This is a genomic window from Serratia plymuthica NBRC 102599, from assembly GCF_001590925.1.
Lineage (GTDB): Bacteria > Pseudomonadota > Gammaproteobacteria > Enterobacterales > Enterobacteriaceae > Serratia > Serratia plymuthica.
Genome location: NZ_BCTU01000015.1, coordinates 1 through 55,685, shown reverse-complemented (window position 1 = coordinate 55,685; position 55,685 = coordinate 1). Strand labels below are relative to the sequence as shown.

Annotated in this window: 59 protein-coding genes, 1 pseudogene and 1 other annotated feature (1 of these 61 running past the window's edge); of the genes and pseudogenes, 26 read left to right on the top strand and 34 right to left on the bottom strand. The window is 55.9% G+C overall.

Features of this window, described 5'->3' with window-relative positions:
• The 3 genes from SPL01S_RS11555 to gnd form a co-directional block, all read left to right on the top strand.
• Positions 1-131 carry the 3' end of a glycosyltransferase family 4 protein gene (locus tag SPL01S_RS11555; RefSeq protein WP_063199868.1) on the top strand. 1,012 nt of this gene lie to the left of the window's left edge, so the window shows 131 of its 1,143 coding nt (coding positions 1,013-1,143); the start codon falls outside the window, past its left edge; the stop codon is at positions 129-131.
• Between the two features lie 29 nt (positions 132-160).
• Positions 161-1,348 carry a polysaccharide pyruvyl transferase family protein gene (locus SPL01S_RS11550; protein WP_063199865.1) on the top strand — a complete coding sequence of 396 codons (1,188 nt, stop codon included), beginning with the start codon at positions 161-163 and terminating at the stop codon, positions 1,346-1,348.
• A 138-nt stretch (positions 1,349-1,486) separates the two neighbouring features.
• A complete protein-coding gene (gene gnd, locus SPL01S_RS11545) occupies positions 1,487-2,893 on the top strand; it encodes an NADP-dependent phosphogluconate dehydrogenase (RefSeq protein WP_062870323.1) in 1,407 nt (468 codons plus the stop codon).
• 114 nt (positions 2,894-3,007) lie between these two features.
• Here the strand turns inward: gnd and hisIE are convergent, their stop codons facing one another.
• The 9 genes from hisIE to hisL form a co-directional block, all read right to left on the bottom strand.
• A complete protein-coding gene (hisIE, locus tag SPL01S_RS11540; RefSeq protein WP_004942439.1) occupies positions 3,008-3,622 on the bottom strand; it encodes a bifunctional phosphoribosyl-AMP cyclohydrolase/phosphoribosyl-ATP diphosphatase HisIE in 615 nt (204 codons plus the stop codon).
• Positions 3,616-4,392 carry an imidazole glycerol phosphate synthase subunit HisF gene (gene hisF, locus SPL01S_RS11535; RefSeq protein WP_062791475.1) on the bottom strand — a complete coding sequence of 259 codons (777 nt, stop codon included), beginning with the start codon at positions 4,390-4,392 and terminating at the stop codon, positions 3,616-3,618. Before hisF ends, hisIE begins: the two co-directional genes overlap by 7 nt.
• Positions 4,374-5,111, bottom strand: coding sequence for a 1-(5-phosphoribosyl)-5-[(5-phosphoribosylamino)methylideneamino]imidazole-4-carboxamide isomerase (gene hisA, locus SPL01S_RS11530; RefSeq protein ID WP_004942443.1), 738 nt, complete (start codon positions 5,109-5,111; stop codon positions 4,374-4,376). The genes hisF and hisA overlap by 19 nt, the downstream gene beginning before the upstream one ends.
• A gap of 5 nt (positions 5,112-5,116) precedes the next feature.
• Positions 5,117-5,707: an imidazole glycerol phosphate synthase subunit HisH gene (gene hisH / locus SPL01S_RS11525; protein WP_004942445.1), complete on the bottom strand. Its 591-nt coding sequence runs from the start codon at positions 5,705-5,707 to the stop codon at positions 5,117-5,119.
• Entirely contained in the window at positions 5,707-6,774 is a 1,068-nt protein-coding gene (hisB, locus tag SPL01S_RS11520) for a bifunctional histidinol-phosphatase/imidazoleglycerol-phosphate dehydratase HisB (RefSeq protein ID WP_020438770.1), read from the bottom strand. The genes hisH and hisB overlap by 1 nt, the downstream gene beginning before the upstream one ends.
• A complete protein-coding gene (gene hisC, locus SPL01S_RS11515) occupies positions 6,771-7,859 on the bottom strand; it encodes a histidinol-phosphate transaminase (RefSeq protein ID WP_063199861.1) in 1,089 nt (362 codons plus the stop codon). Before hisC ends, hisB begins: the two co-directional genes overlap by 4 nt.
• Positions 7,856-9,163 (bottom strand): histidinol dehydrogenase, encoded by a 1,308-nt coding sequence (gene hisD, locus SPL01S_RS11510; protein ID WP_063199858.1) that lies wholly within the window; start codon positions 9,161-9,163, stop codon positions 7,856-7,858. Before hisD ends, hisC begins: the two co-directional genes overlap by 4 nt.
• A gap of 4 nt (positions 9,164-9,167) precedes the next feature.
• Entirely contained in the window at positions 9,168-10,067 is a 900-nt protein-coding gene (hisG, locus tag SPL01S_RS11505) for an ATP phosphoribosyltransferase (RefSeq protein WP_004942454.1), read from the bottom strand.
• 71 nt (positions 10,068-10,138) lie between these two features.
• Positions 10,139-10,265 (bottom strand) — a sequence feature (His leader region).
• Positions 10,241-10,288, bottom strand: coding sequence for a his operon leader peptide (gene hisL / locus SPL01S_RS25245; protein ID WP_110605893.1), 48 nt, complete (start codon positions 10,286-10,288; stop codon positions 10,241-10,243). It overlaps the preceding feature by 25 nt.
• A gap of 229 nt (positions 10,289-10,517) precedes the next feature.
• On the opposite strand from hisL, the gene SPL01S_RS11500 reads away from it, so the two are divergent.
• On the top strand, positions 10,518-11,342 hold the full coding sequence (locus tag SPL01S_RS11500; RefSeq protein ID WP_062870331.1) for an SDR family oxidoreductase: 825 nt from the start codon (positions 10,518-10,520) through the stop codon (positions 11,340-11,342).
• Here SPL01S_RS11500 and SPL01S_RS11495 read toward each other — a convergent pair.
• Positions 11,335-12,276, bottom strand: coding sequence for a LysR family transcriptional regulator (locus SPL01S_RS11495; protein WP_063199854.1), 942 nt, complete (start codon positions 12,274-12,276; stop codon positions 11,335-11,337). The genes SPL01S_RS11500 and SPL01S_RS11495 overlap by 8 nt on opposite strands.
• A 248-nt stretch (positions 12,277-12,524) precedes the next feature.
• Between SPL01S_RS11495 and speB the strand changes: the two genes are divergently transcribed.
• Positions 12,525-13,457, top strand: coding sequence for an agmatinase (gene speB / locus SPL01S_RS11490; protein WP_063199851.1), 933 nt, complete (start codon positions 12,525-12,527; stop codon positions 13,455-13,457).
• A gap of 71 nt (positions 13,458-13,528) precedes the next feature.
• Positions 13,529-14,911, top strand: a complete 1,383-nt coding sequence (locus tag SPL01S_RS11485; protein WP_063199847.1) for a sodium:solute symporter family protein — start codon at positions 13,529-13,531, stop codon at positions 14,909-14,911.
• 22 nt (positions 14,912-14,933) lie between these two features.
• On the opposite strand, the gene SPL01S_RS11480 is transcribed toward SPL01S_RS11485, so the two are convergent.
• Together SPL01S_RS11480 and SPL01S_RS11475 are read right to left on the bottom strand one after the other, a co-directional pair.
• Complete coding sequence (locus SPL01S_RS11480; protein ID WP_063199843.1) at positions 14,934-15,914, bottom strand: magnesium and cobalt transport protein CorA; 981 nt, start codon at positions 15,912-15,914, stop codon at positions 14,934-14,936.
• A gap of 11 nt (positions 15,915-15,925) precedes the next feature.
• Positions 15,926-16,345, bottom strand: coding sequence for a GNAT family N-acetyltransferase (locus SPL01S_RS11475; RefSeq protein WP_013812227.1), 420 nt, complete (start codon positions 16,343-16,345; stop codon positions 15,926-15,928).
• Between the two features lie 131 nt (positions 16,346-16,476).
• On the opposite strand from SPL01S_RS11475, the gene SPL01S_RS11470 reads away from it, so the two are divergent.
• Positions 16,477-17,586, top strand: coding sequence for a PQQ-dependent sugar dehydrogenase (locus tag SPL01S_RS11470; protein WP_063199840.1), 1,110 nt, complete (start codon positions 16,477-16,479; stop codon positions 17,584-17,586).
• A 23-nt stretch (positions 17,587-17,609) separates the two neighbouring features.
• On the opposite strand, the gene SPL01S_RS11465 is transcribed toward SPL01S_RS11470, so the two are convergent.
• The gene (locus SPL01S_RS11465) at positions 17,610-18,230 is read right to left on the bottom strand and encodes a glutathione S-transferase family protein (protein WP_013812229.1); all 621 of its coding nucleotides are present in this window, start codon (positions 18,228-18,230) and stop codon (positions 17,610-17,612) included.
• A 101-nt stretch (positions 18,231-18,331) separates the two neighbouring features.
• Complete coding sequence (locus SPL01S_RS11460; RefSeq protein WP_004942490.1) at positions 18,332-18,988, bottom strand: HAD family hydrolase; 657 nt, start codon at positions 18,986-18,988, stop codon at positions 18,332-18,334.
• A gap of 295 nt (positions 18,989-19,283) precedes the next feature.
• On the opposite strand from SPL01S_RS11460, the gene SPL01S_RS11455 reads away from it, so the two are divergent.
• Complete coding sequence (locus SPL01S_RS11455) at positions 19,284-20,306, top strand: isopenicillin N synthase family dioxygenase (protein ID WP_004942491.1); 1,023 nt, start codon at positions 19,284-19,286, stop codon at positions 20,304-20,306.
• A gap of 57 nt (positions 20,307-20,363) precedes the next feature.
• Here SPL01S_RS11455 and SPL01S_RS11450 read toward each other — a convergent pair whose 3' ends face one another.
• On the bottom strand, positions 20,364-21,509 hold the full coding sequence (locus tag SPL01S_RS11450) for a trans-sulfuration enzyme family protein (RefSeq protein WP_063199837.1): 1,146 nt from the start codon (positions 21,507-21,509) through the stop codon (positions 20,364-20,366).
• 13 nt (positions 21,510-21,522) lie between these two features.
• A complete protein-coding gene (locus SPL01S_RS11445) occupies positions 21,523-22,890 on the bottom strand; it encodes a pyridoxal-phosphate dependent enzyme (protein ID WP_063199834.1) in 1,368 nt (455 codons plus the stop codon).
• Positions 22,891-23,356: 466 nt separating this feature from the next.
• On the opposite strand from SPL01S_RS11445, the gene SPL01S_RS11440 reads away from it, so the two are divergent.
• On the top strand, positions 23,357-24,562 hold the full coding sequence (locus tag SPL01S_RS11440; RefSeq protein ID WP_020438774.1) for a serine hydrolase: 1,206 nt from the start codon (positions 23,357-23,359) through the stop codon (positions 24,560-24,562).
• 52 nt (positions 24,563-24,614) lie between these two features.
• On the opposite strand, the gene SPL01S_RS11435 is transcribed toward SPL01S_RS11440, so the two are convergent.
• The 4 genes from SPL01S_RS11435 to deoC all read right to left on the bottom strand — a co-directional run bounded on the left by SPL01S_RS11435 (position 24,615) and on the right by deoC (position 29,932).
• Positions 24,615-25,982: an L-serine ammonia-lyase gene (locus tag SPL01S_RS11435; protein WP_063199831.1), complete on the bottom strand. Its 1,368-nt coding sequence runs from the start codon at positions 25,980-25,982 to the stop codon at positions 24,615-24,617.
• A gap of 93 nt (positions 25,983-26,075) precedes the next feature.
• Positions 26,076-27,371, bottom strand: coding sequence for an HAAAP family serine/threonine permease (locus tag SPL01S_RS11430; RefSeq protein ID WP_062870346.1), 1,296 nt, complete (start codon positions 27,369-27,371; stop codon positions 26,076-26,078).
• Between the two features lie 969 nt (positions 27,372-28,340).
• Positions 28,341-29,105: a DNA-binding transcriptional repressor DeoR gene (deoR, locus tag SPL01S_RS11425; protein ID WP_063199828.1), complete on the bottom strand. Its 765-nt coding sequence runs from the start codon at positions 29,103-29,105 to the stop codon at positions 28,341-28,343.
• Positions 29,106-29,251: 146 nt separating this feature from the next.
• Positions 29,252-29,932, bottom strand: a complete 681-nt coding sequence (deoC, locus tag SPL01S_RS11420) for a deoxyribose-phosphate aldolase (RefSeq protein WP_012006065.1) — start codon at positions 29,930-29,932, stop codon at positions 29,252-29,254.
• A 227-nt stretch (positions 29,933-30,159) separates the two neighbouring features.
• Between deoC and SPL01S_RS11415 the strand changes: the two genes are divergently transcribed.
• Positions 30,160-30,993, top strand: coding sequence for an aldose epimerase family protein (locus SPL01S_RS11415; RefSeq protein ID WP_062870347.1), 834 nt, complete (start codon positions 30,160-30,162; stop codon positions 30,991-30,993).
• A gap of 32 nt (positions 30,994-31,025) precedes the next feature.
• On the opposite strand, the gene ybjG is transcribed toward SPL01S_RS11415, so the two are convergent.
• Together ybjG and SPL01S_RS11405 are read right to left on the bottom strand one after the other, a co-directional pair.
• Positions 31,026-31,631 (bottom strand): undecaprenyl-diphosphate phosphatase, encoded by a 606-nt coding sequence (gene ybjG / locus SPL01S_RS11410; RefSeq protein ID WP_004942504.1) that lies wholly within the window; start codon positions 31,629-31,631, stop codon positions 31,026-31,028.
• Positions 31,632-31,636: 5 nt separating this feature from the next.
• On the bottom strand, positions 31,637-32,371 hold the full coding sequence (locus SPL01S_RS11405; RefSeq protein ID WP_020438775.1) for a phosphatase PAP2 family protein: 735 nt from the start codon (positions 32,369-32,371) through the stop codon (positions 31,637-31,639).
• A gap of 152 nt (positions 32,372-32,523) precedes the next feature.
• On the opposite strand from SPL01S_RS11405, the gene SPL01S_RS11400 reads away from it, so the two are divergent.
• From SPL01S_RS11400 to SPL01S_RS11390, 3 genes are all read left to right on the top strand, one after another.
• The gene (locus tag SPL01S_RS11400; RefSeq protein WP_063199825.1) at positions 32,524-33,372 is read left to right on the top strand and encodes a 5'-methylthioadenosine/S-adenosylhomocysteine nucleosidase; all 849 of its coding nucleotides are present in this window, start codon (positions 32,524-32,526) and stop codon (positions 33,370-33,372) included.
• A gap of 140 nt (positions 33,373-33,512) precedes the next feature.
• Entirely contained in the window at positions 33,513-34,025 is a 513-nt protein-coding gene (eco, locus tag SPL01S_RS11395; RefSeq protein ID WP_063199821.1) for a serine protease inhibitor ecotin, read from the top strand.
• A 199-nt stretch (positions 34,026-34,224) separates the two neighbouring features.
• Complete coding sequence (locus SPL01S_RS11390; RefSeq protein ID WP_063199817.1) at positions 34,225-35,193, top strand: threonine ammonia-lyase; 969 nt, start codon at positions 34,225-34,227, stop codon at positions 35,191-35,193.
• A 166-nt stretch (positions 35,194-35,359) separates the two neighbouring features.
• On the opposite strand, the gene SPL01S_RS11385 is transcribed toward SPL01S_RS11390, so the two are convergent.
• Positions 35,360-35,824: a GNAT family N-acetyltransferase gene (locus SPL01S_RS11385; RefSeq protein WP_063199813.1), complete on the bottom strand. Its 465-nt coding sequence runs from the start codon at positions 35,822-35,824 to the stop codon at positions 35,360-35,362.
• 163 nt (positions 35,825-35,987) lie between these two features.
• Here SPL01S_RS11385 and SPL01S_RS11380 point away from each other — a divergent pair, with 163 nt between their 5' ends.
• On the top strand, positions 35,988-36,623 hold the full coding sequence (locus SPL01S_RS11380) for an Ssp6 family T6SS pore-forming effector (RefSeq protein ID WP_063199810.1): 636 nt from the start codon (positions 35,988-35,990) through the stop codon (positions 36,621-36,623).
• Between the two features lie 827 nt (positions 36,624-37,450).
• Here the strand turns inward: SPL01S_RS11380 and SPL01S_RS11375 are convergent.
• The gene (locus SPL01S_RS11375) at positions 37,451-39,139 is read right to left on the bottom strand and encodes an aspartate:alanine antiporter (RefSeq protein WP_062871318.1); all 1,689 of its coding nucleotides are present in this window, start codon (positions 39,137-39,139) and stop codon (positions 37,451-37,453) included.
• Positions 39,140-39,454: 315 nt separating this feature from the next.
• On the opposite strand from SPL01S_RS11375, the gene SPL01S_RS11370 reads away from it, so the two are divergent.
• Positions 39,455-39,844 carry an inner membrane protein YbjM gene (locus SPL01S_RS11370; RefSeq protein WP_013812247.1) on the top strand — a complete coding sequence of 130 codons (390 nt, stop codon included), beginning with the start codon at positions 39,455-39,457 and terminating at the stop codon, positions 39,842-39,844.
• A gap of 43 nt (positions 39,845-39,887) precedes the next feature.
• On the opposite strand, the gene SPL01S_RS11365 is transcribed toward SPL01S_RS11370, so the two are convergent.
• Entirely contained in the window at positions 39,888-40,151 is a 264-nt protein-coding gene (locus SPL01S_RS11365; RefSeq protein ID WP_004942515.1) for a GrxA family glutaredoxin, read from the bottom strand.
• Positions 40,152-40,390: 239 nt separating this feature from the next.
• Here SPL01S_RS11365 and SPL01S_RS11360 point away from each other — a divergent pair, with 239 nt between their 5' ends.
• The 9 genes from SPL01S_RS11360 to rlmC all read left to right on the top strand — a co-directional run bounded on the left by SPL01S_RS11360 (position 40,391) and on the right by rlmC (position 48,712).
• On the top strand, positions 40,391-40,705 hold the full coding sequence (locus SPL01S_RS11360; RefSeq protein WP_062870353.1) for a YbjC family protein: 315 nt from the start codon (positions 40,391-40,393) through the stop codon (positions 40,703-40,705).
• 56 nt (positions 40,706-40,761) lie between these two features.
• On the top strand, positions 40,762-41,664 hold the full coding sequence (gene rimK / locus SPL01S_RS11355; protein WP_004942517.1) for a 30S ribosomal protein S6--L-glutamate ligase: 903 nt from the start codon (positions 40,762-40,764) through the stop codon (positions 41,662-41,664).
• A 163-nt stretch (positions 41,665-41,827) separates the two neighbouring features.
• Positions 41,828-42,307, top strand: coding sequence for a type III secretion system chaperone family protein (locus SPL01S_RS11350; protein ID WP_004942518.1), 480 nt, complete (start codon positions 41,828-41,830; stop codon positions 42,305-42,307).
• 408 nt (positions 42,308-42,715) lie between these two features.
• The gene (potF, locus tag SPL01S_RS11345; protein ID WP_062792956.1) at positions 42,716-43,825 is read left to right on the top strand and encodes a spermidine/putrescine ABC transporter substrate-binding protein PotF; all 1,110 of its coding nucleotides are present in this window, start codon (positions 42,716-42,718) and stop codon (positions 43,823-43,825) included.
• A 140-nt stretch (positions 43,826-43,965) separates the two neighbouring features.
• Positions 43,966-45,099 carry a putrescine ABC transporter ATP-binding subunit PotG gene (gene potG, locus SPL01S_RS11340; protein WP_013812251.1) on the top strand — a complete coding sequence of 378 codons (1,134 nt, stop codon included), beginning with the start codon at positions 43,966-43,968 and terminating at the stop codon, positions 45,097-45,099.
• Positions 45,100-45,123: 24 nt separating this feature from the next.
• Positions 45,124-46,089, top strand: a complete 966-nt coding sequence (potH, locus tag SPL01S_RS11335) for a putrescine ABC transporter permease PotH (RefSeq protein WP_062870355.1) — start codon at positions 45,124-45,126, stop codon at positions 46,087-46,089.
• A complete protein-coding gene (gene potI, locus SPL01S_RS11330) occupies positions 46,086-46,931 on the top strand; it encodes a putrescine ABC transporter permease PotI (RefSeq protein ID WP_006320894.1) in 846 nt (281 codons plus the stop codon). The genes potH and potI overlap by 4 nt, the downstream gene beginning before the upstream one ends.
• A 102-nt stretch (positions 46,932-47,033) precedes the next feature.
• Positions 47,034-47,513, top strand: a complete 480-nt coding sequence (locus SPL01S_RS11325) for a YbjO family protein (protein WP_004942523.1) — start codon at positions 47,034-47,036, stop codon at positions 47,511-47,513.
• Positions 47,514-47,584: 71 nt separating this feature from the next.
• Positions 47,585-48,712, top strand: coding sequence for a 23S rRNA (uracil(747)-C(5))-methyltransferase RlmC (rlmC, locus tag SPL01S_RS11320; protein WP_063199806.1), 1,128 nt, complete (start codon positions 47,585-47,587; stop codon positions 48,710-48,712).
• On the opposite strand, the pseudogene SPL01S_RS25475 reads toward rlmC, so the two are convergent.
• The 9 genes and pseudogenes from SPL01S_RS25475 to SPL01S_RS11280 form a co-directional block, all read right to left on the bottom strand.
• Positions 48,709-48,991, bottom strand: a pseudogene (locus SPL01S_RS25475) (type II toxin-antitoxin system RelE family toxin). The gene rlmC and the pseudogene SPL01S_RS25475 sit on opposite strands and share 4 nt — an antisense overlap.
• On the bottom strand, positions 48,981-49,232 hold the full coding sequence (locus SPL01S_RS11315) for a type II toxin-antitoxin system Phd/YefM family antitoxin (RefSeq protein WP_063200072.1): 252 nt from the start codon (positions 49,230-49,232) through the stop codon (positions 48,981-48,983). The pseudogene SPL01S_RS25475 and the gene SPL01S_RS11315 overlap by 11 nt, the downstream one beginning before the upstream one ends.
• 93 nt (positions 49,233-49,325) lie before the next feature.
• Positions 49,326-50,060, bottom strand: coding sequence for an arginine ABC transporter substrate-binding protein (gene artJ, locus SPL01S_RS11310; protein WP_004942526.1), 735 nt, complete (start codon positions 50,058-50,060; stop codon positions 49,326-49,328).
• Between the two features lie 206 nt (positions 50,061-50,266).
• Entirely contained in the window at positions 50,267-50,935 is a 669-nt protein-coding gene (gene artM / locus SPL01S_RS11305; protein ID WP_004942528.1) for an arginine ABC transporter permease ArtM, read from the bottom strand.
• On the bottom strand, positions 50,935-51,651 hold the full coding sequence (gene artQ, locus SPL01S_RS11300) for an arginine ABC transporter permease ArtQ (RefSeq protein WP_063199802.1): 717 nt from the start codon (positions 51,649-51,651) through the stop codon (positions 50,935-50,937). Before artQ ends, artM begins: the two co-directional genes overlap by 1 nt.
• A 9-nt stretch (positions 51,652-51,660) precedes the next feature.
• Positions 51,661-52,392 carry an arginine ABC transporter substrate-binding protein gene (gene artJ, locus SPL01S_RS11295; RefSeq protein ID WP_004942530.1) on the bottom strand — a complete coding sequence of 244 codons (732 nt, stop codon included), beginning with the start codon at positions 52,390-52,392 and terminating at the stop codon, positions 51,661-51,663.
• Positions 52,393-52,425: 33 nt separating this feature from the next.
• Positions 52,426-53,154 (bottom strand): arginine ABC transporter ATP-binding protein ArtP, encoded by a 729-nt coding sequence (artP, locus tag SPL01S_RS11290; RefSeq protein ID WP_004942535.1) that lies wholly within the window; start codon positions 53,152-53,154, stop codon positions 52,426-52,428.
• A gap of 255 nt (positions 53,155-53,409) precedes the next feature.
• Positions 53,410-53,958, bottom strand: a complete 549-nt coding sequence (locus SPL01S_RS11285; protein ID WP_063199799.1) for a lipoprotein — start codon at positions 53,956-53,958, stop codon at positions 53,410-53,412.
• Between the two features lie 126 nt (positions 53,959-54,084).
• A complete protein-coding gene (locus SPL01S_RS11280) occupies positions 54,085-54,558 on the bottom strand; it encodes an Lrp/AsnC family transcriptional regulator (RefSeq protein ID WP_062870357.1) in 474 nt (157 codons plus the stop codon).
• Between the two features lie 167 nt (positions 54,559-54,725).
• On the opposite strand from SPL01S_RS11280, the gene SPL01S_RS11275 reads away from it, so the two are divergent.
• Both SPL01S_RS11275 and SPL01S_RS11270 read left to right on the top strand, forming a co-directional pair.
• On the top strand, positions 54,726-55,148 hold the full coding sequence (locus SPL01S_RS11275) for a DUF2000 domain-containing protein (protein WP_063199795.1): 423 nt from the start codon (positions 54,726-54,728) through the stop codon (positions 55,146-55,148).
• 111 nt (positions 55,149-55,259) lie between these two features.
• Entirely contained in the window at positions 55,260-55,583 is a 324-nt protein-coding gene (locus SPL01S_RS11270) for a heavy metal-binding domain-containing protein (RefSeq protein ID WP_004942542.1), read from the top strand.
• The last annotated feature ends 102 nt before the right edge of the window (positions 55,584-55,685 follow it).

Below are 55,685 nucleotides of genomic sequence, written 5' to 3'. Positions count from 1 at the left end.
CCAGCCCCAGTAAAAGAGTCGAGATGGGGATGCGCGGCAGAAAGCGCATTGAAAACAAGTTCGCCTCGTCTTTAGTCATTGACGACACTCTAAAACTCTATCAGAGAGCTATTTCTGCCGGAAGTTACTAATTTTAAAACTGAAATACAGGAGTCTCATTTTGGCTTTTTTCGCAAAGCTATGGACGAAAAGGCACAATAAGGACATTCCCGTTCAGCCCATTGAAACGAAAGTCTTTTATCTGATCTCTGCTGCCGGCATGCCAAATTTTGGCGATGATATGCTGACGCGTTATTGGGTGGATTATCTCCAAGAAAAGTTTCCTGGTTGTACTATTTATCTTGATGCGGTTGATTCCGTAGTCGCTTCGGAATTATTCCCAACTGCCAGATGCGTGGATTATGTCTGGCGTCTGGCACAGGCTCTGGGTGATGAAGGGTCGGTGGAGGAGAAGTTTGCCGATCCGTATGCGCTACCTTCACGTGAACGCCTTATGGAAAAAACATTTGAGGGTACACACAGCATCCATCTTTTGGGCGGCGGGTACATTAATGAACTCTGGGGGGCGAATGCGCGCCTTATGGAGCTTGCAGCCTACTTCGCAAAAAAACACGATTTGGCATGTTACGCCACCGGCTTGGGATTGCAGCCACTCTCTGCGGACAATGCAGAGAAATTTTCGCCGTTTATTCGTCAATTCGATCACTTTGACGTGCGTGACCGAGCCAGTTTCGAGGTGCTGGAACCGTTCGCTATTCCTGCGTTGAGTTTCACCGGCGATGATTACTTTGCCTTCCCCGATCATCCGATAGGGTGCCTGATCGAACGTGAACAACCTACGTTGCACCTATGCATTCATACTGAGCTTTCTGAAGATGGTGTTTTGACAGAAAATTTGCTGGCGGTACTTCAGCAGGCGGTTTCCTTATTCAGTAAGCAGCATCCGGATACCGCGATCAAATTTTATGAATTCAGACCAGGTTCCGATGGCGTGTTCTTCCAACAGATAAGGCAGCGTTTTCCGCAGGCTGAGTTCATTTGTTTCGAAGATATTTGGCGCGATGGTCTGCAGTTTTCCACTAATGATTTCTGTATTAGTTCGCGTTTTCACTTCCAGGTCATTGCCGCCAGTTTGGGCATTGCAGGTATTGCCCTGTCTTGGTCTGATTACTATGACAACAAATTTGCCAGTCTGCAGCAAATGTCGGACTGGCCGATAGCCACACCTGAAATTTCTGCGGAGACTATAGCCCAGTTATTGTCTGAACCACGCGTTGATCGACATGAAGGGCGTGCTGAAATTCACGAGGCGAAACGGCAGCTACTGGCCAGGCTGTATGATTTTTGAGTGGTTATAGACTGTTGCAAAGCCTATCGCACCAATCACTACCCACGTGGAGCCATCCTGAGTTAACATGTTTGCCACATCAAAAACCTGTTGGCCATGGGCCGTTAACAGGTGTCATCCTCAGACAGGAGTTCCTAAATGTCCAAGCAACAAATCGGCGTTGTCGGCATGGCGGTGATGGGCCGCAATCTGGCACTGAACATCGAAAGCCGTGGTTATACCGTTTCCATCTTTAACCGCTCAGGCGACAAGACTGACGAAGTTATTGCTGAGAATCCGGGCAAAAACCTGGCGCCGTTCTACACCGTCGAAGAGTTTGTCGAATCGCTGGAAAAACCACGCCGCATTTTGCTGATGGTGAAGGCGGGTGAAGCGACAGACAAAACCATTGCTTCCCTGACTCCGCACCTGGATAAAGGTGACATTCTGATCGACGGTGGCAACACCTACTATCAGGACACCATCCGTCGTAACCGCGAACTGTCTGATCAAGGCTTCAACTTCATCGGTACCGGCGTTTCCGGTGGCGAAGAGGGCGCGTTGAAAGGGCCTTCAATCATGCCTGGCGGCCAGAAAGAAGCTTATGAGCTGGTGGCGCCAATCCTGAAGAAGATCGCTGCGGTTGCCGAAGGCGAGCCTTGCGTGACCTACATCGGCGCTGACGGTGCCGGCCACTACGTGAAGATGGTGCACAACGGCATCGAATACGGCGACATGCAGCTGATCGCAGAAGCCTATTCCCTGTTGAAACAGGCGCTGAACCTGAACAACGAAGAGCTGGCTGAGACCTTCGCCGAGTGGAACAAAGGCGAACTGAACAGCTACCTGATCGACATCACCAAAGACATCTTCACCAAGAAAGACGAAGAAGGTAAATACCTGGTTGATGTGATCCTGGATGAAGCGGCCAACAAAGGCACCGGCAAATGGACCAGCCAGAGCTCTCTGGATCTGGGCGAACCGCTGTCTCTGATCACCGAATCCGTTTTCGCGCGTTACCTGTCCTCACTGAAAGACCAACGCGTTGCCGCGTCTAAAGTGCTGACCGGTCCTAAAGCTGCGCCAGTCAGCGGCGACAAAGCTGAATTCATCGAGAAAGTGCGCCGTGCGTTGTACCTGGGCAAAATCGTTTCTTATGCACAGGGCTTCTCTCAGTTGAAAGCGGCTTCTCAGGAAAATAACTGGGATCTGCACTACGGCGATATCGCCAAGATCTTCCGCGCCGGTTGCATCATCCGCGCTCAGTTCCTGCAGAAAATCACCGACGCTTACGCAGACAATGCCGACATCGCCAACCTGCTGCTGGCGCCATACTTCAAGCAGATCGCTGACGAATATCAGCAAGCGCTGCGTGATGTGGTGTCCTACGCGGTGCAGAACGGCATCCCAACGCCGACCTTCTCTGCCGCCATCGCATACTACGACAGCTACCGTTCAGCCGTTCTGCCTGCCAACCTGATCCAGGCGCAGCGCGACTACTTCGGTGCCCACACTTACAAACGTATCGACAAAGAAGGCGTATTCCATACCGAATGGATGGAATAATCCCGACGTTTGAAGCATAAAAAAAGCCGCCGGCATTAAACCCGGCGGCTTTTTTATTTCCCGCTGCACGCGCATAAATCAGGGGCAAATATCTTTACCCCCTGTGAGTCAGGATTATTTCTGGTGCCGCTCGCGCAGCCGGCCAATCACCTTGCTCAAATCCAGATCCTGATCCTGCAGCAGCACAAGCAGGTGATAAATCAGATCTGAAGCCTCGTTGGTCAACTCTTCACGATCGTTCACCGTTGCGGCCAGCGCGGTCTCCACACCTTCTTCGCCAACTTTCTGCGCAATGCGCTTGGTGCCGCTGGCGTACAGGCTGGCGGTGTAAGAGCTGTCCGGGCTGGCGGTCTTGCGTTCCGCCAACAGTTGCTCCAACTGATACAGAAAACCCCAATCGCTGGCGGCCGGGTGGAAGCAGCTGCTGTTGCCCAGGTGGCAGGTTGGGCCAATCGGGTTGGCCAAAATCAACAGCGTATCGTTGTCGCAATCTGGGGTGATGCTGACCACGTTCAGGAAATGGCCGGAGCTTTCGCCCTTGGTCCACAGTCGCTGTTTGGTGCGAGAGAAAAAGGTGACCTTGCCGCTCTGTTCGGTGGTGGCCAGCGCTTCCTGGTTCATATAACCGAGCATCAGCACTTCGCCGGACACGGCGTGCTGAACGATAACCGGCAACAGGCTCCCGGTTTTTTCCCAGTCCAGCTGGTTTCTTTGTTGTTCTGTTAACACACGCGAATCTCCACGCCAAGGTCTGCCAGGAACTTTTTCAGTTCGCCGATATTAATGATTTGCTTGTGGAACACCGAAGCGGCCAGTGCGCCGTCGACGTCCGCATCACGGAACGCTTCCAGGAAGTGTTCCATGGTGCCCGCACCGCCGGAGGCAATCAGCGGCACTTTGCACACGTCTCGCACCCGCCGAAGCTGTTCCAGATCGTAACCGTTGCGCACGCCGTCCTGATTCATCATATTCAGTACAATCTCGCCGGCGCCACGTTTTTGCACTTCCTTAACCCAGTCCAGGGTTTCCCACTCTGTGACGCGGGTGCGGCTTTCGTCGCCGGTGTATTGATTAACGTGATACTTGCCGGTGTCGGCTTCGAACCAGGTATCAATCCCCACCACGATGCACTGCACGCCAAAGCGATCCGCCAGGCGGCTAATCAACGTCGGGTCGGCCAGCGCCGGTGAGTTAATGGAAATCTTGTCGGCGCCGAAAGAGAGGATCTGGCTGGCATCTTCCAGGCTTTTAATCCCGCCGGCGACGCAGAAGGGAATATCGATCACCTCCGCCACGCGCGACACCCAGCTCTTGTCTACCACCCGGCCATCGCTGGAGGCGGTAATATCGTAGAACACCAACTCGTCCGCGCCTTCTTGCGCATAGCGTTGCGCCAACGGCACGATATCGCCGATGATCTCATGGTTGCGGAACTGCACGCCTTTCACTACCTGCCCGTCTTTCACATCCAGACAGGGAATTATCCGTTTTGCCAGCATGCGATAGCCTCCTCAACGCTAAATTTACCTTCCAGCAGGGCGCGGCCTACGATGACGCCCTCAACGCCGCTGCCGCGTAACTGGGCGATATCATCCAGGTTGCCGATACCGCCCGATGCCTGGAAGGCAATCTGCGGATAGCGACGGCTGATTTCCTGATACAGCGCCACGTTAGAGCCGGCCAACGTGCCGTCACGCGAAATGTCGGTGCACAGCACGTGCTTCAGGCCGTAGGGCAGGAACTGCTCGACCACCTGTTCCAGCGTGGCGTCGGAGTTCTCCTGCCAGCCGCTGATCGCCACGTGCTTGGTCCCTTCGGCGTCGATGCGTACATCCAGCGCCAGCACCAGGGCTTCCGCGCCGTAGCGTTCGAACCAACCCTGCACCAGTTGCGGCTGTTTGACCGCCGTGGAACCGATGACGACCCGGGTCGCGCCCGCCTCGAGCAGGGCAGAGACATCCTGCTCGGTGCGAATACCGCCGCCGACCTGTACCGGTACGTCAACCCCTGCCAGCAGTTTGCGCAGCAGTGGGATCTGGCGCGCCGCCGGATCCTTGGCGCCAGTCAAGTCGACCAGATGCAAGACTTGCGCGCCCTGTTGTTGATAGTCCTGCAGACGTGAGCGCGGATCGTTGCCGTAGTCGCGCTGCTGACCATAATCGCCCTGATGCAAACGCACCACGTTACCGTCGATCAAATCCAAAGCCGGAATAATCATGCTGCCTACATCTCCAGAAAGTTTTTCAACAGCTGCGCGCCGGCCGCTCCAGATCGCTCTGGATGAAACTGCACGCCGAAGAAATTGTCTTTTTGCACGGCGGCGGTGAAGGGCTCGCCGTAGTTCGCCTGGGCGATGGTGCTTGAGCATATCGGCATCGCATAGCTGTGAACGAAGTAAAAGTAGGCACCGTCTTCGATACCGCGGAACAGATGGTGACCCGCCTGTGCGGAAACCTGATTCCAGCCCATGTGCGGCAACGGCAGACCGAAGTCGGTCATCTGCATCACCGGCGTGTCGATAATGCCCAGCGTGTTGATGCCGCCGCTTTCTTCGCTGCTTTTCGCCAGCAACTGCATGCCGAGGCAAATACCCAGCACCGGCTGGGTGCAGGCTTTGATCAGATCAATCAGCTCACGCTCTTTCAATTGGTCCATCGCCGCCTGCGCGGTGCCGACGCCCGGCAGGAACAGCTTGTCGGCGCGCAGCACGATCTCCGGATCACGGCTCACCTCCGGCTGGTAACCCAACCGCTGCACCGCATAGGTGACAGACGAAAGGTTGGCGCAGCCGGTGTCCAGAATCACCACGTTCATCACAGCACTCCTTTCGAACTCGGGAGGGTGTTGCCCTCAACGCGGATCGCCTGGCGCAGCGTGCGGCCAAACACTTTGAACAGGCTTTCGACCCGGTGGTGGTCGTTTTTGCCTTTGGTTTTCAGGTGCAGTGTGCAGCCCATGGTGTATGACAGCGAACGGAAGAAGTGTTCGACCATTTCGGTGCTGAGATCGCCGACGCGCTGGTAATTGAACTCGGCCTTATATTCCAGATGCGGGCGGCCGGAGATATCCAGCGCGCAGCGCGCCAGGCACTCGTCCATGGGCAGCACGAAGCCGAAACGGGCGATGCCGCGCTTGTCGCCCAGCGCTTTGTTCAAGGCTTCGCCGAGCGCCAGGCCGGTGTCTTCTACCGTGTGGTGATCGTCGATATACAGGTCGCCTTTCACGTCGATGTCCATGCGGAAGCCGCCGTGGGTGGCGATCTGATCCAGCATGTGGTCGAAGAAGCCGACGCCGGTCTTGATCTTGCTGCCGCCTTCGCGATCCAGCCAAACGTTGACGTCGATCTGCGTTTCTTTGGTGACGCGATTAACCCGCGCGTGGCGGTCACGTTGGGTCAATTGGCGAGTGATCTCTTTCCAGCCCAGCGTGTCGCGCTGATAGCGCAGCCCCTGAATACCCATGTTTTCCGCCAACTGAACGTCGGTCGGGCGATCGCCGATCACATAGCTGTGGGCGGTATCCATCACGCCCGGCTCCAGATAGCCTTTCACCAGCGCGGTCTTCGGCTTGCGGCAGTCGCAGTTGTCCGCCGGCAGATGCGGACAGATCAGGATATCTTCAAAGTGAACGCCTTGTGAGCTGAGGATCTGCATCATCAGGCCATGTGGCGCATCGAAGGTTTCCTGCGGGAAACTGGCGGTGCCGAGGCCATCCTGATTGGTGATCATCACCAGATGATAACCGGCCTGCTGCAAACTCAGCAGCGAAGGGATCACGTCCGGCTCCAGCGCCAGCTTGTCCAGGCGATCGACCTGGAAGTCTTCCGGCGGTTCAGCAATCAGCGTGCCGTCACGGTCAATAAAGAGGAATTTCTGGCTCACATTGGCTCCTGGCGAGTCTTGGTTGCTCCGGGCAGGGCTGACAGCGCATCAACGACACGCCGACATTCGTCGCGGGTGCCTATGGTGATGCGCAGGCAACCGGACAACCCAGGCTGTTTATTTTGGTCTCTTAAGATAATGCCCTGATCCCATAAGGTTTTAAACACATTACTTGATGCAGTGAATCGTGCCAGCAGGTAATTGCTGTCGCTGGTGAAAACCTGTTCAACGCAGGCGCAGTTTTCCAGTTCGCGTTGCAACCAACTGCGGTTGGCCGAGATCTCGGTAACGCGCTGACGCATGGTGCGGATCCCTTCGGTGCTGAGCGCCTGAGCGGCGATGTCGGCCACCGGCGTCGACAGTGGGTAGGGTGCAATCACCTTAAGCAGCAGGGTAATGAGATCTTCATTAGCCAACGTAAAACCGCAGCGCAGGCCGGCCAGCGCGAAGGCCTTCGACAGAGTGCGCAGGATCGCCAGGTGCGGGTAGTCTTTTAACCAACCGGCGCAGCTTGCCTGTGGGCAGAATTCGATATAGGCCTCGTCAATTGCGACGATCGCCTTGCCTTTGGCCATCTCCAGCAGCGTGCGCAGGTCGTCGGGATCGATCAGATTGCCGGTCGGGTTGTTCGGGCTGCAGACATAAATCAGTTTCACGTTGTCCAGGCTGTCGGCGATAGTCGGCAAATCCAACTGCCAGTCCTGTTTGGCCGCTACGGTGCGGCGCTCCACGCCGAAGGTTTCGGCGCTGACGGCGTACATGCCGTAGGTCGGCGGACAGAACAAAATAGCGTCTTTGCCCGGCTCGCAGAACGCGCGAATCAGCAGTTCGATGCCTTCATCCGCCCCACGGCTGACCAGCACCTGCTCTTTGTTAACCCCGGCGTAATCGGCGTAGCGCTCGATCACCAGCGCAGGCTGGCACTCCGGGTAACGGTTAAAGGTTTGGGCGGTCAGTTGGAATTCCGGCGCGGTCGGGTATTCGTTGGCATTCAGCCACACGTCGCCGTTGCCGCCCAGGCGGCGTGCCGATTGATAAGGGGTCAGCTCGCGAACGTTGGCGCGTGCCAGATTTTCTATGCTCATGCTTGCTCCTTCAGGGCGGCAACGCGCAGGGTGACGGCGTTTTTGTGGGCAATCAATTGCTCGGCGGTGGCCAGCGTTTCAATGGTGGCCGCCAGATTCATAAAGCCCTGCGGCGTCAGTTCCTGCACCGTCATGCGTTTCTGGAAATCCGCCAGGCCCAGGCTGGAACAGGTGGCGGTATAGCCATAGGTCGGCAATACGTGGTTGGTGCCGGAAGCGTAGTCACCGGCGGATTCCGGCGACCAGTCGCCAAGGAACACCGAACCGGCGCTGGTGATGCTGTCGACCAGCTCGCGGGCGTTACGGGTCTGAATGATCAGGTGTTCCGGGCCATATTGGTTGCTGATGGCAATGCACTCGGCCAAATCTTTGGCGACGATCAGTCGGCTGCTGGCCAGCGCTTGACGGGCGGTTTCGGCGCGCGGCAACTGAGCTAACTGTTGCTCCACCGCAACGGCCACCGCTTGCGCCATGGCCGCGTCTGGGGTCAGCAGGATCACCTGGGAGTCTGGGCCGTGTTCCGCCTGCGACAGCAGGTCAGAGGCGACAAACGCCGGGGTGGCGCCGCTGTCGGCGATCACCAGCACTTCGGAAGGGCCGGCCGGCATATCGATAGCCGCACCGTCCAGCCGTTGGCTGATCTGGCGTTTGGCTTCGGTGACAAAGGCATTGCCCGGTCCGAAGATTTTCGCCACGCGGGGCACGGAATCGGTGCCGAACGCCATGGCGGCAATCGCCTGCGCGCCACCCACCTGAAAGACTTCCCGCACACCGCACAACTGCGCGGCATAGAGAATTTCGTCGGCAATCGGCGGCGGCGAACAGAGCACCACGCGGCGGCAGCCGGCGATGCGCGCCGGGGTTGCCAGCATCAGCACGGTAGAAAACAGCGGTGCGGAACCGCCAGGAATATACAGGCCGACGGAGTCGATCGGGCGGGTTACCTGCTGGCAGCGTACGCCAGGTTGGGTTTCCACATCGACCGGCGGCAGTTGTTGCGCATTGTGGAAGGTTTCCACATTGGCCACCGCCACCGCCATCGCCTGCTTGACCTCGTCACTCAGGCGAGGGCCGGCTGCGGCGATTTGTTCTGCGGTGACGCGCAGCGCGCCAACGTCGGTTTTATCAAATTTGGCGCTGTAGTCACGCAGTGCCTGGTCACCCTTGGCCTTCACGTTGTCGAGGATTTCGCGCACCGTGCGGGTGATGCTGTCTTCGGCTGCGATCGCTGGGCGCATCAGCAGTTCTGCCCGTTGTTGCTCGCTGCAGTCCGCCCAATTGACGAGGGTATTGAAGGTCGACATGGCGTTACTCCATCATCTTCTCAATTGGCAGCACCAGAATGGAGCTGGCACCGAGCGCTTTCAGTTTCTCCATGGTTTCCCAGAACAGGGTTTCACTGCTGACCATGTGCATCGCCACGCGGTTTTGCGCGCCGGCCAGCGGCAGAATGGTAGGGCGCTCGGCACCCGGCAGCAGCGCGACGATTTCGTCCAGGCGCTCGCTCGGCGCGTGCAGCATAATGTATTTGGATTCACGTGCCTGGATCACGCCCTGAATACGGGTCATCAGGCGATCGATCAGCTGTTGTTTCGCCTCCGGCATTTCGCCGTCGCGCTGGATCAGGCAGGCTTTGGAGCGGTAAATCACTTCGACTTCACGCAGGCCGTTGGCTTCCAGCGTTGCGCCGGTAGAGACCAGATCACAGATAGCGTCGGCCAGACCGGCGCGCGGTGCCACTTCGACGGAACCGTTCAGCAGGCAAGATTTGAAACGCACGCCCTGTTTGTCGAGGTATTGCTTCAGCAGGTGCGGGTAAGAGGTGGCGATGCGGGAGTCTTGCAGGCTTTGCGGGCCGTTGTATTCACTGTCGAGCGGTGCGGCCAGCGACAGGCGACAGCCGCCGAAGTCCAGGCGGCGCAGGGTGAAGTAACGGGGGTCTTCGCCCTGGGCGCGGCGGGTGAGCAGCTCTTCTTCCAGTACGTTCTCACCGATGATGCCCAGATCAACCACGCCATCCATGACCAGCCCTGGGATATCGTCATCACGCACGCGCAGGATATCAATCGGCATATTCTCGGCGAAGGCAATCAGGCGTTGTTGTTGCAGGTTGATTTTGATCCCGCAACGCGCCAGCAGTTCCTGGGATTCATCACTCAGGCGGCCTGATTTCTGCATTGCTATCCGTAAACGTGTTTTGTCCAGCATGGTAACCTCTGTTTTAATCTGTAATTTTATGAATTTATTGTAAAAATTATTTTTCTGTCTGTCCGGAGCCAAAAAAAAAACCCTCGGAAGAAATCTTCCGAGGGCTCTCTCTTGCATTCTGCGCGCCACTGGAAGATTAAAAAACCGTCTCCCAGCACACATCGCCTGAAAGACTAGTCAGGATGATGGTGATGATGGTGGTTGAACTGAATGCGTGTCATGGTGTTTTCTCTGTAAAATGTCGGTACAAACCGAATTGCTAATTAACCTAAACTATCCGCTGTCTGTCGCGCAACCCTTTTTTACAGTCATAAATTTAATTTATTGAAACAGGGTGGGTTATTAGCTAGACACGGTTTTACCTAAGCTTAAGCAGGGTGGATTGTATCACCTCACGGAGTGGCGTAGCCTTAATGGGCAGAGCGCTGCGATCTTCAAGAGAGGAAGATAATGAAAAAGGTAGCCATTATTGGTCTGGGCTGGCTGGGGATGCCGCTGGCCCTGTCGCTGATGAGCCGTGGGTTTGACGTGGTCGGCAGTAAAACTACGCCGGATGGCGTCGAGGCCGCGCGCATGAGCGGGATTGAATGTTATCGGCTGGAAATGACGCCTGATCTGATTTGCGATCCGGACGATCTGGAGCCGTTGCTGAGTGTCGATGCGCTGGTGGTGACGCTGCCCGCTCGCCGTACCGTAGAAGGCAGCGAAAACTACTTCAATGCGGTTTGCATGCTGGTGGACAGCGCGATGGCCTTTGGCGTGTCGCGCATCATTTTTACCAGTTCAACCTCGGTGTATGGCGAAACGGCCGGCACGGTGCGCGAAGATTCGCCGCTGAGGCCGGTGACGCCCTCCGGGCGTGTGTTGGCGGAGCTTGAGCGCTGGCTGCATGAACTGCCCAACACCTCGGTGGATATTTTGCGTCTGGCGGGGCTGGTTGGCGCGGATCGTCATCCAGGCCGTTTCCTGGCCGGCAAAGTAGACGTCAAGGGCGGCTCGCAAGGGGTTAATTTGGTACATCAGGATGATGTGATTGCGGCCATTCAACTGCTGCTGAAGCTGCCGAAAGGCGGCCACGTTTATAATCTGTGTGCGCCGGCCCATCCGACCAAGCGCGAATTCTACCCGGCGCTGGCGGAGCAGTTGCATCTGGCCCCGCCACAGTTTGCCGCCGAGAGCGAGCAGGGCGGTCGGCTGGTGGACGGCAGCCGCATCTGCAACGAACTGGGGTTTGAGTACCAGTACCCGGATCCGGCACGTATGCCGGTCAACTAATTCGCCTCTCAAGCCCCGCTGTCGCGGGGTTTGTTTTTTGCGCTTCCCGCGCCAATTGATTTAAATCCTCCAGTAACGCGGTCAACGCCTCCTTCGGCTGGCCGGGCCGTGTCACCAGGTTTAACGCCGCCTGATATGAGAGCGCTTGCCCACCCAATTGTTTCAATACCCCTTGTTCCACCCAGCGCGCAGCGTAATGGGTCGGCAGGTAGCCGAGATATTCCCCGCTAAGCACCAAATGGGCAACGCTTTCCATATGGTGGGCAACTGCGCCGAGGTTTAAAGGTGCGATAGGGCACAACCGTTGCGCCAGCAGATAGCCACGTTTAACCCAGCGTGCATTTTCGATCTGTTCGCGATTCGGTTGCTCGACGGTAAACAGCGGATGATCGCTGCTGCAATAAATCGCCTGCGTTTCCTGGAGCCACGGCTGATACTGCAATTCATTCAACTGCTGGCCAAAGTACCCGATCCCCAGATCGAGCTGTTGATTCAGCAGCCCCTGTTCGAGTTCGGCGGGGGCGCAAATCCGGCACTGCAACTGAACATCCTGATGCCGGTGCTGAAAATGTTTGATGGCGCGACTGAACGGATTGCCCGGCAGCGACACCAGGTTATCCACCAGGCCGATCTGCAGATCGCCGGTCAGCAACCCATTTAGCGACTGGCTGACCCGGGTAAAGTCGCGTGCCGCGTTGAACAGACTGCGGCAGGCGATCAGTATGCGTTCCCCTTTCGGGGTCAGCATAAAACCGGAGCGGCCACGTTGGCACAGACGAAAACCCAGCCGGGTCTCCAACGTGGCGAGGTGGGTGCTGATGGTCGACTGATTCATCAACAGCGTCTCCTGGGCGGCGCTGACGCCCTGGGCTTCGGCTACGGCGACAAAAACCCGCAGCAGTCTGAGATCGATATCGCTTAGGTTGGTGAGCACCTTTCCCTCCGCAAGAATAGCCGGCCGTTAACCCTCTGATAACATCATCGCAATGGGCATCCAAGGTTGGAAGCCTGCGTTCATATGTCATGGATTTGAAATAAAAATCAATAGTTCAATGTGTTACTGGCATCGGCGTTTTCGATGCTTACATTCCAAAGATGGAATGGTAGCCCTTTCTGGCGGCGGGTAGCCTGTGTTTGTTATCTGAATGTTGGCATTTTCGACGTCTGAGAAAAGGAAAAAACATGTTGAATCAACCCCAGAGCGGTAATGAGATGCCGCGTTTTGCCGGCATCCCCACCATGATGCGCCTGCCCGTAGCCGATGATGCCCAGGGGCTGGCTGCGGCCTTTGTCGGCATTCCTCTCGATATAGGCACCTCGAATCGCAGTGGAACGCGCTACGGGCCACGGCAAATTCGCCAGGAGTCGGTGATGCTCCGTCCCTACAACATGGGCACCGGCGCCGCGCCTTTTGAACGGCTGCAAGTCGCCGATTTAGGTGATATCGCCATTAATCCTTACAGCCTGGAGGACAGCGTTCGTCGCATTGAGCTGGCCTATAACGGCATTTTGTCCCACGGTTGCGTTCCGCTGACGCTGGGGGGCGATCACACGCTGACGCTGCCGATCCTGCGCGCCGTGGCCCGTCGTTATGGTCCGGTTGGGTTAATCCACGTTGATGCCCACTCCGATACCAACGAGGAGATGTTTGGCGAAAAACTGGCTCATGGCACCACTTTCCGCCGCGCTTATGAAGAGGGGCTGCTGGCGCCGCAGCGGGTGGTGCAAATTGGTCTGCGCGGCAGCGGTTATGCTGCGGACGATTTTGATTGGTCGCGGCGACAGGGGTTCCGTGTGGTGCCTGCGGAAGCCTGCTGGTATCGCTCGCTGGCACCCTTGATGGCGGAGGTGCGCGAGCAAATGGGCGATGCCCCGGTCTATCTCAGCTTCGACATAGATGGACTGGATCCGGCGTTTGCGCCGGGCACAGGTACGCCGGAGGTCGGTGGGCTGTCGGTTTGGCAGGGGCTGGAGATCGTCAGAGGGTGCAGCGGGGTGAATCTGGTTGGCGCCGATGTGGTGGAGGTGTCGCCTCCCTACGATCGTTCCGGTAACACCGCGCTGCTGGCGGCAAACCTGCTGTTTGAAATGCTGTGCGTTCTGCCTGACAGATAAGACGCTGCGAACCTGGACCGGCGGAGCCGTTGCGCCTGAGTTCAAATAACAACAAGCCTACGGAGTTGCCGATGAATCTCGATCTGCTGGTAGTGGTGTTTTATTTTTTGGTGATAGGGGCGGTGGGTTGGCTTGGCGTTCGCCGCGCCACCACCAAGGACGATTATCTGGTTGCCGGTCGCAATCTGGGGCCGGGGCTGTATCTTGGTACGTTGTCCGCCGTGGTGCTCGGCGGCGCGTCAACCATCGGCAGCGTTAAGATGGGTTACACCTACGGTATCTCGGGTGTGTGGCTGTGCGGCGCGCTGGGGGCGGGCATTGTGGTATTGAGCACGGTGTTGGCCAAGCCGTTGCTCCAGCTAAAGTTGTATACCGTCAGCCAGGTGTTGGCGCGCCGCTATCACCCGGCCGCCAGGGTCACCAGCGGCGCCATCATGTTGGCGTATGACCTGATGGTGGCGGTGACCTCGATTATCGCCATCGGCAGCGTGATGCAGGTGATGTTTGATCTGCCTTTTGCCACGTCAATTCTGCTGGGGGGCGGTTTGGTGGTGCTCTATTCTACGCTGGGCGGCATGTGGTCACTGACGCTCACCGATATCATCCAGTTTATCATCATGACCGTCGGCATGATGCTGGTGCTGATGCCGATGAGTATCGTCAAGGCCGGCGGCTGGGAAGCCTTCGGCAACCTGTTGCCGGCCGGTTATTATCAGCTGTCGTCCATCGGCCTGGACACCATACTGGTGTTTTTCCTGATCTACTTCTTTGGCATCCTGATTGGTCAGGATATCTGGCAGCGGGTATTTACCGCCCGCAGCGCCAATGTCGCGCGCTATGCCGGCCTGGGGGCCGGGGTCTACTGTGTGCTGTATGGCGTCACAGGTGCGCTGATCGGCATGGCGGGCAAGATTGTCCTGCCGCAGTTGGCCAACACCGACGGCGCCTTTGCCGCCATCGCTCAGGCGGTATTACCGGCAGGCGTTAGCGGGCTGGTGGCCGCCGCCGCCCTGGCTGCGCTGATGTCAACCGCCAGCGCATGCCTGCTGGCTTCTTCCACCATCGCGCTGGAAGATGTGTTGCCGGCGATCCGCAAGCAGCCTTCGGGCGGGCTGGCGGCCGGACGATTGACCACCCTGATCATGGGCGTGATTATGCTGGGGCTGGCGTTTCTGGTGCGGGATGTCATGGCGGCACTGACGCTGGCCTATAATCTGCTGGTGGGCGGCATGCTGATCCCGCTGGTCGGGGCGATTTTCTGGCAGCGAGCCACCAGCACCGGCGCTATCGCGAGCATGTTGGCCGGTAGCCTGTGCGTGTTGGGGCTGATGTATTATCACGGCATCGAGGCCAACAGCCCGATTTACGGCGGGCTGCTGGCGGGCGGTGTAGCCTTTGTGCTTGGTAGCCTGTTGACCCGGCAAAACCCGCAACCGCAGGTACAGTCTGAGTAATTTGGAAAAACGGGGTTGCCGTTTACAACCAGCCGGATTTCTTCAGTTTCTGATACAAGAAGAAACAGCCGGCGACGGTCACCCCGAGGGTGGCGTGGTAGGCCCAGGGGAATTTCAGCTCGGGCATGTCGGCAAAGTTCATGCCGTACAGGCTGAAAACCACGGTAGGGATCGCCAGGATCGCCCCCCAGCCCGCCAGCCGTTTCACCACTTCGTTCTGTTTAACGGTGACCAGCGCCAGGTTCACGTGCATCGCATTGGTCAGCATTTCGCGCATGTCGTCGACATTGCTGACCACCTGACGTGCATGATCCTGAACGTCCCGCACGTAGGCACGCAGTTCCTTCGGGATCACCTCTTCATGCAGGCGGATGAGTTGATTACAGATTTCGTCCATCGGCCACGCGGCATTGCGCAGCGCCAGCAGGTGCCGTCGCAGGGTATAGACGTTCTCAATGGCGGCTTGATCAAACTCCGATTTGAACATGTTGGCTTCGATGCCTTCGATGCTCGCCTCGAATTTGGCCACTACGGTGCGGTAGTTATCCACCACAAAGTCCAGCACCGAATACAGTGCAAAGCCGGGCCCGTGGCACAGCTGCTTCTGGTTTTCCTCCGCTTTGGCTCTGATCGGCGCATAGCTGGGTGACGCGCCGTGGCGCACCGTGACCAAAAAGTTTTTACCCACGAAGAAGTGGGTTTCACCGTACTCGACTTCGTTCTCGCCCCACTGCGCGGTTTTGACCACGATAAACAGCGAATCGCCATAGGCTTCGAGCTTGGGCCGTTGGTGGGCGCACAGCGCATCCTCAATCGCCAGATCGTGCAGACCAAACTCTTCCTGCACCTTGCGCATAAAGGCGTCCTCCGGCTGCCAAAGCCCGAGCCAGACGAAGGTATCCGGCTGTTTGACCACGTCGCTGATGTCATCAATGGTCACTTCACCCAGCCGTTTACCGGCTTTGTACGCCACGCTGTTCACAACCATGGTTGCGGTTTCCATCAGGCCACCTGTTATTCAATAAGGGTTTTGGTGAGCAAATAACATTCATGCTCCACCGGGTAATTCTGTAGCGTCATCTGGAGTTGGTAGCCAAGTTTCTCGTAGAACGGCCGCGCCTGGAAACTGAAGGTATCTAAACGAACGTAACGACAGCCACGGGCGATAGCTTCCTGTTCGGCGGCCAGCAGTACTTTACGGCCCAGCCCGGTGCCACGCTGCGAATCCGCCACCCATAGCCAGTCGACGCTGAGCCAGTTGCCCCAGGTCTCTGCGGTCAGCCCGGCGACAACCTGACCGGAAGCATCCCGGGTATAGACGCCAAGCGGTTTGCGCTGGCTGGCATCAATGTACGGGCTGTTATGGGCCCTCAGGCCTTGTCGGATGGCGTCAAGGGTGTCTTCATTGAGTGTATCGGTTACGGTGATATCCATATTTCCTCCTGAGTAATCCGTTAACTTAAGCTCAGTTTGGCTAAAATTCAACATATTGAAATTTAAAACAAACGTCGGAATCGACCTGCTGGGCTACACTGAATGGGTCGGTTTTTGTCCAGGAGGATGCCATGCCCCGATTGACCATGATGGCCGGTTTGCTGTTATTCAGTGGCCTGCTGCAGGCCGCCCCGGCGGTAACGCAGTTGCAAGACAAGCTGGAACACCCGTGGTCGCTGGCGTTTTTGCCCGGTGAACAAGGGATGTTAATTACCGAACGACCGGGGCGTTTGCGGTTATGGCAGCAGGGCAAAGGGCTATCAGCGCCGATTACCGGCGTGCCGCAGGTGTATGCCGAAGGGCAGGGTGGCCTGTTGGAAGTGCTGTTGGCGCCAGATTTTGCCGACAGCCGTCGGGTTTATCTCAGCTTTGCCGAAGCGGGTGATGACGGCAAGGCGGGCACCGCAGTGGGCTATGGGCGGCTGAGCGCAGACAACCGGCAGCTGGATGGTTTCAAGGTGATTTTCCGCCAGCAGCCGAAGCTGTCGGTCGGCAACCATTTTGGCGGCAAGTTGGCGTTCGATCGTCAGGGCTATCTGTTTATCGCGTTGGGTGAAAATAACCAACGACCGACGGCGCAGGATTTGGACAAGCTGCAAGGTAAGGTGGTGCGCTTAACTGCCGACGGCGAGGTGCCGCCGGATAATCCGTTTGTCGGCCAGGCCGGCAAGCGACCGGAAATCTGGTCTTATGGTCACCGTAACCCGCAAGGACTGGCGCTGAACCCGTGGAGCGGAGCGCTCTGGGAGCACGAGCACGGCCCGCGCGGCGGCGATGAGATCAATCTTCCGCGGGCGGGCAAAAACTACGGCTGGCCTATCGCCACCTACGGCATCAATTACTCCGGTCTGGCGATCCCGGAGGCGAAAGGGCAGAAAGTGGCCGGCACCGAACAGCCGTTGCATTATTGGCAAGTGTCGCCGGGCATCAGCGGCATGGCGTTTTACAACGGCAGCCGTTTCCCGGAATGGCAGGGCTCGCTGTTTATCGGTGCGCTGGCGCAGGAGGCATTGATTCGTTTGACGTTGCAGGGCGACAAGGTGATCGCCGAACAGCGGTTGCTGGAGGAGCGAGGGGAAAGGATCCGCGAGGTACGGACAGGGCCGGATGGCTATATTTATCTGTTAACCGATGCGGATAACGGCAAGCTGTTGCGTGTCGGGCTGACGGAGAAATCATAGCGCCCCAACGGGGCGCGCAACACTCAGGTTAACTCGCTCATCACGGCGCGTTGATAGGCCGGGCGTTCGGTCAACCGCTGGTACCAGCGCTCCATGTTCGGGCGCGGACGGCGCTCAATCGGCATGGAGAACCAGGCGTAAGCAAAGCTGCCGAGCGTAATGTCGCCGAAACCGAAGGCTTCGCCGGACAGATAAGGCTGGCTGCCCAGAGTGGCTTCCACCACGTCGAAGTGTTTTTCCAGCGTGGCGATCGCCGCTTCGATTTTCGCCATGTCGCGCAGTTCTGGTTTGGTGCGCACCAGTCCCCAGAACACGATGGAAAAGGACGCGACGATAGTGGAGGTTGTCCAGTCCATCCATTTCTCTGCGCTGGCTCGCGCCTGCAGATCCTGCGGGTAGAATGGCTCGCTGCCAAACTTCGCCGCCAGATAACGCACGATGGTATTCGATTCCCACAGCACGAAGTCATCGTCTTGCAGCAGCGGCACCAGGCCATTCGGGTTTAACGAACGATAGAGCTCTTCGTTCACCTTACCGAATGCGCCGCCGGCATTGATATGGGTGTAGCTCAACTCCAGCTCTGCGGCGCACCACAGCACTTTCCTGACATTATTTGAATTCTCACGACCCCAGATGGTCAGCATAGAGCCCCTCTTTAAGCTTCAGCGGATTAACAAACCTAAGTGATTATTCTTACGCCACAATTTGGGTTTTGTCACATCCGGATGGCATTTTTTGCCCGCTTTCAGCGTTCCCAGCGGCACACTTCCCAGCCGTGTTCGACAGCCAACGCATGCAGATCGCTGTCTGGGTTAATCACCGTAGCGCTGTCGACATATTCCAGCATCGCCTTGTCGTTCAGCGAGTCGCTGTAACCGTGGCTGTGTTCGAAGCTCAGCTCCGGGTGTTCCGCCAGCCACTGCTTCAGGCGGATCACCTTGCCTTTTTGGTAGGTCATGGTGCCGTAGGTGTCACCGGTAAAGCGTCCGTCTTCAATGGAGACGCCAATCGCCAGCGCACCATCGGCACCGAGCTGTTCGGCTATCGGCGCGACCAGATGTTCGCCGGTGGCGGAAATGACCAGAATGCAGTCGCCGCGCTCGCGGTGCCACAGCAATCGCTCACGTGCAGCGGGATAAACCCGTGGCAGGATATCGCGTCGGATATAGCGCTGTACCCAACCGGCCACCGTCTGGGTGCTTAAGCCGGTCAGCGGCGTCAGGGTGGCCTGCATGTAGTCCTCCATTGACAGTTTACCCTGGTAATAGAGCTGCATCAGCTGTTGTTCCTGCTGTTCCAGTTCCGCCGGTGCGAACCCTTCCGCCACCAGCCAACGGATCCACAGGCTGGCGCTGTCATCATCAATCAGGGTCTCATCCAGGTCGAACAAGGCTAAATCCATCAGTATTTCTCCGGCAGGCAGGGAGGGAAACGGGGGGTTGAATACAACAATAGCGGATACCCTATGCCGCCAGCCAGTGGCGGCGACGAAATTGCGCAGAGCATAAGAAACATTGATGACGGTTTTACGTCATTTTGTTGAACCTTTGCATATCTTAGAACGCAACAATATTGGCTCGCCCGTCAGACTGGGTGGTAACTATAGGGGCATACGCAGGCCATTCAGGAGCTGAAAATGTTGATAATTCGCCTTTATACCGGCCCGGTTTTTGTTGGGGATGACGAGGAACAGGACAATGACACCACCACTGACGCTGAAGACGCTGCCGCTGTTGGATCTTTCGCAGCTTGACGGTGATGCGCAGCAGCGGCAGGCGTTTCTCGACGGCTTGCGTGCGGCGGCGCGTGACGTAGGTTTCTTTTATCTGCGCGGACACGGCGTCGATACCCGGCTGAATGCGCAATTACAGCAGCGGGCAAGGCAATTTTTCGCGTTACCGGAAGCGGACAAGCTGGCTGTGCAGATGGTTCATTCGCCGCACTTTCGCGGCTATAACCGTGCGGCAGCGGAGTTGACGCGTGGTCAGCCGGACTGGCGCGAGCAGTTTGATATCGGCGCGGAACGTCCGGCGTTGCAACTGGCCGAAGAAACGCCGCGCTGGGCACGATTGCAGGGGCCGAATCAATGGCCAGAGGCGCTGCCCGAACTGAAACCGCTGCTGTTGCAATGGCAGCAAGCGATGACCGGCATGTCGTTGCGGTTACTGCGCGCTTTTGCGCTGGCGCTTTCGTTGCCGGAGCAAGCGTTTGACCCGCTCTACGGCGAGAAGCCGAATGAACACATCAAGCTGATCCGTTACCCGGGGCGCGAAGCGACCGCCAGCGGGCAGGGGGTGGGTGCCCATAAGGATTCCGGTTTTCTCAGCTTCCTGCTGCAAGACCGGCAGAAAGGTTTGCAGGTCGAGGTCAGCGAGGGGAACTGGGTCGACGCCGAGCCGCGCGAGGAAACCTTCGTGGTCAACATCGGCGAGCTGCTGGAACTGGCGACCAACGGTTATTTGCGCGCTACGGTGCATCGGGTGGAGACGCCGCCGGCGGGAAGTGACAGGCTGTCGATCGCTTTCTTCCTGGGGGCGCGGTTAGACGCCGTGGTGCCGTTGTATCAACTGCCTGCGCAACTGGCGGCAGAGGCGCGCGGCCCGGCCAGCGATCCGCATAATCCGCTGTTCCGCGACGTGGGCTTTAACTATCTGAAGGGGCGGATCCGCTCCCACCCCGATGTGGCGCAGCGCCACTATCAGGATGTCGTCGGCGTTTGACTGCGGATAACAAGAAGGCCTGGCAGTAAGCCAGGCCTTCTTGTTCATGACGGGGGATTATTCTGCCAGCGCCTGTTGCAGATCGGCGATCAAATCTTCCACATCCTCAATCCCCACCGACAGGCGCAGCAACTGCGGCGTGATGCCGGTTTTCAGCCGCTGCTCCAGCGGGATCGACGCATGGGTCATGCTGAATGGCTGGCTGATCAGGCTTTCAACGCCACCCAGGCTTTCCGCCAGGGTGAACAGTTGTGAACGCTTGATGACCCGGCGCGCAAAGGCGTCATCACCTTTCAGCCGGACCGAAATCATGCCCCCGAAGCTGCTCATTTGCTTCGCCGCCAGTGCGTGCTGCGGGTGGCTCGGCAGGCCTGGGTAATAAACATCCTCCACCTGCGGCTGGGTTTCCAGCCACTGGGCGATACGCAAGGCGCTGTTGCTGTGGCGCTCCATGCGCAACGCCAGCGTACGGATACCGCGCAGCGTCAGGAAGCTGCTGAACGGATCGAGGATGCCGCCCACCGCGTTTTGCAGGAAGCCCAGTTGTTCCGCCAGCGCCGCGTTATCACCCACGGCAGCGACTCCGGCCACCACGTCGGAATGTCCATTAAGGTATTTGGTGGCGGAATGCACCACCACATCGAACCCCAGCTCCAGCGGCCGCTGAATATACGGCGAGGCGAAAGTGTTGTCCGCCACGCTGATCAACCCGTGTTTTTTGGCGATAGCGGCAACGGCGCTCAGATCGGCCAGCTTCAACAGCGGGTTGGTGGGCGTTTCTACCCAGATCATTTTGGTTTCCGGCTCGATCGCCTGTTCCAGCGCGGCAATGTCCGCCGGGGAAACATAGGTGACGCGTAAACCGGCGGTACGGCTACGCACCTTTTCCAGCAGGCGGTAGGTGCCGCCGTACAGATCGTCGACTGCCACCAGATGGCTGCCCTGATCGAGCAGCTCCAGTACCGTTGAGCAGGCCGCCAGGCCGGAGGCAAAGGCGTAGCCGCGGCTGCCGCCTTCCAGCTCGGCGATGGCGCTTTCGAGCGCGGTGCGCGTTGGGTTGGCGCTGCGTGAATATTCGTAGCCGGTGTGCTCGCCCGGCGCCGGTTGGGCGTAGGTCGAAGTGGCGTAGATAGCCGGCATCACTGCGCCGGTGGCGTCCGGGGTGTATCCGGCATGAACGGTCAACGTATCGAACTTGGCCATACAATAATCCTTATTAACGTAATTTTTGGCGCCAGGCGTTAAGCACGTCTGTCCGGGTAATCAGGCCGAGGAAGCGCTCGCCGTCGAGCACCACCGCAACGTGGCCGTGATTGAAGGTGGCGAGCAAATCCTGATAGCTGGCCTCTTTTTGCAAGGTGTTGACCGACTGGGTCATGGCGCGGGTGGCCGGCAGACTAAAGTGGCCGGCGTCCGCCTGAACCGCATTGAGCAGATCCCACTCATCGATCAGGCCGACCACGCGATCGCCCTCCAATACCGGCAGTTGCGAAATGTCATACAGCCGCATGCGGGCATGAACGATCGCCAGAGTATCTTCCGGCGCGACCGACACCGCTGCGCCCTCGTCGTGACGGTAGGCGATCAGATCGCGCAGATCGTCGTGCTGCGGTTTGCTCAACAGGCCCTGTTCCAGCATCCAGTGATCGTTATACATTTTGGACAGGTATTTGTTGCCGCTGTCGCAAACGAAGGTGACCACGCGTTTTGGTTCGGTCTGCGCCCGGCAATAGCGCAGCGCGGCGGCTAAAAGGGTGCCGGTGGATGAACCGGCCAGCACGCCTTCTTTGCGCAGCAGATCGCGCGCGGTGGTGAAGGCTTCGGTATCACCGATGCGGTAAGCGTTACGCACCTGATTGAAGTTGCTCAGCGGCGGAATGAAATCTTCGCCGATGCCTTCCACCAGCCAACTGCCGGCTTCGCCGATCTGGCCGTTATCGAGATAGTCCGCCAGGATCGAGCCGGCAGGGTCGGCCAGCACAAACTCGGTTTGCGGCGATACGTCGGCAAAATACTGGCTCAGGCCGCCCAGGGTACCGCCTGAACCGACGCCGACCACGATGGCATCCACCCGATTATCCATCTGCTGCCACAGTTCAGGCGCAGTGGTGCGGGTATGGGCCGCAGGGTTGGCCGGATTGTTGAACTGATCGATATAGAAAGCGCCGGGGATCTCATCCGCCAGCCGTTTGGCGTAATCCTGATAGTAAGCCGGGTGGCCTTTGCCCACGTCCGAACGCGTCAGCACCACCTCAACCCCCAGCGCACGCAGATGGAAAATCTTCTCGCGGCTCATCTTGTCCGGCACCACCAGCAGCAGTTTATAGCCCTTCAGGGCCGCCACCAGCGCCAGCCCCAGGCCGGTATTGCCGGCGGTGGCTTCAATGATGGTGCCACCGGGTTGCAGGCTGCCGTCGCGCTCGGCCTGCTCGATCATCGACAGCGCCACGCGATCCTTGATCGAGCCACCAGGGTTTTGGTTTTCCAGTTTGACGAACAGCCGGCAGGGGCCGGTATCGAACTGGGTCAGTTCCAGCATCGGGGTATTGCCGATCATGTCGATGACGGAGTGCGGTATTGCCATGGGTAATCTCCAGGATAATTCGGTTTAAAAACCGTTATCTGGATGATAGCGCTGTGAATAAGCGCATTAAAAAGAACAAATAACCGCTCAATATGCATTTTTGGAATATATTAATCTGATTTGGACGTATGGATGCGCAGATGTTCAGCGGTTCAGATGTGCAGCCGTATAGCCGTTAGTGGTATAAAAAAACATCCGATGGCTGGCTTTTCATCCAAATTGCGCGACAGAGCGTACAGTTATGTAAAAATGATGAAAATTCATGCTAAACCCTGCAAAAATAAGATAAATCTAATAAACTCACAGCAAGGGCATTTTTGGTGCGCCGCTCACCCCGTTGGGGGGCCGCAGGGAGTCTGCGGTTGGCAAACGCGCGCCGAGCCACTCTCGCTGGTTGGCTGAAAACGTGAACATGTTTGAAAGTTAACGCTATTTCAATGATTTGAATGGACACTCTGGCGACGTCATGATGAAAAAAAACTTATCCACCTCCCTGAAGAAATTGACCTTTAGCGTCAGCATTCTGTTGCTGGCTACGCCTGCGATCCAGGCAGCCGAAGCGCCGGCGGCCCCGCAGGTTGACGCCAAGGCGTTTGTGCTGATGGATTACAACAGCGGCAAAATCCTGACGGAGGGCAATGCCGATACGCGTCTCGATCCCGCCAGCCTGACCAAGATCATGTCCAGCTATGTGATCGGCCAGGCCATCAAGGCCGGCAAGATCAAACCGGAGGATATGGTGACCGTCGGTAAGGACGCCTGGGCAACCGGCAACCCGGCGCTGCGCGGCTCTTCGCTGATGTTTATCAAACCGGGCGATCAGGTGCCGGTAATGGAACTGAACAAGGGCATCGTCATTCAGTCAGGCAATGATGCCAGCATCGCATTGGCCGATTATGTCGCAGGCAGCCAGGATTCGTTCGTCGGCCTGATGAACAACTACGCCAAATCACTGGGCTTGCAGAATACCCATTTCCTGACGGTGCATGGCCTGGATGCGGAAGGGCAGTACAGCACCGCGCGCGATATGGCGCTGCTGAGCCAGGCGCTGATCCGCGACGTGCCGGATGAGTACGCGCTGCATAAAGAAAAAGAGTTCACCTTCAACAAGATCCGTCAGGTTAACCGCAACCGCCTGCTGTGGAGTTCCAACCTGAATGTCGACGGCATCAAAACCGGCTACACCGGCGGCGCCGGCCATAACCTGGTGGCATCCGCGACCGACGGCCCGATGCGCCTGATCTCGGTGGTGCTGGGCGCGCCGAGCGACCGTATTCGTTTCAGCGAAAGTGAAAAATTGCTGACCTGGGGTTTCCGCTTCTACGAAACCGCCACGCCGATCAAAACCGACAAGCCGTTTGTTACCCAACGCGTGTGGTTCGGTGAAATCAACGACGTGCCGCTGGGCGTCGCCAAAGATGCGGCGGTCACTATCCCGAAAGGGCAGATGAAAAATCTGAAAGCCAGTTACAAACTGAATCAGCCTACGCTGGAAGCGCCGTTGGCGAAAAACCAGGTGGTGGGCACCATTGATTTCCAGCTTGACGGTAAAACCATTGAACAATACCCGCTGGTGGTGATGCAGGAAGTGAAAGAAGGCAACTTCTTCAGCCGCATTTGGGACATGGTGATGATGAAGCTGAGCCAGTGGTTCGGCAGCGTTTTCGGTTAACGGCAATAATATGAAAGAGGGCGCAATGGATAACATTGCGCCCTCGCTTTTATCAGTTACAGGCCACAACCTTGATCGCCAGGCCGCCTTGCGAGGTTTCGCGGTATTTGGCGTTCATGTCTTTGCCCGTCTCATACATGGTTTCAATCACCTTATCCAGGCACACGCGCGGCTCGCTGGTGCGGCGCAGCGCCATGCGTGCGGCGTTGACCGCCTTCACCGCAGAAATCGCGTTACGTTCGATACAAGGCACCTGAACCTGGCCGGCCAGCGGATCGCAGGTCAACCCCAGATGGTGCTCCATGGCGATCTCCGCCGCGATGCAAACCTGCGCCGGGCTACCGCCCATCAGCTCCGCCAATCCCGCCGCCGCCATTGAGCAGGCGACGCCCACTTCCCCCTGGCAACCCACTTCTGCACCGGAAATCGACGCGTTCATCTTGTACAGCGCGCCAATCACGCCGGAAGCCAGGAAATAACGGGTATAGGAATTCGGATTCACCGGGCGAATAAACTGGTCGTAATAGGCCAGCACCGCCGGGATAATGCCGCAGGCACCGTTGGTCGGCGCAGTCACCACGCGGCCGCCGGCGGCGTTCTCTTCGTTCACGGCGAAGGCGAACATATTGATCCAGTCAACCACGTTCATCGGGTCGATATTGTTCTTGTCGCCGGTGACCAACATGCGGCGCAGGGCGGCGGCGCGGCGCTGGACTTTCATCGGGCCGGGCAACAGGCCTTCGCTGTTCATGCCGCGTTCGATGCCGGCGCGCATCACCTGCCAGACGTCGGCGAAGTGGGCGTCGATCTCGGCCTTGCTGTGCAGCGCCAGCTCGTTTTGCATCACCATGCCGGATAGCGACAGGCCTGAATCCTTGCAGTGTTGCTGCAGGTCACGCGCCGATCGGAACGGGTAGGGCACCTGAACCTGATTTGTCGCGGGTTGGCCGAAATGTTCTTCATCGACGATAAAGCCGCCGCCGGTCGAGTAATAGGTTTTACTGTGCAGCAGTTGTTCACCGGCAAAGGCGCGAATCCGCATGCCGTTTTCGTGCAGCGGCAGGTTATCGCTGTGGAAGTTCATGCCGCCTTGCAACGGGAAATCCACCTCATGGCGGCCGTTAGCCAGCAGCAGGCGGCCACGTTGTTCAACGTCGCGAATAAAACCGGCGATGCCGTCAATGTCCACGTCATGCGGCAGGTTGCCCGCCAGCCCCATGATAATCGCGATGTCGGTGTGGTGACCCTTGCCGGTCAGAGACAGCGAACCGTACACATCCACTACCACACGGGTGGTATCCATCAACTGTTGATGGGCAATCAAATCATCGGTGAACAGCTTGCCGGCTTTCATCGGGCCGACGGTGTGGGAGCTCGATGGACCGATACCAATTTTGAAAATATCGAAAACGCTGACCATGGTCTAGCCTCCTTCTTCAGGTGTTAGGCGTTAGTGCAGTAAAGGGGGGCCGTACTGAGAGAAGCCGGCGCACGGGGCGCCGGCGGAGCTTGATTAGAGGCTGTACAAGATAGCGGAGATGGCAATCAGGCCCATCACGACGACGAATACGTTGCTGATGTGGCCGCTGTATTTGCGCATTGCAGGCACTTTGCGGATAGCGTACATCGGCATCAGGAACAGCAGCATGGCGATGATTGGGCCACCCATGTTTTCGATCATACCCAGGATGCTTGGGTTCAGGGTCGCGACAATCCAGGTGGTGATCAGCATGAAGATGGCAGTGATGCGGTTCAGCTTGTTGGTGCTGATGGTTTTGCCACGGCTCTTCATCGATTTGGCAATCAGGCCGTTAAAACCTTCACGTGCGCCCAGGTAGTGGCCGAGGAACGACTTGGTGATGGCGATAAAGGCGATAACCGGCGCGATGTAAGCGATCATCGGGTTGTTAAAGTGGTTGGCCAGGTAAGACAGAATCGAGATGTTCTGCGCCTTTGCTTCCGCCAGATTCTCCGGAGACAGGCTCAGTACGCAGCTGAACACGAAGAACATGACGGTCAGCACCATCATGATGTGAGCGTAACCCAGAATGCGAGAACACTTTTTCTCGGCAACTTCCTGGCCATACTCTTCACGCTTGGCTACGGCAAAGGCGGAGATGATCGGCGAATGGTTAAAGGAGAACACCATGACCGGGATCGCCAGCCACAGGGTAATCACCAGACCGTGGCCCATGCCGGTGCCTGCACCGGAAAGAGAGACGTTCTCGAAGATGGCGCCGGTCCAGTTCGGGATCAAATATACGGCCAGCAGCATCAGCACGGCGACAAACGGGAACACCAGGATGCTCATGGTTTTCACGATGGCTTGCTCACCGAAACGCACGATGGTCATCAAGCCGACGATCAGAATCAGCGACAGAATGGCGCGCGGTGGCGAGGTCATGCCCAATTGGTGGGTAATGAAGCTGTCGACGGTATTGGTGATCGCCACGCTGTAAACCAGCAAGATTGGGTAGATAGCGAAGAAGTAGAGCAGGGTGATCAGCTTACCGGCGCTGATGCCGAAGTGTTCTTCAACAACTTCGGTGATGTCTTCACCGGCATTTTTGCCGGAGAGGACGAAACGGCACAGGCCACGGTGGGCGAAGAAGGTCATCGGGAAAGCAATGATGGCCATGATGATCAAAGGAATCAAACCGCCGATGCCGGCGTTAATTGGCAGGAACAAAACGCCCGCGCCGATGGCGGTGCCATACAGGCCCAACATCCACATGGTGTCCGTTTTACGCCAGGTACTGGTGGAGCCAGAAGCCGCAGAGGCAATAGTGCCGGTCTGTGTAGTGTCCATAAATATCTCCGAAGTGAACACGATAATTTAAAATTAAAGGCAAAACTTAAGGTTAAAACCGAATGGCGTAATTCAGATACGACATCGGTAAGAATCAGGTGTTGCTTGCGGGGATAACTGGCGTCCCCCTGGTTGTTTATTATGCTAATTATCTTTTTGCGCAGGCGTCGGATAACTAACCAAATGACGTTCCGCCGAATCAGGGCATTACATCGGTACTGCTGCCGGAAGGTCCGTGCCTGCCGATTTTGTTGGCGGCAAGATAACGATTTACAGTGGAAACAACCGTGATCATGCTCTCAAATGCGTAATGTGTGCGTGTAACTGCTTTTTTATTGGTTTTTCACGCATGTGTTGCGCAGTTGTGTAAGATTTTGCACTGAGAACGCTCTCAAGAGTCTTTCAATGTTTATTCGGTGCGAACAATATTTAACCTGATAAAACGCTGTTGTTGTCAGCAAGCCGAGCAATATATTTTAAGCGCAGGTTTGGATCTAGCTAAAAACCCGGATTAAGCAGTTTTAGTGACGCAGATCACATTGTATTTTTAAGTGAAATATCTATTAACTTAATGATTTTTATTTGTTTTATTGAAAATATCCCGCTAATAACGCAGGTAAACTAGTTAACCGGATAGCGAATAAAAATGCTTAACCATTCATCATATAAATAAACTAATTTGGGCATATTTAGCGCGTTATGGTTGCATGTTTGTTGATATTTATCGCATCGACGTTGCTGCTATTTGTCCTATAAAAGCGCCGTCAAGCCGGATGAATCGTCGATATTTCGTCGGATTTTGCTGAAGTGGGGGAATATGCCTGATAGGTTGTTGCGCTTTATTAACCTGAATCTAGCGTGCGGTTAAAAAAATAAATGCATCAATTGCGCATTATTTGTCCTGCTTGCGGCGGGGCTGAACCGAGCGATGAAGAGCACCGCCGGTCGCGGCCGACGGTAAGAGGCGGTTTAAAAACGAATGGCGATGGCGTTTTCGTTGAAAAAATCAACAAATAGCGGGTCGGGCTGACGGTCGGTAATCACCCGATCGAACTGGGTCAACGGGCCGATGCACGCAGGCTTGGTTTTACCGAACTTGCTGTGGTCGGCGACCAGGATCTTTTGCTGCGCCATCGCCATCGCCCGGTGCTTCATCTCCAGTTCGTCGAAGTTAAAACAGGTGGCGCCATGTTGGAGGCTCAGGCCGGCTGCGGAGATAAAGGCGATATTCGGGCAGATATGATCCAGTTCGTTGTGCCGGCCGACGGCGGTGAAAATATAGTTGTTCGGTTTGAATTCGCCGCCGCACAGGATCACTTTGCAGTTCGGTTTGTCCTGCAACGCCAGGAAGGTATTCAGCGAGTGGCACACCGCCGTGAAGGGCAATTCATCGGAAATAGCGTCGATAATCGCCGGGGTGGTGGTGCCGCAATCGAAAAATACCGTGTCGTTTTCGCCGATCAGCGCAGCGGCGAGCAGGCCGATACGGCGCTTCTCCGTTACTTGCTTGGCTTTTTGATCGGAAACAAAATAGTGAGTCACGCCGTTACTGCGTGGATCGGCCACCACATAGCCGCCGAGCGACACCACGGCGGCCGGCTCCGCGCTGAGATCGCGGCGAATGGTCATTTCTGAAACGCCTAACAACACGGCGGCTTCTTTTAAGTGGATCTTGTCAGAGCGCTTTAACGCCTGCACTAACCGGTTGATACGTTCTTCGCGCCGCGTTTCCATCAGTCTGTCTTCCCACAGGGTTAATAGCCAATCTCCAGGGCCGAACACACAAATGCGGGGCAATACGCACTCAGCCTATTGGCTGGACGTATTGCCCCGCATCAGATTATCACGGCGTGCGCCCGGTATCGGGGCGCCTCAGGTTATCAGTAACTGCCGGCGGCAGCCTGATCACCGGAAACGATTGCTACGCCAGAGCTGGTACCGATACGAGTGGCACCTGCTTTGATCATCTTCTCGGCGGTTGCGCGATCGCGCACGGCGCCGGATGCTTTCACACCCATTTCACTGCCCACAGTGGCTCGCATCAGTTTAACGTGCTCTTCACGAGCGCCGCCGGTGCTGAAGCCGGTTGAGGTTTTGACGAAGGCCACATCGAGTTCGCGACACATTTCACAAACCTGAACGATCTGCGCATCGCTGAGCAGGCAGGTTTCCAATATTACCTTCAACGGGATCGCCGCGCAAACCTCGCGCACTGCGGCGATGTCGGCTTTGACTTCATCCAGCAGGCCGCTTTTCAGCCAACCTACGTTGATCACCATATCAATTTCCTGCGCGCCGGCCGCAATCGCCGCTTTAGCTTCGAAGGCTTTCGTTACGGTCAGGCCGGCACCCAGAGGGAAACCGATCACGGAACAAATTTTTACTTCGCTTTCTTGCAGCAGGTGCGCCGCCAGCGGTACGTACCCGGAGTTTACGCACACGGCATAAAAATTGTGCTGCTGCGCTTCTTCACAGAGCTTGGCAATTTGCTCTTCGGTCGCGTCCATGGCCAGCAGGGTGTGATCGACATAACGGGCGTAATCAATGTTTTCGGTAGTCATCTCTATTCCTTATTGAGGTTTAAACAAAGCAGAATGTGAACAATGTTAGAATAATAACATTTCGCTGACGGTAAACATAGAGCGATTTTAAAAATGACGCAGAGATCATCGTTTTTTGGGCTGTTAGGTGTATAACATAATGGATGATGTTATGTTATTTAAGTAACATTTAGAGTGCAAGCTGCGCGTTTACGAGCGAAACACCCAGGGGAAAAAGGAGGAACATGATGATAAATCTGGCGCCTGAACAGTTTGGGATGCAACCGGATGAAGTTTTCCGCAATGCGGATTTTGTGGTCACGGCTTTTACCTGTGAAGAGGCCGGCCAGGTGCTGACGCTGGCGAACCGCCGTGGCACTCTGACGGTATTGCCTTACCGCGGCCTGACGATTTGGGATGCAGAGTTTGACGGCTACTCGCTGAAATCGGGGCGTCGCAGCACCCGTGCGGGCAAGGGCAAACCGGCTGGCGGCGTTGCGTTTCATTCACCCTGGCCGCAGCAAGACAGTTTGTTGGCAGGCATACAACGGATAGGGTTGCAGGTGGAAGGCGATACATTGGCGCTTTACGGTAGCGGAGAACTTTCTCACCCGCGTTGCCGGGTACGCCCGGCATTACGTTTAACGGCGGACAGCGCACAATTTGCCATCGAGATGCAAATCACCAACCTTGCTGATGAGCCGCTGCCGTTGAACTACGTTTGCCACCTCAACTATGGCTGCATTCCGGATGCGGTCTTCCGTCAGAATCTGCCGGCTCCGGCGTTGGCACCGCACGGGAACGTGGCCGAACAAGAGATGCTGTGCTCGGACGATCTGTCACTGTATGTCGATCAGGCCGAGTTCTTTATGCTGGCGTCAAGGGGCAGGCGGTACGTAACACGGTTTTCTACCGCCCAATTCAATTACGGCTTGCGCCCCATTACGCAACAAGGCAGCCAACGCTTGGTCAGGTTTGTTCAGCCGGCTACCTGCAACCCATATACGCCCGGCGGCGCGGCGGTGAAGATGTTGGGGGGAGGAAAAATGCGGGAGTTTCGTGTCACCACCGGGGGGGTGTAATGGCAGGGACGGTGCCCTGCCGTTATGCGCGATTATTCTTTTACCCAGCCCCTGCGGATCGCGAAGGCGAACAGGAAATGGTACAGGCGCGTCAGTTTAGCGGCGATAGCATCGCCAAACAGGTTCCACACCAGTTGCGCGAACAAGCAGCCGACCAGGCCGAGCAGGAAACCGCCGACCATATCCAGCGGCCAGTGCACGCCAAGGTACACGCGTGACCAGGCGATGCCGGCCGCGACGATCAGCAATAAAATGCCGGACCAAACCCGATGCCAGAACAGGAAGGACAGGGCAAAGGTAAAGATGGCGGTGCCGTGATCGCTGGGGAATGAGCTGTCCGGCGCATGGGCCAGGAAGGTGAAGCCGATGCCGGCGACAAACGGCCGCTCGTGCGGCAACAACATGCCGATGGTGGCGGCAGAAAGCATGGCGAATAGCAGAGCAATCGTCGTCTTGGTCACCACTTCACGTTGCGATATCAGTTGGCTCTGCGGCCCCCACAGCCATAGCCCGACGATCAGCACAGGCACGATGGCGATCAGATCGCGCGCCAGGAAGGTCGCGACATCGATTAACCACTCGGGGGACGCCGGGGTCGCGTTGATCCAGGCGAAAAGAAGATAATTCAACTGCTCCATAATATTTACCTTGTCTTGCGGCGGAAATACCCGCTCACCATCCAATAAACAGCCAGTTGGCTGAGCCAAACCCACCAACCTGCCCACAGGTTATGGGTAAGAAAATGTGCGCCGCGCATGACCTGACCAAACCCCATCAGCATGCCGAGCATAATGCCGCCGAACCAGCACCAGTAAGCCAGGCGCGGGCGTTGCGGATAAAACAGGAAAAACAGCGCCATCACCGAAAAACCGCTGGAAGCATGGCCGCCGGGGAAGCAACGGCCCGGCCCGGGTTCGGCCGGCACCGCGCCGAACAGCGGGTAGGACATCGCTTTACCGCCGTATTCGATCAGATCCCACGGGCACGAATGCGCGCTGGTGGCTTTGAGGATCCCGACCACCAACGGCCCGATGCCGATCAGCAGCATGGCGACGATCATGCGCGGGTTACGGCGGTAAATGCCATAAAACAGCGCCAGCACCGCACCGCTAATCACGCTGATTTTCAGCAAGCGATGGTTGATCAGATCCAGCCAGCGATCGTTTTGCCAGGGGAAATGGCCGCTGGCGGCGTCGAACCAGTAATTGCTGATTGCCCAATCCAGCTGTTCGTTGCGCGACAGCCAAAGGAACAACAACCCGCTGACTATCAACCCAAAAACCTGCCAAAGGTAAAAGGATGCCGGTAGGGAGTAAAGGGCGTTAGTCTGAATTTGTGGTGTCGTTGAGGATTGATTTAATGAAGGTTTTGGGTTCACGCGCAGGCTCGGTGGCAGTGAGGAATTATGCCACTGTAATAATTCTGTCTTAAGAAAACCTTAACCCTTCGGCAGACCCGCGAGAAAGCGATAGGCGGGATTTCGCCTTTCGGCTAAGGTAAACCTTTGCTTTTTATCGGGACGCTGTGGTGATGACGAAAAAACTGAGCTTTATGCTGTTGGCCGCCTGTGGCGTGGCATTTTCCCCGTTAGCACTGGCGCAGCAAGGCCATGCAACCGGGCCGATTGTGGTGCAAGGCGCAATGCCGGTGGAGGCGGAACGCTTCGCCCAACGCCTGGATAACCCGCGTGAGGAACAGATTGGCGGCTGGCGTTTCTGGCATGGCACCGTGGACGGCTATCCGGTGGTGGTATCTGAAACCCTGAAAGGCATGTCCAATGCAGCGGCGGCCACGGCGATTGCCGCCACCCGCTTCCAGCCGGTAGCGATTATCAACCAGGGAACCGCAGGCGGGCACGATCCGGCGCTCAAGGTCTACGATATCGTGCTGGGCAGGTATTCGGTGAGCCTGGGCGCCTTTAAAACACCGAAGAAGGCGGCAGGGGAAGGCAGCGACTCACGGCAATGGCAACCCATGGACCTATTGGCTTCGAAGGGCAGTGCGGGTGAGGATAAAAATGTCCACAGCATTCGCCAGTTCCCGGCAGACGCCAAACTGCTGGCGATAGCGGAGGGCGTTAAAGCAAGCTACACCCGGGGCAAGGTGGTTGAGGGCGTGATTGGCTCCGCCGACGTGTGGAACAGCGAACTGGACCGTATTAGCCATTTCCGGGCAAGTTATCACACCTCGGTTGAAGAGATGGAAACGGCTTCTGCGGCGCAGATCGCCGCTTCTTTTGCTATTCCGTTTATCGGCATCCGGGTGCTGTCCAACAATATTACCAATCAGGGTAAATACGACCCGCAAACCGGGCTGGCATGCCAGGACTATGTTTATCAGGTGGTGAAGGCCTATATCGCCAAAACCGCAATCCACTGAGGTTTTATCCCGACCAATGGCTGGAGATAGGTTTTTGTAACTGGACACTGGCTATTGTAAAGAAGATTAAACCTATAGCCAGGCTGGCGGCAGTGTATTAGTTTATGGCCGGAGCATCTTATAAATTGTAGGGATAAAACATGAACAAGGCATCCGTTGTATTTTCCGGCCTGCTGATGGCCGTTTCCGCCAGCGCTATTGCTGCCACCCCGGCCGCTGACGCCGATATCAGCAAACAGCCGCTGGAAAAGATCGCGCCGTATCCGAAAGCGGAAAAAGGCATGAGCCGCCAGGTGATTTACCTGCCGAAGCAGGAGCAGGAAGAAAACTTCAAGGTTGAGCTGCTGATCGGGAAAACGCTGGAAGTGGACTGTAACCGCCACATGATGGGCGGCACGCTGGAGAGCAAAACCCTTTCCGGCTGGGGCTACGACTACCTGGTGCTGGATAAACTGTCTGCACCAGCCTCTACCATGATGGCCTGCCCTGACGGCGCCAAGCAGCAGAAGTTTATCGCCGCCAACCTGGGCGATGCCGCCATGCAGCGCTACAACAGCCGCCTGCCGCTCGTGGTTTACGTGCCGAAAGACGTGGAAGTGAAATACCGCGTGTGGAAAGCCGAAGACACCCTGAGCAGCGCCGAACAAAAGTAATGCGGCACGGCTAGGCCATTACAGGAAAACGAACCCGTCTGGAGAGCGGATTGCGCAGTTGGCAATCGCCCGCAGGCGGGTTTTTTGTGGCTAAGACCGAATATGGACGCCTGTTGCAACCCTGCCCGCAGAACTCTATTCTCAGTCGGGATAGTTTGCCAAACACGTGATTCAACAACCTCTACCTGACTGGGCAAAAATGACAACATTAATTGAATTTAACGCGGTCGTCGCGGCGGCGGAGCGGTTAGCAGGGAAGGTCATACGTACGCCAACCATTGCCGGCTCGAGATTGGCCGAAAAGATTCAGAGACCGGTTTTCCTGAAGCTAGAAAATACTCAGCTTGGCGGTTCCTTTAAAGCGCGTGGGGTACTTAACAAGTTTCTGAGCCTGAAAGGCGATTTCAACGAGACCCGATTTGTCGCGGTGAGTGGCGGTAATTTTGGTATCGCCATTGCCGAGGCTGCGAAGATCTTTGGCGCCAACGTCACTATTATCATGCCCCCCAACGCGCCGGCGACCTCTGTCGACCGGGTCCGTGACCTGGGCAGTTCCGTCATCATCGAATCCGATGTCCACGCGGCATTTGAGCGCGCCAAAGTTATGGCTGAAGAGGGATATGTCGTCATCGACGACTGCAACGATTCGCTGATAGCTGAAGGGCATGGAACCCTGGCGCTTGAGTTTATTGCCGATTGCCCGGAGTTAACCGACGTTTTCATTGCCGTGGGTGGCGGTGGAATGTTGGCAGGTGCGGCTACGGCGCTAAAGGCCATTAAGCCGGATATCCGAATCTGGGGCGTTGAGACCGCAGGCGCCAGTTCAATGCATCAGGCGTTGCGTGCCGGAAAGCCGGTAAACATTGATGTCACCTCGATCATCTCTACCCTCGGGGTGCCGCTTATTGATGAAATGATGCTGGCCCATGCTCAAGCCTATGCCGAGGATATAGTTGTTGTCTCGGATAAGGAGGCGATTGACGGCATGCTTGCCTTTGGCGAACAGGCAAAATTATGGGTTGAACTCGCCTCCGGGGCGCTTATACCTGCAGTCATTGCCACTGCACCTAAATTGCCCTCTGATGCCGTCATCGGGATAGTGGTGTGCGGCGGGAATATCTCGCATCGCGACATGGCCAAATGGGTCGCTTACTCGCAAGAGCTGTGATTTAGGCTATATGGAACTGGGTGAATAGCTCGGGAATAATAAATCCTTTATGAGAGGGAAACGATGAAACATGTCAGGCTGCGTTTTTGTTGGTTAAGATAAACGTGTTTCTATGAGTTGAGGTTTTTTTAACTCAGTGGGTTTTGGCTTTTTTTTAAATGGGGCATTATGATAATGCCCTGTGCATATTAAATCCGGTTATGCGGAACCCGACTTTTTCATATAAAGCTTTGGCTGCTGGATTATTGGGTGCTACCCGTAACCCGACTTCTTTAACCCCCATATGTGCCAATGTAACCTCCATTTCCGCCAGTGCTGCGCGGCCAAAACCACGCATCCGCCAATCCGGCATTAACCAGAAGTCCAAAATCCAAGCGGATTTCTTTGTAATTTCTATCCATAAATACCCGATCACCTGTGTCTCTGTATCAGAGCGCAGAATAGAGAAGAATCTATTTTCTGGTTTGTCTGCACTTGGCAGGGAAACGGCATCTATCACCTTGGTAGCTTTTTCTTGTGCTTCTTCGATTGAGTACTTTCGTGAGTCTGCCAAATCCGAAGCGTATTCATTAATGAAAATCAGACGATATGCGTTAAATTCCGTCTCGGTCATATCTTGTAGTATTACCATCTGGGTTCCTTAAATAGAGTGTGATTTTTATAAGTCGTTAACACCCTATCAGTATTTAATCAGAATTCAACACGCATTTACCCGGTTTTTATGAAGGGAGGAGTGTTGAATTTTCAACCAGAACTGGTGTAAGGTACGGTCTCAGAAGTTATAAGGGATTGTTATGGATGCTAAATCAGTAGCACAGGGAATTCTTGCAGGCATTGAGTCGTTGCCAAAAGGTATAGCCTACAGCGTCCGTCGAACATGGCAAGGTGCTGGGGTGGGGAGCGGCGAGTTTAAACACCGCAATAAAATCGAAACGGAAAGATTCATTAAGGTAATACGCTTTGGTTATGGTATTGAAGCCTCTCTACGCGAGCTAATCACCATTGTCATCCGCGATTGTTATCAACGGATGGATGTACAAACACAAAGTGCGTTAGGCCGGAAAATAAATCTTGCTGAAGGTTACATCGTGGGTCGCATGGGCACACAGTTCTTTCTGGTTCAGCAGATTACACATCACATTTTGAAAAAGGCTATTGGCAGCACTCTTTTCAGATGGGTATTTAAAGGTATAACTGTTGCAGGGCTAAACATCATTCTCTTACAAGGGGTTATCGAGCAGGCCGCCGTTTCTTCGCGCCGATTACGCGAGAATTACCCTGCGACTTACCACAAGCTAGCCCCAAGAAATTTGGATATGATCTTTTTTTTGGCAGAAGAGTATCTTGAGCCCTTTATTGCCTACTCCAGTAAATCGAAAATGTTTTGCGAAGGCGTAAATAATGAGCTATCTAAAGTCTTGGGGCGGTAAGCTCGGAAAAGGTTTATCGCACATTGCGGAGGCAATTTTCAGCGGGGTATTTTCTGTTGCAGCTTTTGGGTCACTATTCTGGTTTGATGAATGGTGGCAGCGACTTTTAAGTGCCGCCATATTTCTGTTACTGGTATTCACTACCATTGCTGTGTGTAGTCTTGCCAGGGGTGAAGGATAAACTTAAGCCGCCAATCACTGGCGGTTTTTTCTTATTAGAGGCCGTCACTCACAACACGTGAAGAGAAACGCTTATTCTCTGAATCACTCGTTCACCACTTTCAATTCACCCCTGCAATAGCGTTCGCTCATTATGGACAACATTGCAGGGGGCCTTCTTCATATCCCTGAAACTAGCCGATATTATTAAGGATAACTCCCATCAACTGCAGCGGTATGCTTTGAACACTTGAGGAAGTTCCCACATAGCTTGGTGCATCCTGTTAAACGGGGTACTTACAGTATCACCGGGTAAAATTGATATTGCTCCACCGCATCCAACAAGGAGCAATCAGGGGTCACTTTGGGTTTAACAAGAAGCCTGCGAAAGCAGGTTTTTTGTGCCTGCCAAATGGCTGTCGCCACTTTGTCGCCATCAGCGAAACAGGGCCGTCTGAGGGGCCCGTTTTGCAAGGGCGGAGGATTTTAGGCAACAAAAAACCCGATAGTCTTGAACCTAAAAAGGCGGGACTAACGGGCTCCACAAAATGGGGACATCAAAGAAAAGCAGTGGCACTAATTCAGACTACCCCCGGAAAGGAAAGTTCTCGCCGGCGATAAAAATTTCAAAATATATTTGCCACTGATTCATCTTTGCTGCTTATCGGTCAGCCGAGTATCCCCGGCCATAACACCACAATCAACGAACCTGCCAGGGTTAACAATACGTTAGCTATGGCGTAGGTTCCAGCGTAGCCCAGCGCAGGGATGTTACTGCGTGCAGTGTCGCTGATGATTTCCATTGCCGGCGCACAGGTACGCGCTCCCATAATCGCGCCGAACAGCAAGGCGCGGTTCATGCGCAGCACATAGGCGCCAAACAGGAAGCAGATCACCACCGGCACCAGGCTGACGATCAACCCGGCGACCAGCATCTGGCCACCGACGGCGCCGAGGCTGTGGCCGATACCCGCACCGGCGCTCAGGCCGACGCCGGCCATAAACACCATCAGGCCAAACTCTTTCACCATGTTCAACGCGCCCTGCGGAATGTAGCCGAAGGTCGGGTGGTTGGCGCGCAGGAAGCCCAGCATGATGCCGGACATCAGCAGGCCGGCGGCGTTGCCGATGCCGAACGAGAAATTGCTGAACTGGATGGTGATCTGGCCAATCATCAACCCGATGATGAAGAAGGAGCAGAAGGCCAACAGGTCGGTCACCTGGCTGTGGATAGAGATAAAGCCGATCTTCTCCGCCACGCTTTTCACCCGGCGCGCGTCGCCGCTGACCTGCAGCACGTCGCCTTTGTTGAGTACTATGCTGTCGTCAATGGGCATTTCAATCTGGCTGCGGATCACCCGGTTGAGGAAGCAGCCGTGATCGGTCAGCTTTAACTGGCTCAGGCGCTTGTTTACCGCATTGCTGTTCTTGACCACGATCTCTTCGGTGACGATGCGCATGTCCAGCAAATCCCGGTCGAACACTTCTTTACCGTTGCGGAAGCTGGGGTCCAGCCGCGCGTGGGCGTCCGGGTAGCCGACCAGAGAAATCTCGTCGCCCACCTGCAGCACCGCGTCGCCGTCCGGGTTCGCCAGAATGCCGTTGCGGCGGATGCGTTCTATATAGCAACCGGTCTGGCGATAAATGCCCAGCTCACGCAGGTTTTTGCCATCGGCCCAGGCCACCAGCTCCTGGCCAACGCGATAGGCGCGGATGACCGGCAGGTAAACCTTGCGCTGGCTGTCGGTGTCCAGACCGCGCTCGCGGGCAATCTGCTGGGCGGAGGTGGAGAGATCCTGATGTTGCAGCTTGGGCAGGTAGCGCGCGCCGAAGATCAGGCTCACCAGGCCAATCAGGTAGGTCAGGGCATAGCCGAGGCTCAGATGGTCCTGCGCCGCCAGCAGCGCCGGGCCGTTGACGATGGTGTTGCGTAGCGTATCGCCAGCACCCACCAGCACCGGGGTCGAGGTCATCGATCCGGCCAGCATGCCGGCGGTTAGCCCGATGTCCCAATGGAACAACTTGCCAAGACCGATAGCGATCACCATCGCGGAGCCGACCATCACCAACGCCAGCATCAGGTAATTTTTTCCGTCGCGGAAAAAAATTGAGAAAAAGTTTGGCCCGGCTTCCACGCCGACGCAGAAAATAAACAGCATAAAGCCGAGATTCAGCGCTTCGGTGTTAATGGCGAAATGTTGTTGGCCCAACAGCAGCGAAACCACCAAAACGCCAATGGAATTACCGAGTTGAACGGAGCCCAGACGAACTTTACCGAGGCACAGCCCCAGTGCGAGTACTACAAACAGTAACAGGATGTAGTTACCGTTTAACAAACTAGCGACGTTTATGTTCACGGAGGATAACTTATTGTTTACCAGTAAGTGCTTGATGTAGATGACTATAAGATATAAATTCAGTCGGAAAATGACGTCATAAATAACTAACCAGCGGAAGGCGATCCGAACCATCGATCGGCGGCGTATATTCTAGTCGCTATGGCGCGTGACAGCCAGCATTAAGCTGAGTTCCTGCGCTGCCGAACGCATTTAACTCTCTTTAGACCAAGGAAAAAGTTCAGCTCAGCGTTGCCGTTTATGGCAAGGCGTCACCTGTTTCGTGACACGGCTGATTTCTACGGGGTAGTGACGACGCTAAAGGGGAGTCTCCGCATGGCGAATTATCGGTATTGGGTGGGCATTTTAAGCTGTTCTCTGCTGTTCAGCCTGGTGTTCCTCGGCCAGCAGAGCGGGGCGTTCGGCAGCACGGATCACGAGCATCACGGTGAAACCGGCCTGCTGCTATTTGTGATACCCGGCATGATCGCCAGCTATTTGTCGAGCAAAAAACGGATCCTCTGTCCGTTGTTGGGCGCGCTGTATGCACTGCCGCTGTGCCTGACGATCCGCCATTTTTGGCTGACGCCGTTTTATTCGTTCTGGCAGGAACTGGCTTATGCCACCAGTGCGGTGTTTTGGTGCGTATTCGGTGCCATGCTGGCGCTGTTTGCGCGCAGCCTGCTACAGGCGTTTCAGCAATGCCACCGTCGCGAACGGCAATAAAAAAAGGCGCTCTAAGCGCCTTTTCGTCGTTAAACCTGAGGGGTTACTGGAACAGATTCAGGTTTTCTTTGGCGTAGGCTTCGAAATCGGTGAAGCCGCCAACGTGTTTTTCATCAAGGAAGATCTGCGGTACGGTTTCTACCGGCTTGCCGACGGTTTTTTCCAGGTCGGCCTTGGTGATGCCTTCAGCGTGGATATCAATGTAACGGAAGTTGAAATCGTCACGGTCTTCAGTCAGTTTTTCCGCCAACTCTTTCGCACGGACACAATAAGGACAGCCTGGGCGCCCGAAGATTACTGCAAACATGCATCACTCCTTAGTTGATATTCAATTAGTTAATCGCTACTGCAACGACATTCTGTCAGCCGAAAAAGCCTTGGTCTGCGCATTACCTGCGTTAATGTCGGTTACTATGCCCGTTGGCCCGGTGAAAAAAAAGCAGGAATTACCTGTTAATCTGATTCATGTAACCGATTAAGCCGCCGGGGCTGTCGCCGTCGTGGGGAATTCACTACACTGGGGACAGTGCCTCTGGAGAAAAAAATATGCGTTCGTTCGGTGACTTACCGCGCCCGGTGCTGGTATTGGAAGGCCTGGGTATGGTGCTGTTGGTGCTGGCCTATCTGAGTATTCACGATCATGTCCACCTGCCGGGTTGGCTGGCTTCACAGCAGGCGGCGGTGGCGATGATCTTTCTCGGTGTGGCGTTGATGGTGCCGGCGGCGGCGTTTTTGGTCTGGCGTGTGGCACAGGGCTTTGGCCCGTTGATGCGTGGCGGTCTGCCGCCGGAAAACGATCGGCACAAGCCCGATCAGAAAAACGCGTCGGACGATAAAAATGACCGTGAGCCGCGCGCCTGAGCGCCGGCCGCCGATAAGACGCCTGCCTGGCAGGTAATTGCTTTTTGGGGTGACGAGTGAAAATTGCCATTCTTTCGCGCGATGGAACGCTGTATTCGTGCAAACGTCTGCTGGAAGCGGCGGAGCAGCGCGGGCACAGTATTGATATTATCGATCCGCTGTCCTGTTATATGAACATCAACCCCGCCGCGCCGACTATCCATTATCGCGGCCGTCAGTTGGACCGTTATGATGCGGTGATCCCGCGTATCGGCTCCGCCATCACTTTTTACGGCACTGCAGTGCTGCGGCAGTTTGAGCTGCTGGGCAGCTATCCGCTGAATGAATCGGTGGCGATCACCCGGGCGCGCGACAAGCTGCGCTCGCTGCAATTGCTGGCGAGGCAGGGAATAGACCTGCCGATCACCGGTTTCGCCCATTCGCCTGACGATACCGGCGATCTGATCGAGCTGGTCGGCGGTGCGCCGCTGGTGGTCAAACTGGTCGAAGGCACTCAGGGCATCGGCGTGGTATTGGCGGAAACGCGCCAGGCGGCGGAGAGCGTGATTGACGCCTTCCGCGGTCTCAATGCCCATATTCTGGTGCAAGAGTTCATTCGCGAGGCGCAGGGCAGGGACGTGCGCTGTCTGGTGGTGGGTGGCAAGGTGGTGGCCGCTATCGAGCGGCAGGCCAAGGCCGGGGAGTTCCGTTCCAATCTGCACCGCGGCGGCACCGCCCGCAAAGTGAGCATTACCGCCAAAGAGCGGGCGATTGCGGTGAAGGCCGCGACTACGCTGGGGTTGGACGTCGCCGGGGTGGATATCCTGCGTGCGGCCCGTGGCCCGCTGGTGATGGAAGTCAACGCCTCTCCGGGGCTGGAAGGGGTGGAGAAAACCACCGGGCTGGATATCGCCGGCATGATGATCGAATACATCGAACAGCGCGCGCGGCCGGGGTTTCGCCTGAAATCGGGCGGCTGAATGCCCGGCGGCAAAGATTCCGGCTTTGCGGCTGGTACTGCGACCTTTTCTCGCCCATATTTACCCTATCAGCGAATTAAGCGGCTTTGATCGTGGCGTATTGGGGCAATATTCCGTAAGCTATGCGCCTTTTTCGCGTTTTGAATATTGTGAGGCTGGTAATATGGATTCACTCATAGTCCCTGATTTGGCGTTGTTGCGACGTTGGCTGGATCAATCGGGCATTTCATTCTTTGAGTGCGATTCCTGCCAGGCGCTGCACCTACCGCACATGCAAAACTTCGACGGCGTGTTCGACGCAAAAATCGATCTGGTCGACAACGTGATCTTGTTCTCCGCATTAGCCGAGGTGAAGCCGACCGCGCTGATCCCGCTGGTGGCCGATCTCAGCCAGATCAACGCCAGTTCGCTGACCATCAAGGCGTTTGTCGATATCCAGGACGACAACCTGCCGAAACTGATCGTCTGTCAGTCGCTGAGCATCGCCGTGGGCGTGACGCTGGAGCAGTTCACCCACTTTATGCAGCAGGGCGAAGAACAGATCTCGATGGTGATCCTCGAGGCGCGGGCGAACGATCTGCTGTTTATGGGTGACGAAGAAGAGAACCCGGCTGCCGCTGACCGCCAGCCAATGCTGCATTGATCGCCGCTGTAGATGATGCATGCCGCACCTCCGGCGGCATGCTGCCCTTATTTCCTTCCGCAATAATATATTCTGCGTTTTACCCTCTGTTGCCAGATATTTCTCGCCGTTTATGCCATTAATGGCGTATCACATAGAGAGAAACTGCATAAAAAATCGATAAAAGGCGTTTTTGGCCCTGAAGGCTGGTGCGTTCCGGCAACACCGGTTATGCTGCTGATTCTGCTAAGGGCTTGCGATTCCCCTTGTAACCACGCGAGCTGGACAGATGAAAAAGGCGTATGCAATCAAATGCATAGCCATTCAATTCGCGGTTGCAACGATTGCGCTCGATCAGGAAAGGTTTTGTATCATTTCGGGATACAAGTTCAATTCTATGATTCACCCCTGTTTTGGAGGAAGTTACGGATGGTCACCCAACGTAAAAAGTGGTTATCGGGTGTTGTTGCCGGCTTGCTGATGGCCGCGTCCGTCACCGCGTCAGCCGATGAAAAAACGCTGCACGTCTATAATTGGTCCGACTATATTGCGCCGGACACCTTAGCTAAATTCCAGAAAGAAACCGGCATCAAAGTGGTGTACGACGTCTTTGACTCCAACGAAGTGCTGGAAGGCAAATTGATGGCGGGCAGCACCGGTTATGACCTGGTGGTACCTTCGTCCAACTTCCTTGAGCGCCAGTCGAAGGCCGGTATCTTTGAGCCGCTCGACAAGAGCAAAATGCCGAATTACAAAAACCTTGATCCCGATATGCTGAAACTGGTGGCGCATAACGACAAGGACAACAAGTACGGCATTCCTTACCTGATGGTGACCACCGGCATCGGCTACAACGTCGACAAGGTGAAAGCGGTTCTGGGCAAAGACGCGCCGGTCGACAGTTGGGATCTGATCCTCAAACCGGAAAACCTTGAAAAGCTGAAGAGCTGTGGCGTTTCCTTCCTGGATGCGCCTAGCGAAGTCTATGCGACCGTGTTGCATTACCTGGGCAAAGATCCCAACAGCACCAACGCGGCGGATTACACCGGTGCAGCGAACGATCTGCTGCTCAAACTGCGGCCGAACATCCGTTACTTCCACTCTTCCCAGTACATCAACGATCTGGCGAACGGTGACATCTGCGTGGCGATCGGCTGGTCCGGCGACGTGATGCAGGCGGCTAACCGCGCCAAAGAAGCGAAGAATGGCGTGAACGTGGCTTACACCATTCCGAAAGAAGGGGCGCTGACCTATTTTGACATGTTCGCCATGCCGGCGGATGCCAAAAACAAGGACGCTGCCTACCAGTTCCTGAACTTCCTGCTGAAACCGGACGTGATGGCGGGCATCAGCAACTTCGTGTATTACGCCAACGCGGTGAAGGATTCCACGCCACTGGTGAACGCTGACATTCGCAACAACCCGAACGTGTATCCACCGGCCGATCTGCGTGCCAAGCTGTTTACGCTGAACGTGCAATCGCCGAAGTTGGACCGTGTCATTACCCGTGCCTGGACTAAAGTTAAAAGCGGGAAGTAATACGGAAGGGCTCAGTTTCCTGAGCCCGGTTTTCAGTCGTGTTCTGACCGGCAGGCGGGTGATCCCCGCCTGCGTTGCCATTTTGGGCCATGGCAATCGCCGTGGTTTTTTGCACTGCTTTACACCGGAGAGCACCCCGATTGAACGACGTCATTCCTCGTCCTCAAGCCAAGTCGCAGAAGGTTTTCACCCCTCTGCTGGAAATCCGTAACCTCACTAAAACCTTTGACGGCCAAAACGCGGTCGAAGACGTCAGTCTGACCATCTACAAGGGCGAAATCTTTGCGCTGCTGGGGCCGTCCGGCTGCGGCAAATCTACGTTGTTGCGCATGCTGGCCGGCTTTGAACAGCCAACGGAAGGGCAGATTATGCTCGACGGGCAGGACATGTCGCATGTGCCGCCTTACCAGCGGCCAATCAATATGATGTTCCAGTCTTACGCGTTGTTCCCGCACATGACGGTTGAGCAGAATATCGCTTTCGGCCTGAAGCAGGACAAGATGCCGCGTGCGGAAATCGCCGAACGGGTGGCGGAAATGCTGTCGCTGGTGCACATGCAAGAGTTCGCCAAACGCAAGCCGCATCAGTTGTCCGGTGGCCAGCGTCAGCGTGTGGCGCTGGCGCGTAGCCTGGCCAAGCGGCCGAAGCTGTTGCTGCTCGATGAACCTATGGGCGCGCTGGATAAAAAACTGCGTGACCGCATGCAGCTTGAAGTGACGGATATTCTTGAGCGCGTAGGCGTCACCTGCGTCATGGTCACCCACGATCAGGAAGAAGCGATGACCATGGCGGGGCGCATCGCCATCATGAACCGCGGCAAGTTTGTGCAAATCGGTGAGCCGGAAGAGATCTACGAGCATCCGAATAGCCGCTTCAGCGCCGAATTTATCGGCTCGGTCAACGTCTTTGACTGCGTGCTGCAGGAACGTCATGACGATGCGCTGATCCTGCAAAGCCCCGGCCTGCGTCATGCGCTAAAAGTGGATCCGGATTCGTCGGTGGTGGACGGCGTGCCGATCCAGGTTGCGCTACGGCCGGAAAAAATCATGCTGTGCGAAGAGGTGCCGCAAGACGGCTGCAACTTTGCGGTGGGGGAAGTGGTGCATATCGCTTACCTCGGCGATTTGTCGATCTACCACGTGAAGCTGCTCAGCGGCCAGATGCTCAGCGCCCAGTTGCAGAACGGCCACCGTTTCCGTAAAGGGATGCCGACCTGGGGCGATGAAGTGCGCCTGTGTTGGGAAGCCGACAGCTGCGTAGTGTTGACGGTGTAGTTGAGAAGGTGAGGAGTACTTGTTATGACAATGCTTTCTGAACGCGCGCCGTCGGAACCGCCGGCCAACGGCCCCGGCCCGCTCAAAGCGTTTTTCCAGCGCCTGCAAATGGCCCATGGCCGCAAGCTGGTGATTGCGGTGCCGCTGCTGTGGCTGATGTTGCTGTTCCTGCTGCCGTTCTTGATTGTGTTCAAGATCAGCCTGTCGGAGCTGGCGTTGGCCGTTCCGCCATACACCGATCTGATGAGCTGGGCGGAAGGCAAGCTGGATATCGCGCTCAACTTTGCCAACTACCTGCAATTGACCGACGATCCGCTGTATCTGGATGCCTATCTGCAATCGTTGCAGGTGGCGGCGGTATCGACGATTTGCTGCCTGATCATCGGTTACCCGTTGGCCTGGGCGGTGGCGCACAGCAAATCTTCAACCCGCAACATTTTGCTGCTGCTGGTGATCCTGCCGTCGTGGACCTCGTTCCTGATCCGCGTTTACGCCTGGATGGGGATCCTGAAAAACAACGGTATCCTCAACAACTTTCTGCTGTGGTTGGGGGTTATCGATCATCCGTTGGTGATCCTGCATACCAATCTGGCGGTGTATATCGGCGTGGTGTATTCCTACCTGCCGTTTATGGTATTGCCCATTTATACCGCACTGACCCGGCTGGATTACTCGCTGGTTGAGGCTTCGCTGGATCTGGGCGCCAAACCGTTGAAAACCTTCTTTAGCGTGATAGTGCCGCTGACGCGCGGCGGTATCATCGCCGGTTCGATGCTGGTATTTATCCCGGCGGTGGGCGAGTTTGTGATCCCGGAACTGCTGGGCGGGCCGGACAGTATCATGATCGGCCGCGTGCTGTGGCAGGAGTTCTTCAATAACCGCGACTGGCCGGTGGCCTCGGCGGTTGCCACCGTCATGCTGCTGTTGTTGATCGTACCTATTCTCTGGTTCCACAAGCACCAGAACAAGGAAATGGGGGGGCAGGGATGAACAACTTGCCGGTAGTGCGTTCACCGTGGCGTATCGCCATTCTGGTGATAGGTTTCACCTTCCTGTATGCGCCGATGCTGATGCTGGTCATTTACTCGTTCAACAGCTCCAAGCTGGTGACGGTATGGGCCGGTTGGTCGACGCGATGGTATTCAGAGTTGTTCCATGATTCGGCGATGATCAGCGCCGTTGGGCTAAGCCTGACGATAGCGGCCGCTTCGGCGACCGCCGCAGTGGTGCTGGGGGCGATTGCCGCCGTGGTGATGGTGCGTTTCGGCCGTTTCCGCGGGTCAACGGGGTTTGCCTTTATGCTGACCGCGCCGCTGGTCATGCCGGACGTGATCACCGGCCTGTCGCTGCTGCTGCTGTTTGTGGCGATGGGGCACGCGTTTGGCTGGCCGTCGGAGCGCGGGATGTTCACCATCTGGTTGGCGCACGTCACCTTCTGTACCGCCTATGTTTCGGTGGTGATCAGTTCGCGCCTGCGTGAGCTGGACCGCTCGATCGAAGAGGCGGCGATGGATCTGGGCGCGACGCCGCTAAAAGTGTTCTTCGTGATCACGCTGCCGATGATTGCCCCGGCGCTGGTTGCCGGCTGGATGCTGGCGTTCACTCTGTCGTTGGATGATCTGGTTATCGCCAGCTTCGTTGCCGGGCCGGGCGCGACTACCTTGCCGATGCTGGTGTTCTCCAGCGTGCGCATGGGGGTAAATCCGGAAATCAACGCCCTGGCGAGTTTGATTCTGCTGGTGGTGGGGATTATCGGTTTGATTGCCTGGTGGTTTATGGCGCGCTCGGAAAAACAGCGATCGCGCGAATTACAAAAGGCCGCCCGTAGCTGATTCGGTTCAAACCTGCTATTTTTGCAATTATTGGTATTGAAATTGATTACCTGACTTTATATATGCCGCCTGAATAGGCGGCGTTTGGTTGTATACACGGATATGTCAGACATGCTGAACAGCAGGCAGGGAATGAGATCGACTTCAGATGCGCCAGTACCGGTGATGGTGGCCGGGACGGCAATGGTGGCTATCAAATGCATCAGCGTGCTGTTGCTGTTGGGGGAACTGGGTGTCGACGGCACTCAGGAGTTTGTCAGTACCAGCGCTCAGGCCTGGGATTCCACGTTTATCTTTCTGGCCGGCCTGCTGTTGCTGTGCCTGCAAATCAGCTGCGGTTTTGCGGTGATGCGCGGCCGCAATTGGGGGCGCTGGGGATACGTGATTTGCCAGTGTCTGGTGGTCGGCTATTTGCTGTTGGCGACCATCGGCAGCTTTTTGCCGGAGGTTTTTACCGTTGAAGGGGAAACCAGCAGCCAGATCCTGCATGTCCTGATCCTGCAAAAAATTCCCGACGCGGTTATCCTGGCGTTACTGTTTGTTCCCGTCACCAGCCGCCGGTATTTTGCCGCCCGCGATTAAGACTTTAAGGGCGCAGAGTGCTAAACTCTGCGCCCTTAATTATTCACCCCCGAACTTACAGGGTCATCTTTATGCATTGCGCTTTGTATACGGCAGGAACCTGCCGTTCCTGTCAGTGGCTGGAAAAACCTTACCCGCAGCAACTGACGGACAAACAGCATCACCTGCAATCGCTGCTGGCCGGGCGTGATGTCGCCCAATGGCTGGAACCGCTTGCCGGCGAGCAGAGCGCTTTTCGCAATAAAGCCAAAATGGTGGTCAGCGGCAGCGTAGAGCGCCCGCTGCTCGGCATGCTGCATCGCGACGGCACGCCGGTCGATCTGAGTGCTTGCCCGTTGTATCCCGCCAGCTTTGAACCCATGTTCGTGGTGTTGAAAAGCTTTATCGCCCACGCCGGCCTGACGCCGTATAACGTGGCGCGCAAACGTGGCGAATTGAAGTACCTGTTGTTGACCGAAAGCACCCACAGCGGCGGCGTAATGCTGCGCTTTGTACTGCGTTCGGATAGCAAACTGGCGCAACTTCGCGCCGCGTTGCCGTGGCTGCAGCAACAATTACCGCAGCTCAGGGTGATTTCCGCCAATATTCAGCCGGTACATATGGCGATTATGGAAGGGGATCGCGAGATCCCGCTGACTGAGCAGCAGGCGCTGGAGGAGCAGTTTAATCAGGTGCCGCTGTATATCCGCCCGCAAAGCTTCTTCCAGACCAATCCCCAGGTGGCGGCCAAATTGTACGCTACCGCGCGCGACTGGGTTAGGGCGCTGGGTATCGACAGCATGTGGGATCTGTTCTGCGGCGTGGGTGGGTTTGGCCTGCACTGCGCGCAGCCGGAAACCCGGCTCACCGGCATTGAAATCAGCGCCGAAGCCATCGCTTGCGCACGCCAGTCGGCGGAAACGCTGGGTTTGCAGCACGTCAGTTTCCAGGCGCTGGACTCCACGCGTTTTGCCACCGCTGAAGGCAGCGTGCCGCAGCTGGTGCTGGTCAATCCGCCACGGCGCGGTATCGGCCAGGCGCTGTGCGACTACCTGAACCAGATGGCGCCAGGCTACATTCTGTATTCAAGCTGTAATGCCGAGAGCATGGCGAAAGACATTGAAGGGCTGCCGGATTATCGCATCGAGCGTGTGCAGCTGTTCGATATGTTCCCGCATACCGCCCATTACGAAGTATTGACGCTGCTGGTGCGTCATTAAAGGCGTTTTTTGGCAGCCGTATAGGCCTCTGAGCGTTCACGCTTACCTATCGAAAGTACCAGCACCACGTCTCCTCGTCGATGACGCGATAGACCAGACGGTAACCGAAACCTTAAGCTTTATTTTATAACAATCCGGTAGGCCGGAGAGTCTATTGGCGGGAATACAGGGATTTTCTAATACTGTTGCCAGTTTTTTCTTGAATTGATCCCGAAGTACCGGGGCCAGTTGCTTAAATTCCTTTAGTGCATGTTCTTCGAATTCAAGGCTATAAGTCATCCAGATTGACCTTAATACGTTTGCCGCTCATCCGTGAACGGGCTGTTTTTACGAGTTCAATATCTTCCAGATATTCAGAGATTGCTTCCCACGTTTCCGGAGAGACGTAATAGCCGGAGATCTTTCCATTGGTAAGTACTGCCACAGGTTGCCCGTTGGCTTCTTTGAGCGCAGTGTTAGGCGATTTTTTAAAATCACTGATGCTGACGGCTGAATTCGCGAGGATAGGTTGAACGATCATGGCATTGCCTTTGGTATCAAATTTAACGCCAAAGGCAATTATTGAAAAGCAACAAAGCAGGGCAGGGTATTCCATGCCCTGGTCGTCTTCGTCTTACTGCGGGAACCACTTGTCGTTGATGGCCTTGTAAGTCCCGTCGGCTTTGATGGCGTCCAGCGCGGCGTTCAGCTTGGCCAGCAGCGCCTTGTTGTCTGGACGCACCGCAATGCCCAGACCGGTGCCGAAGTACTGCGCGTCGGTGACGTGCTCGCCTACCGGCGCCAGTTGAGGGTTGTTCTTCAGCCATTCGTTCACCACGGCGGTATCGCCGAATACGCCGTCGATACGGCCATTTTTCAGCTCGAGAATGGCATTTTGGTAGCTGTCGTAAGAGACGGTGTTAATCTCCGGGTGCTTGTCTTGCATGTATTTCTGGTGAGTGGTGCCGTTCTCCATACCCACCTTTTTGCCTTTCAGATCGGCCAGCGAGCTGAATTTTCCTTTCTCGGCGATCACAATCGCCGAGTTGGCGTAGTACGGCTGGGTGAAGGCGACCTGCTTGCTGCGCTCCGGCGTAATATCCATACCTGAGATCACCGCATCGTATTTTTTGAATTTCAGCGCGGCGATCAGGCTGTCGAACGCCTGGTTGGTGAAGGTGCATTCCGCTTTCATTTGTTTGCACAGCGCGTTAGCCAGATCGATATCAAAACCAACGATTTTATTGCTGGCATCCAGTGATTCGAACGGCGGATAGGTGGCGGAAGCGGCGAAGCGAATGGTGTCGGCAGCGCCGGCGTTGAAGGCGATCCCGGCCAGCACCGTCGCGGCAAGTAATAGTTTTTTCATGCGTAAAGCTCCTGTCTGCAAGTCTGCGTGTTTTTATCGCGCCACCGCTTGATTTTACTGACAATAACCCAAAGGTTCTCGCGGTGGTCGCTGGCGTTTACCCTGCCACTTAATGAATTGATATGCAATATAAATGATTAAAAAATTACAGCGGAAATAAAAAGCCCTGCGCGAAGGCAGGGCTTTTAGACTGACTGGCCGATCACTCAGTTGCGGCGTTCGAACGCCAGCGCACGCCGCTCGACGATACGCATCAACAACGTCAGCAGGCCATTGACGCACAAATACACCAGACCGGCGGCGCCAAATACCATCACGTCATAGGTGCGACCATACATCAGTTGGCTGTAGCCCATCACTTCCATCAAGGTAATGGTATAAGCCAGCGAGGTGCTTTTGAACACCAGAACCACTTCGTTGGAGTAGGACGACAGCGCACGCTTGAAGGCGAAAGGCAGCAGAATGCGCAGCGACTGTGAGCGTGACATGCCCAGCGCTTCGCAGGATTGCCATTGACCGGCCGGGATCGCCCGCACCGCACCGTAAAACAGCTGGGTGGTGTAGGCCGCGCTGTTCAGCGCCAGCGCGATCATCGCGCACAGCCACGGCTGCGACAGCAGGTTCCATAACCACGGATACTCACGGATCGCCGGGAACTGGCCGGGGCCATAGTAGATCAGGAATATCTGCACCAGCAGCGGGGTGCCGGTGAACAGCGTGATATAGATCTTCACGAGCGGCGTCAGGATCGGCGTTTTCAGCGTCAGGATCACCGTCAGCAGCAGCGACAACACCAATGCCACAATCAGCGCGGTGATGGTCAGCGTCAGGCTGGTGTGCAGCCCTTTGATAATTTCCGGCAAGAACTCAAGCATCAGACAGGCCCCCGCTCAAAACGCGTGGTACGCAGTTCGATGCGTTTGATAGCGTACTGGCTGAACAGGGTGACGACCAGATAGATAGCCGCCGCAATGACGTACCAGGTAAAAGGCTCCTGGGTGCGGGTGGCGATGCTCTTGGTTTGCAACATCAGATCGTTAACGCTGATCAATGACACCAGCGCGGTATCTTTCAGCAATACCAGCCATTGGTTGCCGAGGCCGGGCAACGCATGGCGCCACATCTGCGGCATGATCAAGCGAAAGAAAATGGCTGCCGTACTCATCCCGAGCGCCTGACCTGATTCCCATTGGCCCTGCGGCACAGCCTTCAATGCCCCGCGCAGCGTCTGCGACGCATAAGCCGAATAGAGCAGGGCGAGCGCGATCACGCCGCACAGGAACGGGCTGACTTCGAAGTTATCGATCGCCAGTTGAATGGGCAGTTGGAACAGGCCGAAATTCAGGGTGAAGCCGTCGGACAGCATCAACAGCAGCTGCGACGAACCGAAATAGATAAACAGCACCACCAGAATTTCCGGCAGGCCGCGCAGCAGCGTGACCCAGGCAGTGCCGAGCCAACTGACCACTTTCCAGCGTGACGATTCCCAGACGGCAAACAGCATCGCCAGGGTCAGCCCGAGGATAAGGGCGCAAACGGCAAGGCCGACGGTCATCCCGGCGGCGCTTGCTAGAGGTTGAATTTCATTCATCGGGGTTGATTACTGCTGGAACCATTTTTTGTAGATGGTTTCGTAAGTCCCATCCTGCTTGATTTTGTCCAGAGCCGCATTGAACTTGCCCTGCAACTCGGTATTTTTCTGACGCACGGCAATGCCCAGACCGGTGCCGAAGTAATCTTTGTCCGTCACTTTATCGCCTACCGCCGCCAGCGCAGCGTTTTGTTTCAGCCATTCGTTGACCACTGCAGTGTCACCGAATACCGCGTCAACGCGGCCATTTTTCAGATCCAGAATGGCATTCTGATAGCTGTCATAAGGCACGGTTGTGATTTCCGGGTGTTTGTCGGTCAGGTATTTTTGATGGGTGGTGCCATTTTGCACGCCCACTTTTTTGCCTTTCAGCGCAGCAACGTCGGCCACTTTGCCTTTCTGCGCGACAAACAGGGCGGAGTTGTCGTAATACGGCTTGGTGAACAGCACCTGTTTTTCACGCTCAGGCGTGATGTCCATACCGGCCATGACCGCGTCGAAGCGCTTGAACTTCAGGCTTGGGATCAGGCTGTCGAAGGCCTGATTGGTGAAGGTACAGTCGGCCTGGATCTCTTTACACAGCGCATTGGCCAGATCGACGTCAAAGCCCTGGATCTTGTTGCCGGCGTCAATAAATTCAAATGGAGGATATGACGCTTCGGTAGCGAAACGGATCGTTTCGGCTGCAGAGGCGGAAACGCTGATGCCGGCCAGAACGGCGGCGATTATTAGTTTTTTCATCGCAAACTCCCCAAATTACAGCAAGTAAAATTATTAGTGTGATAAGTAATTAGCAAACTCGGTGGTCTGCGGCTGTGCAAAATGACTGGCGTCGCCCTGTTCCACCACGCGACCGTTTTCCATGTACACCACGCGGCTGGCGGTCTTGCGCGCCACTTCCACTTCGTGGGTCACAATCACCTGGGTGATCCCGGTGCCGGCCAATTCGCGAATGATGCTGACGATCTGGGCGGTAATTTCAGGATCCAGCGCGGCGGTCGGTTCATCGAACAGCAGTACCTGTGGCTCCATCATCAACGCTCGGGCAATCGCCACGCGCTGTTGCTGGCCGCCGGAAAGGTGCAACGGGAAACGATCGGCAAAGTCGGTCAGGCGCAAACGCTTCAGCAGTTTGTCCGCGCGCTCCATCGCCTGCGCCTTGGACAGGCACAACACGCGACATGGCGCCTCAATCAGGTTCTGCACCACGGTGAGGTGTGGCCAGAGGTTGTATTGCTGGAACACCATGCCAACGTTCTGACGCAGCTCGCGAATGGCTTTTTCGCCTGGAGCCTGTTTGAAATCGAATTGGTTGCCGGCGATCTGCAATTGCCCCGAACGCGGCATTTCCAGCAGGTTCAACACCCGCAGCAATGAGCTTTTCCCGGCGCCGCTTGGACCAAGCAGCACCAAAGTTTCCCCTGCTGGGCAATCCAGCGTGATGTCAAACAGCGCCTGATGTGCGCCGTAATAGCAGTTGATACCGTTAAGTTGAATGCTCATGCGCCAGAATTGAATAGATATTGATGCCGCGAATGTTAACTTCCACAGAATACTTATGCAATCTTTGTGCGTTAAAATTTATTACTGCGCGGCAGAATAGTAAAAGAATAGCACAAGATACCGCGACTCAGGTTCGAAGGGGGGATTTGTCGTGCATGCTGTGAGGTATGTAGCGAAATTTCTTAAGTTGAACAAACGTTGAGCGCAATCAAGGCATTTGGCCACCGACGCCGAAGAGCGCCGGTGGCGGGGGGGTTACTGGTTTTCCAGCACCTGGCGCAATGTGCCGCTGGCGGCGTGCGGCGGTATGTTCAGGTAGCGGATATCGTCCACCACCCAACAGGTGCCTTCACGCACCATCAGCACCTCATCTTGCCAGTTGATCGCACTGCCACCGTCCTTCTGGTGGCTCAGTTGAACGCGCAGCGGGATATTTTTCGCATCGGTATTAGGAATGGTAGACGCGCTGGCGACGGTGGCGCTGGTCGCCCCCTGGGCATTGCCGGAGAACAGATCGCCGGTTACCCGATGCTTGCCCGGGTTTTGGTTGGCGGCGACCAGATCCTGGTACAGCACCTTACTCAGATAAGGCTGCAACTGTGCCAGACGGTTGCTGTCCGGCAGGGAAGCCGCAGGGCCTTGTTGCAGGCGCAGATCGTAAAATTTCTGTGCGACCGTATCCGGGCCGCCTTCCACACAACCGCCGGTACGGGTGCCGATATCCTTGAATGCCGGATCGACGGTGGTACAGGCACTCAATAACAGCGCTAAGGGAAAAACAGCCGCAATCGTTTTTGTTTTCATCTCATTACCTTATGTGAAAGTCTCTACCATGAAGAACGATAACTTACAGTTTATACGCAGAAAACTTTATCACCAAAATAGGTTGGCGGTTTATCAGATGCTGCACTTTCCTGCCGTCGCGCCGCTTTATTTCTTGATCGGGAACGCCACAAAGGGTTTGATTTCCTTGAGCACAAACATGCTCTGCATCTCTTTGATGCCAGGCAGACGACGGATCACCGACATGGAAAAATCGGCATAGGTATCCAAATCGCCGGCGACAACCTGCAGGAGAAAGTCGGCATCTCCCCCAATACTGTAGCAGGCCACCACGTCTTCTAATTCGATGACTTCTCGTTCAAATTTTCTCGCTTCCGCCTCGCTGTGGCTGTCGATGCTTACGCGGATAAACACCATCACCCCCAGCCCGATTTTGCGTCGGTCCAGCACGGCCCGATACCCCTGGATAACGTCGTCCTCTTCCAGTTTCCGTACTTTTCGCCAGCAGGGCGACGCGGACATGCCCAGCTCATCGGCCAGGGTTTGGTTAGTGATGCGTGCGTCCTGTTGCAGGGCCGCAAGAATTTTAATGTCTGTCTGAGATAGCGGGTTTTTGTTCATTTTATTTCTTTAAACGATGCTGAATAGGTAAATCTTACCGTAATCGTGTCTTTCTTCAACGCAAGCAGGTCATTATTGCCTCCCCTGAAGTGGCATAATGTTTGTCGAGAAGTGAGCTATTTCAGACAGGGCGGCCATTCAGGCGAGTTGATTTTATGGGGGAGAGTATGCAGTTTGACGCGTCCAGACATAAATGCACCATCGTGATCGATGAAGCGTTGGCGGTAGGGTTGGCGATGAACGCCGCCAGCGTGATCGGTATCAGTTTTGGCAAGACGTTCGAGAATTTGGTCGGGCCGGATTTATCCAGCGGCGATGGCGTGCGCTATCCCGGTGTCATTTATGCGCCGCTGCCGGTCTTGCGAGCGCCTAACGCCACGATTCAGGCATTGTTGAACAGCGCGGGCGACGATGAAGACATTTACAGCATGCCATTCAGCGCCTTGGCTCAATCGTGTCGGACCTATGACGAATATGGCGAACGGATCTCAGCCGTTAACAGCGAACATATTGAGCTGGTGGCGATTGGGCTGGTCGGGCCGAAGAAAAAAATCACCAGGCTGACCGGCAATTTGCCCTTGTTTAAATAGAGGCGCTTGGGTATGCGCATGAGTAATGTGTTTATTGCATATTATATTAAGAACATATGAGTAAACTTGTGGTCTTAGAAGCGTAATCAGCGAATCAAACAAGGAGTTCTGATGCAGCTTTCAACCACCCCGACCCTGGAAGGGTTTACCATTACTGAATACTGCGGTGTCGTCACCGGCGAGGCGATTCTCGGCGCCAATATTTTTCGAGATTTCTTCGCCGGCGTGCGCGATATCGTCGGCGGCCGCTCCGGCGCTTACGAGAAAGAACTGCGTAAAGCTCGCTTGATCGCTTTCCAGGAGCTGGAAGAACAGGCGAAAGAGCTGGGTGCCAACGCGGTGGTCGGCATTGATATCGACTACGAAACCGTGGGCAAAGACAGCAGCATGCTGATGGTGACCGTCAGCGGCACCGCAGTGAAAGTCAGCCGCTAACCCCCATTTTATGAAACGCCCCGGCAATTGTCGGGGCGCAGTCTATTTATCCCACCTTGTGTTCTTCAGGCTTCAGCGGGCGATGTTCCTGCGGTTTTGCCG

Bases quoted from the DNA above. Each gene is read 5' to 3' on its own strand.
- gnd (WP_062870323.1), top strand. From the start codon at position 1,487: ATGTCCAAGCAACAAATCGGCGTTGTCGGCATGGCGGTGATGGGCCGC.
- hisF (WP_062791475.1), bottom strand. From the start codon at position 4,392: ATGCTGGCAAAACGGATAATTCCCTGTCTGGATGTGAAAGACGGGCAG.
- hisA (WP_004942443.1), bottom strand. From the start codon at position 5,111: ATGATTATTCCGGCTTTGGATTTGATCGACGGTAACGTGGTGCGTTTG.
- hisH (WP_004942445.1), bottom strand. From the start codon at position 5,707: ATGAACGTGGTGATTCTGGACACCGGCTGCGCCAACCTTTCGTCTGTC.
- hisC (WP_063199861.1), bottom strand. From the start codon at position 7,859: ATGAGCATAGAAAATCTGGCACGCGCCAACGTTCGCGAGCTGACCCCT.
- hisD (WP_063199858.1), bottom strand. From the start codon at position 9,163: ATGTCGACCTTCAATACCCTCGTCAATTGGGCGGACTGCAGCGAGCAA.
- hisG (WP_004942454.1), bottom strand. From the start codon at position 10,067: ATGCTGGACAAAACACGTTTACGGATAGCAATGCAGAAATCAGGCCGC.
- SPL01S_RS11500 (WP_062870331.1), top strand. From the start codon at position 10,518: ATGAAAAAGGTAGCCATTATTGGTCTGGGCTGGCTGGGGATGCCGCTG.
- speB (WP_063199851.1), top strand. From the start codon at position 12,525: ATGTTGAATCAACCCCAGAGCGGTAATGAGATGCCGCGTTTTGCCGGC.
- SPL01S_RS11485 (WP_063199847.1), top strand. From the start codon at position 13,529: ATGAATCTCGATCTGCTGGTAGTGGTGTTTTATTTTTTGGTGATAGGG.
- SPL01S_RS11480 (WP_063199843.1), bottom strand. From the start codon at position 15,914: ATGGAAACCGCAACCATGGTTGTGAACAGCGTGGCGTACAAAGCCGGT.
- SPL01S_RS11475 (WP_013812227.1), bottom strand. From the start codon at position 16,345: ATGGATATCACCGTAACCGATACACTCAATGAAGACACCCTTGACGCC.
- SPL01S_RS11470 (WP_063199840.1), top strand. From the start codon at position 16,477: ATGCCCCGATTGACCATGATGGCCGGTTTGCTGTTATTCAGTGGCCTG.
- SPL01S_RS11465 (WP_013812229.1), bottom strand. From the start codon at position 18,230: ATGCTGACCATCTGGGGTCGTGAGAATTCAAATAATGTCAGGAAAGTG.
- SPL01S_RS11460 (WP_004942490.1), bottom strand. From the start codon at position 18,988: ATGGATTTAGCCTTGTTCGACCTGGATGAGACCCTGATTGATGATGAC.
- SPL01S_RS11455 (WP_004942491.1), top strand. From the start codon at position 19,284: ATGACACCACCACTGACGCTGAAGACGCTGCCGCTGTTGGATCTTTCG.
- SPL01S_RS11450 (WP_063199837.1), bottom strand. From the start codon at position 21,509: ATGGCCAAGTTCGATACGTTGACCGTTCATGCCGGATACACCCCGGAC.
- SPL01S_RS11445 (WP_063199834.1), bottom strand. From the start codon at position 22,890: ATGGCAATACCGCACTCCGTCATCGACATGATCGGCAATACCCCGATG.
- SPL01S_RS11440 (WP_020438774.1), top strand. From the start codon at position 23,357: ATGATGAAAAAAAACTTATCCACCTCCCTGAAGAAATTGACCTTTAGC.
- SPL01S_RS11435 (WP_063199831.1), bottom strand. From the start codon at position 25,982: ATGGTCAGCGTTTTCGATATTTTCAAAATTGGTATCGGTCCATCGAGC.
- SPL01S_RS11430 (WP_062870346.1), bottom strand. From the start codon at position 27,371: ATGGACACTACACAGACCGGCACTATTGCCTCTGCGGCTTCTGGCTCC.
- deoR (WP_063199828.1), bottom strand. From the start codon at position 29,105: ATGGAAACGCGGCGCGAAGAACGTATCAACCGGTTAGTGCAGGCGTTA.
- deoC (WP_012006065.1), bottom strand. From the start codon at position 29,932: ATGACTACCGAAAACATTGATTACGCCCGTTATGTCGATCACACCCTG.
- SPL01S_RS11415 (WP_062870347.1), top strand. From the start codon at position 30,160: ATGATAAATCTGGCGCCTGAACAGTTTGGGATGCAACCGGATGAAGTT.
- ybjG (WP_004942504.1), bottom strand. From the start codon at position 31,631: ATGGAGCAGTTGAATTATCTTCTTTTCGCCTGGATCAACGCGACCCCG.
- SPL01S_RS11400 (WP_063199825.1), top strand. From the start codon at position 32,524: ATGACGAAAAAACTGAGCTTTATGCTGTTGGCCGCCTGTGGCGTGGCA.
- eco (WP_063199821.1), top strand. From the start codon at position 33,513: ATGAACAAGGCATCCGTTGTATTTTCCGGCCTGCTGATGGCCGTTTCC.
- SPL01S_RS11390 (WP_063199817.1), top strand. From the start codon at position 34,225: ATGACAACATTAATTGAATTTAACGCGGTCGTCGCGGCGGCGGAGCGG.
- SPL01S_RS11385 (WP_063199813.1), bottom strand. From the start codon at position 35,824: ATGGTAATACTACAAGATATGACCGAGACGGAATTTAACGCATATCGT.
- SPL01S_RS11380 (WP_063199810.1), top strand. From the start codon at position 35,988: ATGGATGCTAAATCAGTAGCACAGGGAATTCTTGCAGGCATTGAGTCG.
- SPL01S_RS11370 (WP_013812247.1), top strand. From the start codon at position 39,455: ATGGCGAATTATCGGTATTGGGTGGGCATTTTAAGCTGTTCTCTGCTG.
- SPL01S_RS11365 (WP_004942515.1), bottom strand. From the start codon at position 40,151: ATGTTTGCAGTAATCTTCGGGCGCCCAGGCTGTCCTTATTGTGTCCGT.
- SPL01S_RS11360 (WP_062870353.1), top strand. From the start codon at position 40,391: ATGCGTTCGTTCGGTGACTTACCGCGCCCGGTGCTGGTATTGGAAGGC.
- SPL01S_RS11350 (WP_004942518.1), top strand. From the start codon at position 41,828: ATGGATTCACTCATAGTCCCTGATTTGGCGTTGTTGCGACGTTGGCTG.
- potF (WP_062792956.1), top strand. From the start codon at position 42,716: ATGGTCACCCAACGTAAAAAGTGGTTATCGGGTGTTGTTGCCGGCTTG.
- potH (WP_062870355.1), top strand. From the start codon at position 45,124: ATGACAATGCTTTCTGAACGCGCGCCGTCGGAACCGCCGGCCAACGGC.
- potI (WP_006320894.1), top strand. From the start codon at position 46,086: ATGAACAACTTGCCGGTAGTGCGTTCACCGTGGCGTATCGCCATTCTG.
- SPL01S_RS11325 (WP_004942523.1), top strand. From the start codon at position 47,034: ATGTCAGACATGCTGAACAGCAGGCAGGGAATGAGATCGACTTCAGAT.
- rlmC (WP_063199806.1), top strand. From the start codon at position 47,585: ATGCATTGCGCTTTGTATACGGCAGGAACCTGCCGTTCCTGTCAGTGG.
- SPL01S_RS11315 (WP_063200072.1), bottom strand. From the start codon at position 49,232: ATGATCGTTCAACCTATCCTCGCGAATTCAGCCGTCAGCATCAGTGAT.
- artJ (WP_004942526.1), bottom strand. From the start codon at position 50,060: ATGAAAAAACTATTACTTGCCGCGACGGTGCTGGCCGGGATCGCCTTC.
- artM (WP_004942528.1), bottom strand. From the start codon at position 50,935: ATGCTTGAGTTCTTGCCGGAAATTATCAAAGGGCTGCACACCAGCCTG.
- artQ (WP_063199802.1), bottom strand. From the start codon at position 51,651: ATGAATGAAATTCAACCTCTAGCAAGCGCCGCCGGGATGACCGTCGGC.
- artJ (WP_004942530.1), bottom strand. From the start codon at position 52,392: ATGAAAAAACTAATAATCGCCGCCGTTCTGGCCGGCATCAGCGTTTCC.
- artP (WP_004942535.1), bottom strand. From the start codon at position 53,154: ATGAGCATTCAACTTAACGGTATCAACTGCTATTACGGCGCACATCAG.
- SPL01S_RS11285 (WP_063199799.1), bottom strand. From the start codon at position 53,958: ATGAAAACAAAAACGATTGCGGCTGTTTTTCCCTTAGCGCTGTTATTG.
- SPL01S_RS11280 (WP_062870357.1), bottom strand. From the start codon at position 54,558: ATGAACAAAAACCCGCTATCTCAGACAGACATTAAAATTCTTGCGGCC.
- SPL01S_RS11275 (WP_063199795.1), top strand. From the start codon at position 54,726: ATGCAGTTTGACGCGTCCAGACATAAATGCACCATCGTGATCGATGAA.
- SPL01S_RS11270 (WP_004942542.1), top strand. From the start codon at position 55,260: ATGCAGCTTTCAACCACCCCGACCCTGGAAGGGTTTACCATTACTGAA.